Annotated in this window: 53 protein-coding genes (2 of these 53 running past the window's edge); 35 read left to right on the top strand and 18 right to left on the bottom strand. The window is 47.1% G+C overall.

Annotated features, from left to right (window positions below; genetic code table 11):
- The 4 genes from gyrB to ACNI29_RS07500 all read left to right on the top strand — a co-directional run.
- Positions 1-2,342: the 3' portion of a DNA topoisomerase (ATP-hydrolyzing) subunit B gene (gene gyrB, locus ACNI29_RS07515; RefSeq protein WP_419781585.1), read on the top strand. The gene continues 49 nt to the left of window position 1, outside the view; the window shows 2,342 of its 2,391 coding nt (coding positions 50-2,391); its start codon lies beyond the left edge, outside the window; the stop codon is at positions 2,340-2,342.
- 287 nt (positions 2,343-2,629) lie between these two features.
- A complete protein-coding gene (gene gyrA / locus ACNI29_RS07510; protein ID WP_419781584.1) occupies positions 2,630-5,083 on the top strand; it encodes a DNA gyrase subunit A in 2,454 nt (817 codons plus the stop codon).
- The gene (locus ACNI29_RS07505; protein WP_419781583.1) at positions 5,083-5,871 is read left to right on the top strand and encodes a tetratricopeptide repeat protein; all 789 of its coding nucleotides are present in this window, start codon (positions 5,083-5,085) and stop codon (positions 5,869-5,871) included. Before gyrA ends, ACNI29_RS07505 begins: the two co-directional genes overlap by 1 nt.
- Positions 5,872-5,894: 23 nt before the next feature.
- Complete coding sequence (locus tag ACNI29_RS07500) at positions 5,895-6,908, top strand: virulence RhuM family protein (protein ID WP_419781582.1); 1,014 nt, start codon at positions 5,895-5,897, stop codon at positions 6,906-6,908.
- Here ACNI29_RS07500 and ACNI29_RS07495 read toward each other — a convergent pair.
- Positions 6,898-7,764 (bottom strand): LysR family transcriptional regulator, encoded by an 867-nt coding sequence (locus ACNI29_RS07495; protein ID WP_419781581.1) that lies wholly within the window; start codon positions 7,762-7,764, stop codon positions 6,898-6,900. The two genes, ACNI29_RS07500 and ACNI29_RS07495, sit on opposite strands and share 11 nt — an antisense overlap.
- Before the next feature lie 101 nt (positions 7,765-7,865).
- On the opposite strand from ACNI29_RS07495, the gene ACNI29_RS07490 reads away from it, so the two are divergent.
- The gene (locus tag ACNI29_RS07490; RefSeq protein ID WP_419781580.1) at positions 7,866-8,213 is read left to right on the top strand and encodes a carboxymuconolactone decarboxylase family protein; all 348 of its coding nucleotides are present in this window, start codon (positions 7,866-7,868) and stop codon (positions 8,211-8,213) included.
- A 57-nt stretch (positions 8,214-8,270) separates the two neighbouring features.
- Here ACNI29_RS07490 and ACNI29_RS07485 read toward each other — a convergent pair whose 3' ends face one another.
- The 7 genes from ACNI29_RS07485 to ACNI29_RS07455 all read right to left on the bottom strand — a co-directional run bounded on the left by ACNI29_RS07485 (position 8,271) and on the right by ACNI29_RS07455 (position 14,714).
- The gene (locus ACNI29_RS07485; protein ID WP_419781579.1) at positions 8,271-9,371 is read right to left on the bottom strand and encodes a hypothetical protein; all 1,101 of its coding nucleotides are present in this window, start codon (positions 9,369-9,371) and stop codon (positions 8,271-8,273) included.
- A 267-nt stretch (positions 9,372-9,638) separates the two neighbouring features.
- Complete coding sequence (locus ACNI29_RS07480; protein WP_419781578.1) at positions 9,639-10,982, bottom strand: glutamine synthetase family protein; 1,344 nt, start codon at positions 10,980-10,982, stop codon at positions 9,639-9,641.
- A 221-nt stretch (positions 10,983-11,203) separates the two neighbouring features.
- Complete coding sequence (locus ACNI29_RS07475) at positions 11,204-12,154, bottom strand: hypothetical protein (protein WP_419781577.1); 951 nt, start codon at positions 12,152-12,154, stop codon at positions 11,204-11,206.
- 367 nt (positions 12,155-12,521) lie between these two features.
- The gene (locus tag ACNI29_RS07470) at positions 12,522-12,677 is read right to left on the bottom strand and encodes a hypothetical protein (protein ID WP_419781576.1); all 156 of its coding nucleotides are present in this window, start codon (positions 12,675-12,677) and stop codon (positions 12,522-12,524) included.
- Positions 12,678-12,863: 186 nt separating this feature from the next.
- Positions 12,864-13,739 carry an ATP phosphoribosyltransferase gene (gene hisG, locus ACNI29_RS07465; protein ID WP_419781575.1) on the bottom strand — a complete coding sequence of 292 codons (876 nt, stop codon included), beginning with the start codon at positions 13,737-13,739 and terminating at the stop codon, positions 12,864-12,866.
- Complete coding sequence (hisI, locus tag ACNI29_RS07460) at positions 13,739-14,113, bottom strand: phosphoribosyl-AMP cyclohydrolase (RefSeq protein WP_419781574.1); 375 nt, start codon at positions 14,111-14,113, stop codon at positions 13,739-13,741. Before hisI ends, hisG begins: the two co-directional genes overlap by 1 nt.
- A 160-nt stretch (positions 14,114-14,273) precedes the next feature.
- Positions 14,274-14,714, bottom strand: a complete 441-nt coding sequence (locus tag ACNI29_RS07455; protein ID WP_419781573.1) for a Fur family transcriptional regulator — start codon at positions 14,712-14,714, stop codon at positions 14,274-14,276.
- A gap of 219 nt (positions 14,715-14,933) precedes the next feature.
- On the opposite strand from ACNI29_RS07455, the gene ACNI29_RS07450 reads away from it, so the two are divergent.
- The 6 genes from ACNI29_RS07450 to ACNI29_RS07425 all read left to right on the top strand — a co-directional run bounded on the left by ACNI29_RS07450 (position 14,934) and on the right by ACNI29_RS07425 (position 25,309).
- Positions 14,934-15,323, top strand: a complete 390-nt coding sequence (locus ACNI29_RS07450; protein WP_419781572.1) for a hypothetical protein — start codon at positions 14,934-14,936, stop codon at positions 15,321-15,323.
- A gap of 204 nt (positions 15,324-15,527) precedes the next feature.
- Positions 15,528-16,886, top strand: a complete 1,359-nt coding sequence (gene nhaA, locus ACNI29_RS07445; protein WP_419781571.1) for a Na+/H+ antiporter NhaA — start codon at positions 15,528-15,530, stop codon at positions 16,884-16,886.
- A 17-nt stretch (positions 16,887-16,903) separates the two neighbouring features.
- The gene (locus ACNI29_RS07440; RefSeq protein ID WP_419781570.1) at positions 16,904-19,591 is read left to right on the top strand and encodes a PAS domain S-box protein; all 2,688 of its coding nucleotides are present in this window, start codon (positions 16,904-16,906) and stop codon (positions 19,589-19,591) included.
- On the top strand, positions 19,591-20,649 hold the full coding sequence (locus ACNI29_RS07435) for an HD domain-containing phosphohydrolase (RefSeq protein WP_419781569.1): 1,059 nt from the start codon (positions 19,591-19,593) through the stop codon (positions 20,647-20,649). Before ACNI29_RS07440 ends, ACNI29_RS07435 begins: the two co-directional genes overlap by 1 nt.
- Positions 20,650-20,877: 228 nt before the next feature.
- Entirely contained in the window at positions 20,878-21,891 is a 1,014-nt protein-coding gene (locus tag ACNI29_RS07430; protein WP_419781568.1) for an efflux RND transporter periplasmic adaptor subunit, read from the top strand.
- 259 nt (positions 21,892-22,150) lie between these two features.
- On the top strand, positions 22,151-25,309 hold the full coding sequence (locus ACNI29_RS07425; RefSeq protein ID WP_419781567.1) for an efflux RND transporter permease subunit: 3,159 nt from the start codon (positions 22,151-22,153) through the stop codon (positions 25,307-25,309).
- A gap of 262 nt (positions 25,310-25,571) precedes the next feature.
- Here the strand turns inward: ACNI29_RS07425 and rsgA are convergent, their stop codons facing one another.
- Together rsgA and ACNI29_RS07415 are read right to left on the bottom strand one after the other, a co-directional pair.
- Complete coding sequence (gene rsgA / locus ACNI29_RS07420) at positions 25,572-26,648, bottom strand: ribosome small subunit-dependent GTPase A (protein WP_419781566.1); 1,077 nt, start codon at positions 26,646-26,648, stop codon at positions 25,572-25,574.
- The gene (locus tag ACNI29_RS07415) at positions 26,645-27,040 is read right to left on the bottom strand and encodes an RNHCP domain-containing protein (protein WP_419781565.1); all 396 of its coding nucleotides are present in this window, start codon (positions 27,038-27,040) and stop codon (positions 26,645-26,647) included. Before ACNI29_RS07415 ends, rsgA begins: the two co-directional genes overlap by 4 nt.
- Positions 27,041-27,779: 739 nt before the next feature.
- On the opposite strand from ACNI29_RS07415, the gene ACNI29_RS07410 reads away from it, so the two are divergent.
- The 13 genes from ACNI29_RS07410 to fliQ all read left to right on the top strand — a co-directional run bounded on the left by ACNI29_RS07410 (position 27,780) and on the right by fliQ (position 39,196).
- Positions 27,780-29,105 (top strand): APC family permease, encoded by a 1,326-nt coding sequence (locus tag ACNI29_RS07410; protein ID WP_419781564.1) that lies wholly within the window; start codon positions 27,780-27,782, stop codon positions 29,103-29,105.
- A 250-nt stretch (positions 29,106-29,355) separates the two neighbouring features.
- The gene (locus ACNI29_RS07405) at positions 29,356-29,649 is read left to right on the top strand and encodes an Hpt domain-containing protein (RefSeq protein WP_419781563.1); all 294 of its coding nucleotides are present in this window, start codon (positions 29,356-29,358) and stop codon (positions 29,647-29,649) included.
- 123 nt (positions 29,650-29,772) lie between these two features.
- Positions 29,773-32,175, top strand: coding sequence for a type I DNA topoisomerase (topA, locus tag ACNI29_RS07400; RefSeq protein ID WP_419781562.1), 2,403 nt, complete (start codon positions 29,773-29,775; stop codon positions 32,173-32,175).
- 175 nt (positions 32,176-32,350) lie between these two features.
- Positions 32,351-33,265, top strand: coding sequence for a GTPase Era (gene era, locus ACNI29_RS07395; RefSeq protein WP_419781561.1), 915 nt, complete (start codon positions 32,351-32,353; stop codon positions 33,263-33,265).
- A 104-nt stretch (positions 33,266-33,369) separates the two neighbouring features.
- On the top strand, positions 33,370-34,074 hold the full coding sequence (locus tag ACNI29_RS07390; RefSeq protein WP_419782095.1) for a YggS family pyridoxal phosphate-dependent enzyme: 705 nt from the start codon (positions 33,370-33,372) through the stop codon (positions 34,072-34,074).
- 28 nt (positions 34,075-34,102) lie between these two features.
- Positions 34,103-34,864 carry a motility protein A gene (locus tag ACNI29_RS07385; protein WP_320006838.1) on the top strand — a complete coding sequence of 254 codons (762 nt, stop codon included), beginning with the start codon at positions 34,103-34,105 and terminating at the stop codon, positions 34,862-34,864.
- Between the two features lie 36 nt (positions 34,865-34,900).
- Positions 34,901-35,731: an OmpA/MotB family protein gene (locus ACNI29_RS07380; protein WP_419781560.1), complete on the top strand. Its 831-nt coding sequence runs from the start codon at positions 34,901-34,903 to the stop codon at positions 35,729-35,731.
- Positions 35,732-35,740: 9 nt separating this feature from the next.
- Complete coding sequence (locus tag ACNI29_RS07375) at positions 35,741-36,469, top strand: OmpA family protein (RefSeq protein ID WP_419781559.1); 729 nt, start codon at positions 35,741-35,743, stop codon at positions 36,467-36,469.
- 50 nt (positions 36,470-36,519) lie between these two features.
- Complete coding sequence (locus tag ACNI29_RS07370; RefSeq protein WP_419781558.1) at positions 36,520-37,023, top strand: flagellar basal body-associated FliL family protein; 504 nt, start codon at positions 36,520-36,522, stop codon at positions 37,021-37,023.
- A gap of 89 nt (positions 37,024-37,112) precedes the next feature.
- A complete protein-coding gene (gene fliN, locus ACNI29_RS07365; RefSeq protein ID WP_419781557.1) occupies positions 37,113-37,808 on the top strand; it encodes a flagellar motor switch protein FliN in 696 nt (231 codons plus the stop codon).
- Positions 37,801-38,166, top strand: coding sequence for a flagellar biosynthetic protein FliO (gene fliO, locus ACNI29_RS07360; RefSeq protein WP_419781556.1), 366 nt, complete (start codon positions 37,801-37,803; stop codon positions 38,164-38,166). The genes fliN and fliO overlap by 8 nt, the downstream gene beginning before the upstream one ends.
- A complete protein-coding gene (fliP, locus tag ACNI29_RS07355) occupies positions 38,099-38,890 on the top strand; it encodes a flagellar type III secretion system pore protein FliP (protein ID WP_419781555.1) in 792 nt (263 codons plus the stop codon). The genes fliO and fliP overlap by 68 nt, the downstream gene beginning before the upstream one ends.
- A 36-nt stretch (positions 38,891-38,926) precedes the next feature.
- Complete coding sequence (gene fliQ, locus ACNI29_RS07350) at positions 38,927-39,196, top strand: flagellar biosynthesis protein FliQ (protein ID WP_319777612.1); 270 nt, start codon at positions 38,927-38,929, stop codon at positions 39,194-39,196.
- Positions 39,197-39,292: 96 nt separating this feature from the next.
- On the opposite strand, the gene rlmB is transcribed toward fliQ, so the two are convergent.
- Positions 39,293-40,048, bottom strand: coding sequence for a 23S rRNA (guanosine(2251)-2'-O)-methyltransferase RlmB (gene rlmB, locus ACNI29_RS07345; protein ID WP_419781554.1), 756 nt, complete (start codon positions 40,046-40,048; stop codon positions 39,293-39,295).
- A 440-nt stretch (positions 40,049-40,488) separates the two neighbouring features.
- On the opposite strand from rlmB, the gene ACNI29_RS07340 reads away from it, so the two are divergent.
- Both ACNI29_RS07340 and ACNI29_RS07335 read left to right on the top strand, forming a co-directional pair.
- Positions 40,489-42,111 (top strand): lytic transglycosylase, encoded by a 1,623-nt coding sequence (locus ACNI29_RS07340; RefSeq protein ID WP_419781553.1) that lies wholly within the window; start codon positions 40,489-40,491, stop codon positions 42,109-42,111.
- 150 nt (positions 42,112-42,261) lie between these two features.
- The gene (locus ACNI29_RS07335; RefSeq protein WP_419781552.1) at positions 42,262-43,626 is read left to right on the top strand and encodes an NAD-dependent succinate-semialdehyde dehydrogenase; all 1,365 of its coding nucleotides are present in this window, start codon (positions 42,262-42,264) and stop codon (positions 43,624-43,626) included.
- Positions 43,627-43,789: 163 nt separating this feature from the next.
- Here ACNI29_RS07335 and aroE read toward each other — a convergent pair whose 3' ends face one another.
- The 6 genes from aroE to queA form a co-directional block, all read right to left on the bottom strand.
- Positions 43,790-44,608: a shikimate dehydrogenase gene (gene aroE, locus ACNI29_RS07330; protein WP_419781551.1), complete on the bottom strand. Its 819-nt coding sequence runs from the start codon at positions 44,606-44,608 to the stop codon at positions 43,790-43,792.
- Between the two features lie 355 nt (positions 44,609-44,963).
- A complete protein-coding gene (locus ACNI29_RS07325) occupies positions 44,964-45,506 on the bottom strand; it encodes a 2-oxoacid:ferredoxin oxidoreductase subunit gamma family protein (protein WP_419781550.1) in 543 nt (180 codons plus the stop codon).
- A 1-nt stretch (position 45,507) separates the two neighbouring features.
- A complete protein-coding gene (locus ACNI29_RS07320) occupies positions 45,508-46,266 on the bottom strand; it encodes a thiamine pyrophosphate-dependent enzyme (RefSeq protein WP_419781549.1) in 759 nt (252 codons plus the stop codon).
- A 2-nt stretch (positions 46,267-46,268) separates the two neighbouring features.
- Positions 46,269-47,336, bottom strand: coding sequence for a 3-methyl-2-oxobutanoate dehydrogenase subunit VorB (locus ACNI29_RS07315; protein WP_419781548.1), 1,068 nt, complete (start codon positions 47,334-47,336; stop codon positions 46,269-46,271).
- Between the two features lies 1 nt (position 47,337).
- Positions 47,338-47,568: a 4Fe-4S binding protein gene (locus ACNI29_RS07310; protein ID WP_015853687.1), complete on the bottom strand. Its 231-nt coding sequence runs from the start codon at positions 47,566-47,568 to the stop codon at positions 47,338-47,340.
- 179 nt (positions 47,569-47,747) lie between these two features.
- Entirely contained in the window at positions 47,748-48,848 is a 1,101-nt protein-coding gene (queA, locus tag ACNI29_RS07305; protein WP_419781547.1) for a tRNA preQ1(34) S-adenosylmethionine ribosyltransferase-isomerase QueA, read from the bottom strand.
- A 133-nt stretch (positions 48,849-48,981) separates the two neighbouring features.
- Between queA and ACNI29_RS07300 the strand changes: the two genes are divergently transcribed.
- The 8 genes from ACNI29_RS07300 to ACNI29_RS07265 all read left to right on the top strand — a co-directional run bounded on the left by ACNI29_RS07300 (position 48,982) and on the right by ACNI29_RS07265 (position 56,657).
- Positions 48,982-49,659: a hypothetical protein gene (locus ACNI29_RS07300; RefSeq protein WP_419781546.1), complete on the top strand. Its 678-nt coding sequence runs from the start codon at positions 48,982-48,984 to the stop codon at positions 49,657-49,659.
- Between the two features lie 169 nt (positions 49,660-49,828).
- Entirely contained in the window at positions 49,829-50,320 is a 492-nt protein-coding gene (locus ACNI29_RS07295) for a hypothetical protein (protein ID WP_419781545.1), read from the top strand.
- Positions 50,320-51,531: a bifunctional phosphopantothenoylcysteine decarboxylase/phosphopantothenate--cysteine ligase CoaBC gene (gene coaBC / locus ACNI29_RS07290; RefSeq protein ID WP_419781544.1), complete on the top strand. Its 1,212-nt coding sequence runs from the start codon at positions 50,320-50,322 to the stop codon at positions 51,529-51,531. The genes ACNI29_RS07295 and coaBC overlap by 1 nt, the downstream gene beginning before the upstream one ends.
- Complete coding sequence (locus tag ACNI29_RS07285; protein WP_419781543.1) at positions 51,507-52,337, top strand: hypothetical protein; 831 nt, start codon at positions 51,507-51,509, stop codon at positions 52,335-52,337. The genes coaBC and ACNI29_RS07285 overlap by 25 nt, the downstream gene beginning before the upstream one ends.
- Positions 52,338-52,457: 120 nt before the next feature.
- Entirely contained in the window at positions 52,458-53,771 is a 1,314-nt protein-coding gene (locus tag ACNI29_RS07280) for an NfeD family protein (RefSeq protein ID WP_419781542.1), read from the top strand.
- Positions 53,772-53,796: 25 nt separating this feature from the next.
- Entirely contained in the window at positions 53,797-54,579 is a 783-nt protein-coding gene (locus ACNI29_RS07275; RefSeq protein ID WP_419781541.1) for a slipin family protein, read from the top strand.
- 2 nt (positions 54,580-54,581) lie between these two features.
- Positions 54,582-55,589: an NAD-dependent epimerase gene (locus ACNI29_RS07270; protein ID WP_419781540.1), complete on the top strand. Its 1,008-nt coding sequence runs from the start codon at positions 54,582-54,584 to the stop codon at positions 55,587-55,589.
- A gap of 285 nt (positions 55,590-55,874) precedes the next feature.
- Positions 55,875-56,657: a ParA family protein gene (locus ACNI29_RS07265; RefSeq protein ID WP_419781539.1), complete on the top strand. Its 783-nt coding sequence runs from the start codon at positions 55,875-55,877 to the stop codon at positions 56,655-56,657.
- Positions 56,658-56,708: 51 nt separating this feature from the next.
- Here ACNI29_RS07265 and ACNI29_RS07260 read toward each other — a convergent pair whose 3' ends face one another.
- The gene (locus ACNI29_RS07260) at positions 56,709-57,134 is read right to left on the bottom strand and encodes a hypothetical protein (RefSeq protein ID WP_419781538.1); all 426 of its coding nucleotides are present in this window, start codon (positions 57,132-57,134) and stop codon (positions 56,709-56,711) included.
- Between the two features lie 120 nt (positions 57,135-57,254).
- Between ACNI29_RS07260 and ACNI29_RS07255 the strand changes: the two genes are divergently transcribed.
- Positions 57,255-57,671: the 5' portion of a ParB/RepB/Spo0J family partition protein gene (locus tag ACNI29_RS07255; RefSeq protein WP_419781537.1), read on the top strand. It continues 510 nt past the right edge of the window; only the first 417 of its 927 coding nucleotides appear in the window; the start codon lies at positions 57,255-57,257; its stop codon lies off the right edge, out of view.

The following is a 57,671-nucleotide window of genomic DNA, read 5'->3' as shown; positions in this document are numbered from 1 at the left end:
GCCTTGCCGCGGTTAGAAAAAGACCTGCCATGTATATCGGCTCCACCGATATCAGGGGTTTGCACCACCTTGTTTACGAGGTAGTCGACAACTCCATCGATGAAGCCATGGGCGGTTACTGCTCTAAATTCAAAGTTACCCTGCACATGGACAACAGCGTTACCGTATCCGATAACGGCCGCGGAATCCCTGTTGATATCCACCCTAAAAAGAAAAAACCGGCTCTTGAGATCGTTATGACCGTGCTTCATGCCGGTGGTAAATTTGATAACGATGCCTATAAAGTTTCTGGTGGTCTGCACGGAGTTGGTGTTTCGTGCGTAAACGCCCTCTCTGAGCATCTTGAGGCTACAGTTCGACGCGGGGGTAAGATCTACCGTCAAAGTTACGAGAGAGGGGTTCCTACGGGTCCTCTGGAGTGCATTGGTGATGCAGTGACCACCGGTACAACTGTCCGTTTCCGTCCTGATGAGGAAATTTTTGAGACCAACCAGTTTGATTTCAACACTCTCAGAAAGCGTTTTCGTGAACTGGCCTACCTGAACAAGGGCCTTGAAATTGAATTCGTTGATGAAAGAACAAATGAGAGCGCCAGCTTCAAAGCTGATGGCGGTATCGTTTCATTCGTTGAAGATTTGAACAAAGGGCAGACCACTGTAAGTGACATCATTTACGCCGAGTCTGAAACCGACAACGTGATCACTGAACTGGCCATCCAGTACAATACTGCCTTTAAAGAAAACACCCATACTTTTGCCAACAACATCCGTACTGTCGAAGGCGGAACGCATTTGGCCGGTTTTAAGGGGGCGCTTACCCGTGCCATCAACACATATATCCAGAATTCGGATCTGCCCAAGAAGCTTAAAATAAAGCTTTCAGGTGATGATGTCCGTGAAGGTCTTACCGCTGTCATCAGTGTTAAGCTTCCCGAGCCGCAGTTTGAAGGGCAGACCAAGACCAAGCTGGGTAACTCCGAGATGGTCGGCATTGTGTCCGGTATGGTTTACGACAAGCTGTCTTCCTATTTTCAGGAGAACCCCAAAGACGCCAAATCCGTTATCGAAAAAGTTGTTGATGCAGCCCGCGCAAGGGATGCGGCCCGTAAAGCCCGTGATCTCGTGCGCCGCAAAGGAGCACTTTCCGACCATTCCCTGCCCGGTAAACTTGCCGACTGCCAGTCCAAAGACCCCAGCGAAAGTGAACTCTTCATCGTTGAGGGTGACTCTGCGGGCGGTTCTGCAAAACAGGGCCGTAACCCCAAGCATCAGGCTATTCTGCCTTTGCGCGGTAAGATTCTGAACGTTGAGAAGACCCGTTTCGACAAGATGCTCGGTAACAAGGAAATTCGCGCGTTGATCACCGCAATGGGTATCGGCATCGGCCAGGAAGAAGGGGAGAAGGATTTCGATAAACTGCGTTACCACAAGGTCGTTATCATGACTGACGCGGATGTCGACGGCTCTCACATTCGTACCCTGCTTCTGACTTTCTTCTTCCGTCAGTATGAAGAACTCATCGAACGCGGCCATCTCTACATCGCACAGCCTCCGCTGTACCGTATCGCCAAGGGTAAATACGAAAAATTCATCAAGGATGATTCCGAGCTTTATACTTTGCTTATCCAGCGGGTGTCGAAGGATATCGCAATTAAGACCGAATGCGGTCAGGAATACCATCAGGAATCTCTGATTGAGTTGCTCGATGACATTCGTTTCATCAAGGGCAAGATCGGTGAGGCCGCGAACATGGGTATTTCCGATTCCCTGTTTGCAAATCTGGTCAGCCTTGACGAGAAGATGACCCCGGAAATGTTTGCTGACAGCGATCCGCAGTTCTTCATCTCCAAGATGGAAGATTCCGGCTACAAGGTCATCATTGAGCGTGAAGAAACCGAAGGTGAAGCCCGCGTTTACGTTGTTTTTGAAAACGAAAACGGACACCGCACCAGACTGGCAGTGGAATTCTTCAACTCCAAGCTGTTCCGCAACACCTATGACCGTAACCGCAAGATCGTCGACGAGTGCGAAGGTATCGATTTCATAATTACCCGCGGTGAGAATAAAACCGAAGTCAGGGGAATTTTCAAGCTGCTCGATGGTGTTATGGAAGAGGCCTATAAAGGCATCAACCTCCAGCGCTACAAAGGTCTTGGTGAAATGAACCCCGAACAGCTCTGGGAAACCACCATGGATCCCGATAAGAGAACCATGCTGCAGGTGACCATCGAAGATGCTACCGCCGCCAACGAAATCTTTGAAGATCTCATGGGTGATAATGTGGAACCGCGCCGGGAATTTATTGAGAAAAATGCCCTCGCAGTTCAAGAGCTAGATATTTAGGATGCCTCCGGCGGCTGTGGAAGGTAAACTTTTGTAAGAGTTTATCTTCCACAGACCCCATCCCTTCAACACTTTTTAACAGGGCTTCGCTCAGCGTGGCTCGGAATTGTGTGAATAGTATAAATTTTGCGCACGTTTTAAAAAGTACAAAGGACGGCTTTTAAATTAGTAACTGACTAAAACTAATAAAAGTTTTTGGGATTCTTAAACCTTTTTTCCAAAAAGGGTTTAAGCCCTCGGAGAGGCCCCCGGCAGGGTCGCCGAAGGCAAATCTTGGAGAATAAAACATGCCTCAAATCACAATTGAAGAAGAGCTTAAGAAATCGTACCTTGAGTACTCCTTGAGCGTTATTATAGGCCGTGCGATCCCTGATGTCAGGGACGGGCTGAAGCCTGTACACAGGCGTATTCTGTACGCCATGCACGAGCTTGGAAACACCTACAACCGGTCATACAAGAAATCAGCCCGTGTTGTCGGTGACGTAATCGGTAAATATCACCCGCATGGTGATTCTGCCGTTTACGATGCTTTGGTTCGTATGGCGCAGGAATTTTCCATGCGCGATCCGCTTGTGGACGGTCAGGGTAACTTCGGTTCCATTGACGGCGATGCCGCAGCGGCAATGCGTTACACAGAAGCAAGGATGTCCAAACTCAGTTCCGAGTTTCTGGCCGACCTAGAGAAAAAGACTGTCGATTTTCGCGACAACTACGATAACTCACTGCAGGAACCTTCTGTCCTGCCCACCAAGGTTCCCAACCTGCTGCTGAACGGTACTTCCGGTATTGCAGTTGGTATGGCTACCAACATTCCTCCCCACAACCTCGGTGAGCTGATCAACGGTACTGTTCATCTGCTCGATAATCCTGAGTGTGAGATCGAAGACCTTATGGGCCACATCAAAGGGCCTGACTTCCCCACCGGCGCGCTTTGCTTCGGCGGTAAGGGGCTTCGTGAAGCTTACATGACCGGGCGTGGTTCCATTAAAATCCGCGGTGTTGTGAACATCGAGGAAAAAAAGAACGGCCGTCAGTCCATCGTCATCACAGAGATCCCTTATGCACTGAACAAATCAAGCATGGTCGAAAAGATCGCGCAGCTGGTTGGTGAAGGCAAAATCGAAGGTGTTTCCGACCTGCGTGACGAATCCGACCGTAAGGGTATCCGCGTAGTTGTTGATCTCAAGAAAGGCGCAATCGCGGACATCATCATAAATTCCCTGTACAAGTTCACCCAGCTTGAGCAGAGCTTCGGCATCAACATGATGGCTGTTTCGGGCAACCGTCCGCAGCTTATGAACCTGAAACAGGTTTTGGCTGCATTTCTGGAACACCGCCGTGAAGTCATCATCCGCCGTACCCGCTTTGATCTCGATAAATGCGAAAAAAGGGCCCACATTCTCGAAGGTCTGCGTATCGCACTTGATAACATCGATGAAGTGGTCAAAATTATCCGCGCTTCCAAGAACGGTGATGAAGCACGTGTCGGTCTGATGGACCGTTTCGAGCTTTCCAAAGTACAGGCTCAGGCTATTCTGGATATGAGACTTCAGAGACTGACCAACCTTGAGCACGAAAAGCTGCTTGAAGAATACGCAGAAATTCTCAAGAAGATTGAATACTTCAAGTCTATCCTCGATAACGAAGAAGTTCTGAAAGGCGTTATCCGCGACGAGTTGGTTGATATCAAAGATAACTACGCCACCGAGCGTAAAACCGTACTCATGGATCACAATCCCGATGATATCGATATCGAAGACCTGATCCCCGATGACGATGCGGTTATCACTCTTTCCAGACGTGGTTACATCAAGCGCACCCCGCTTTCCAACTACCAGAAGCAGAAGCGCGGCGGTAAAGGTATCGCGGGTGTTCAGACCAAGGACGGTGACTTTATTCATACCTTCCTGACCACCTCGAACCACCAGTACCTGCTGCTGTTCACTTCCAAGGGTAAGATGTTCAAAATCAAGGTTCATCAGGTTCCCGAAGCAAGCCGCATCGCCCGTGGCGCGCATATCGCCAACCTGCTGCCTCTTGAGAAGGACGAGACCATTGCTACCGCAATGACCATGCGCGAATTCGAAGAAGAGTGTTTCTTCCTGTTCGTAACCAAGAACGGTATGGTTAAACGTTCCTCTATCGCCTTGTATCGCAATTGCCGCCAGTCCGGTATCCGCGCAGTAGCTCTTAAGGACGGCGATGAACTGATTACGGTTAAAGAAGTAAGCGCCAGCTCCGAGGCTGTTCTGGTCACCAGAAATGGTACTTCCATCCGCTTCAGCTGTCAGGATGCAAGGGCTATGGGCCGTGTCGCCAGCGGTGTTAAGGGTATCGCCCTGCGCCCGGGTGATGCGGTTGTTTCCGGTGTTGTTACCGGGGATGAAGACCGTGTCCAGCTGCTGACTATCTCCGAAGGCGGTTACGGTAAGCGGACCGACATCGAACAGCATCGTCTGCAGACCCGTGGCGGAAAAGGTATCATCAGTATGAGGGTGACCACCAAGACCGGAAAAGTACTCGGTTCCATCATGGTTTCCCCTGAAGATGAAGTGGTACTGCTCACTTCCGGCAACAAGATTATCCGTATGGGCGTTAAAGACGTTTCTCTCGTCGGTCGCGCTACTCAGGGTGTAAGACTTGTTCGCATGGATGATGGTGACCACGTGGTCGGTTTTGACCTCGTTCAGGAAGCAACTGAAGAACTTGCATCCGAGCCTGAAGGCGACGAATCTGCATAATGAAAAGATTCCTGATTATAATAATCGCATCCCTGCTGCTTATGGCGCAGGGGTGCGATAAAACGAAAAATAATACATCAGAAGTTATCGATAAGGCTCGCTCTAATTTTATAAGCGGCTTCTACGTCGATTCTGAAAAAGGGTTCGAAAGATACCTTCAGGATAACCCGCAAGGCGAGTATCGTCTTGAAGCATGGGATTATCTGGTCAAGATTGCGGCAGAGGTGCGCCATGACAGTGCGCGCGGAGCTGCAATCCTTGAAGCCATGTATCTTGAGTTCGGACACAAGCCGGAGCTTGCTGCCAAGCTCAAGCGCGAGCTGGCAGAAATGTATATCCGGACCGGGCAGTATAAAACTGCTGTGGAAGCCCTTGAGAAAAGTTTGGAATTCCAGAATCAGCCACAGGAACAACTTGATTCCACACGTGTCCTGCTGGCTGAAACATTCCGTAAGCTGAGAAATTATGATCTCGCTATCTACACCTATAACGACATAGCTAAATCAACAGAAAACAAGACCACAGAAGCCCGCGCGCTTTTCGAAATGGCTCATACCCTGACCCTGATTCAGGCATGGGAAAGGGCAGAATCCGAGCTGGATAAATTGATCAAAATGGCTGGAGTTCCAGAAGAAATACAGGCTGAAGCAGCCTTTATGCTCGCCGATATTTACGAACACCGCCACGAGTATAAGAAAGCCGCCGCGCTGCTTGAAACAATTGTCGATACCTACCCGAATCCATACGCAGTTCGTTATAAGCTGGATTATTTGAATAAGAGATTTTGATGAATAATGAGTGATGAAAATTTATGAGTGATATATTACCAGCTCCTAATTCCGGTATTGATATTTTTAACTCAGCAGATGGGCGCATCAGAGTTGAGGTTCATTTTGGCGATGAGACAGTTTGGATGAGCCAGAAGGCGATGGCTGAACTCTTTGGTGTGACTGTCTCAAGTATTAATCAACATCTCAAAAACATTTTTGATGAAGAAGAGCTGATTGCTGAATCAGTTATTAAGAAATTCTTAATAACTGCAAGTGACCGGAAAAAATATGAAACTAATCATTATAACTTGGATGTAGTTATTTCTATTGGCTACCGGGTTCGTTCAAATATTGGAATCCAATTTCGACGCTGGGCAACCGAGAGACTTCGTGAATACATGATTAAAGGATTCACGATGGATGATGAGCGTCTCAAGAATCCGGGAGGTTTTGATTATTTTGATGAACTGATTGAGCGGATTCGTGAGATCAGGGCATCTGAAAAAAGATTTTATCAAAAAGTGAAAGATATCTTTTCACAGACAAGTTCCGATTACGATGGTCGTTCAAAAACAGCGCGCGTATTTTTCCAATCGATCCAAAACAAGATGCTTTTTGCAACCACTGGAAAAACTGCTGCTGAGCTTGTTAAATCCAGAGCAGATTCCGCTTTACCTAACATGGGATTGACAAGTTTTGCGGGCAGTGTTGTCAGGAAAAAAGATATTATCACTTCCAAGAACTATCTTACTGAAGAAGAACTTAAGGCATTGGATCGTCTTGTTGTTATGTTTTTAGATTTTGCGGAAGATCGAGCGCAAAGGCGCAAATCTTTGAATATGCAGGATTGGATTAAGCAGACTGATCTATTCTTGGATTTCAATGAAAGGGAGGTTTTGTCCGATTCTGGAAAAGTATCTCATAAACAGGCAGAGATACACGCTAGTAGTGAGTATGATAAATACGTCATGCAGCGTAGAGCTAAAGAACTGGAGATATCAGAAGCCGAGGCTGAACAGGATTTCGAAGAACTTGTTAAATCCATCAGATCGTAATCCCCAACCCCTTCGCAATAAACCCACCGAATACCGACACTAATTCAGACCGTTGCCCGGGCTGGAATCTCAGGTCAATATAAACTGATTTTATGTCCGGCAGTCCGTCAGAAGGGCGGGCGTGGCGGCATCCTTTTGCTGTTGTATCTTTGGTAACAGCAGCTATCGCCAATCCGCCCTGAACGGCGGCCAGAAGTCCTGCAAGACTGGGGCTGCCGTATGCAATGCGATATTTGCGTCCTACTTTATCGAGTGCTTTCAAGCCATTTTCTCGGTAGCAGCAGACCGGATGAAAGAGAGCTAGTGGTAGAACGTCATATTGCGCAGGCTCCATCCTTTCCGGCAGAATCCATGTCAGCTCCATAGGTGCCGAATATTCTGTTTCCACATTATCAGTTGCAATAGCCAGATCCAGTTGCCCACTATTCAGCATCTTAGTCAGTCTTGGCGTGTCATCACAAAAAACGTCTACCTGTACTTTCGGGTGGTTAACCGCAAATTCTCTCAGTATTCCGGGTAGGTGTTTCATGGCGTAATCATCAGGAGCGCCAAGGCGCACAACGCCATTCAATTTAGGACCGGACATGGCTACGAGCGCTTCATCGTGAAGGTCCAGGATTTTGGAGGAGTAGCGGTATAGTGTTTCCCCTTCAGATGTAAGGGTTACACCTCTTCCTTCGCGCTGAAAAAGAACGCATTTAAGGTCTTGCTCAAGTTTTTTGATCTGCATGCTGACCGCGGCCTGAGTGCGGTGGATAAGTGCCGCTGCTCTGGTAAAACTACCAGTATCTGCTGCAGTTATGAAAGTTTTCAACAGGTCCGGGGTCAGTTGAGCTGAGTTTAATATATCAAACATTCTTATATCTTAGATAAAATATATTAGTTTGTCTAATGATCGTGGTTTAGTCATTGTGTCCAAAAGCACGGTGCTAAATTCACAAACAAGGAGATATTAAAATGGCTGAAAAAATGCTTGAACTTAAGAATAATATTGGTGAAAACTGGGGAACATACAAAAATCTGATGCCTGAAGTTGGTGATCTTTACGATCAGTTCCATGGAGAAATATACAAGGACGGAACCGTTAAAGCGAAAGAAAAAAGGCTGATGGCTGTGGTCGGCGCACTGGTAAGCGGATGCCGGGCCTGCATGCTTTACCAGACCGAAGAAGCACTCAATCTTGGTGCTACTGTTGATGAGATTCTTGAAACCTGTGCGGTGGCAATATCTTTAGGTGGAACAATGGCAGCCGGTGAAGCTACCCACATCATGGGATTCCTAAAAGAGTTAGGCAAGATTAATTAATTGTATTGCCTCCGGCAGTCTTGCGGGATGCCCTGCCGGGGGCATTAAAACATCTGCTTACTCTTCGAAGTCATAAACTGTGTAGCTGGTCATCAGTTCCAGCATAACGTAGGTGCTGATGTTTTCCCTGATGCAGGTGGCAGCATCAATGATCATTTTTTGCTTTATTTTGAATTCATCCAGCGTGGATTTCTTGCGTGCATAGATTATGCGGCGAGCATATTCTGGGTTCATATTTGATGAACTTATCGATAACCCTTTTGTTAAAAAATGATTATTAGATGGCTTAATGAGTTTATCAATTTTATCAATCCCTAATTCTTCATACATGAGTTTCACTTTATAAAGGCTCATGGCGATATCTTCCGGAGGAAGCTCGTCTTTAACTGCGGGGATGAGTAGCAGCGGGCCGTTTTTGATGAGCCGATCCTTCATATCGTTATTGGGAAAGTAGTCGCCCAGTTTAGTTGCAAGGTCTCGTTCATTCGTTTTGGAAATCAAGCTCAACAAGAAAGTTTCAATCAGATTCAGGCGCAGTTCATATTCACTCAACGCAGCCGCCCTTAATTCTTCTGCTTTATCTGCAAATTCATTTTTATGAAGATCATCAATTGCGTGGGCGAATATTCTGGCGCTGAATTCATCGTCCAGCCTTTCCAGAACTAGATTTTCGGCCTGAACCCTTTTGCCGAAAAGTGATTTGATGTTTTTTGCGGCCAGATTCCACCATGATATTAGGTCATGCAGGTCATTGTGATGAAAATTGAAACGGGGCAGATTGTCTGAGAAATTTGTCAACTCATGAGTGTTATTCAAAAATGATTCATCAAGGCTTATTTCAGGTATCTGAATTTTGCCGGCTTCTTTCAAATCCTGCACTCTATCCATCAAATTCTCGCAGCTTTTTTCAAAACGTGCGAAAGGAATATCAAGTGTTTCTTTGCAAAACTTATCGATAATTACTTTTATTTTTTGTGCTCTAATTATATTGATATTTTGCAGTACTTTTGTCTGTGTTTCTCCAGATAGAAGAATGATTATTTTCGCAGCTGATGCATTGCTGACTTCGCGATTAAATATTTCCTGCAGACAAAAATCAGGCAGCAGTCCAAGAGAATCAAGTTTGTACTGTTGATTGAGAATTGAAATTTCAGACATAGGATATTCACCAAAAAAAAGCCGCGAAGCAAATTAAAAGTTCTAGAAGAGTCCAGAGAATCCTTTTTCACAAATACGCAGAAAAGCTGATTTGCCCGATTGGCAAAAGTACCGCCTTGAAGGGGGTAACATCAGGAAAGGGCGTAATAAAAAGGGTTCTTTGGTCCCGCTGAAAGTGCCCCCGAAGGGACCTTCGGTAGACATCTAAAGGGCTACCAGAGGCAAAAAAGAACCCCGACCCTAGTAGGGCGGGGTTCTTAATATTTCCTAGAGTACAGGCAGATAGGTTGAGATTTCGTATTCAGTGACCTGAGTCCGGTATCTGTCCCATTCCTTAATTTTGTTTCTGTAGAGATTGGAATGAATGTGATCGCCGAGGCATTCTTTGATAACTTCACTATTTTTCATTGCTACAGCTGCTTCATACAGGTTGCCGGGCAGTGCGGTGATGCCGTGCTCTGCGAGTGTCGGTGCGTCCATGGCGAAGATGTTTTCTTCGATAGGAGTGGGTAGCTCGTAAGCCTCGTCGATTCCCTTGAGGCCGGCCTGCAGCATTACTGCAAAGCAGAGGTAGGGGTTTGCAGCCGGGTCCGGGCAGCGCAGTTCCATTCTGGTAGCGTTTTCCTTACCCGGTTTATACATGGGTACACGTACTAGTGTTGAACGGTTTTTACGGGCCCATGATACATATACCGGTGCTTCATAACCAGGAACCAGACGTTTGTAGGAATTTACCCACTGGTTGGTGATGCAGGTCATTTCCGGTGCATGCTTGAGAATACCAGCTATGTAGCTTTTTCCTTCCGGACTGAGGTGGTATTCGTCGTTGGCATCAAAGAAGACATTGCGGCCGTTTTTAAACAGGGACTGATGCACATGCATGCCGGAGCCGTTCTCACCAAAGATCGGCTTGGGCATGAAGGTAGCGTAGATACCGTGTTTGCGGGCCATTTCCTTTACGATAACGCGGTAGGTCATGGCGGTGTCTGCCATACGCATGCCTTCAGCATAACGCAGGTCGATTTCATGCTGGCTGGGTGCTACTTCATGGTGGCTGTATTCTACATCATAACCCATCTGCTCGAGAGCAAATATGATATCACGACGCACATCGTTACCGAGATCAAGGGGGGGAGCATCAAAATAGCCGCCGCGGTCGATAATCTTGGTACCTTTTTCGTCCTGAAAGAGGAAGAATTCAAGCTCGGGACCGACGTAGTAGGTGTAACCGCGCTCGGCAGCTTTATCGAGAGTCTTTTTAAGAACCCAGCGGCTATCGCCTTCATACGGGGTTCCGTCTGGATTCTGAATGTCGCAGAACATGCGGGCTACTGGACGGTCGGTGGGGCGCCAGGAGCAGAGCTGAAAAGTGGTGGGGTCGGGGATGGCGATCATGTCCGATTCTTCGATTCTGGTAAAACCGAGAATTGATGAACCGTCAAAGCCCATACCTTCTTCAAAGGATGCTTCCAGTTCCTTGGGGGTAATCTGGAAACTTTTAAGTGTTCCGAGGATATCCACAAACCAGAATTGTACGAAGCTGATGTTGTAATCTCGTACAGCTTTCAAGACATCATCAGCGTTTTTGCAGTTAAATATTGGCGCAGCCACAGGTAATTTCCTCCTCGAATAAGAAGTTCGTCCCAGACCGGAGCAATTAATTACGCGCCGGTAACGGGCATGGTGTACATGTCAAAATTAAAGACATAACTGTCTAAAATTAAATGCTTGGTATAATTAGACTCTGTGTTGGTGAATTATTGAATGTCAAACCGATAATACCTGAATATGGATTCTTTATGCAAACGGTATCAGCATAATTTTAAAATCAGCTAGATGGAGTCAATTAAATCCCGCACTTCCCTGAAAAATGAAAGAATATCAGTATGAGACTGGGATACGGAATTTATATCCAAGCGTTTGAAAAATGATACAATATTTCCTTTAGGGGTATGCGTTCTGCTGAAGTAAAGCTCATGAAGCGGTCCTTCGGGTGATTTAACAGCCAGAACCCAGTCTCTACCTTGTTTGTGCCATACTTTCGAAGAGTTCTCTTCTTTGTGAACAATGACCATGTTAACCAATTCTTCGAGTGTGAAGGGCTGGCCGGGACGTCCGGGCATACCGAGAAACTCGCCGTTTTCGGAGTGGATAACTACTGGAAGTTCAAGAAAATCTTCTTCAGGTTCAATAGTAGAACTGTCCGCATCAAGAGAATATGATTCAGTTTCACCGTCATCTTTTCTGATGGTGACAACTTTCTTTGCTGTAACTCTTTCCGGTTGTTGCAGGCCACCGGAGTTGTCCAGAATCGCTTTGATTTCCTGTAAAAGATCGATTGTTCCGGACGGTGTATCAGACTGTGACTGAATCATTTCCTTCAGTGATTTTTCTATACGAGCAAGACGCTGTTCTGCTTTCGCCTGAGCTGTAACCAGCGCGGCAAGACCATTCATCATCTGGGCGGTAGTTTTAGCCAGTTTTTCAAAATCTTCGCTATTAACATGAGTATTTTCTGTCTTTTCCGATAGCTGACGATCTTTTTTAACTGATTCAAATTCTGTGAGAAGTTTATCTCTAATCTGCTTTACCGATAGATTTTTATTGAAGAGATCCCTGATGCGCAGGCAAAGTTTATCCGCTCCCTTGCGAAAGCGCAGCGGTTTTCCGTGACCGACAATAAAGAAGAATTCAGGAAACTTTTTGCGGTAACTTTTGATGGTGGTAACGGATACTTCGGTTATGGAGGAAAGGTCGCGGTGAGTGAATGTTTCGGCAGTCATTTTTTTGCTTCCTGAATATTTTAAATCAGGTGATAATAAGTTGACCTGATTCATGATTACTCGATTAAAAAATAAATATTTTAAATGCATAACAAACATTTTTAGTTATCGATAACCATAATCGTCAGGTAGGTCAACAGGGAATAGAAATGATGTTGTGGAGAGGGGGGATTACTGCGTTAAAATAGATTTTTGTTACAAAGTATTAATTCTGTTTTTTAGAGGTGTGTTAACGAGTGCCGGATTAGGTAAGGAGATTGACTCTAGTCGGCAATCTTGAATTAATGATAATTATTGTTAATTTATAAGTATTTGTAATTTTTATAAATATTTGATTTTATATTATCGATAAATTTTAATTATAATGTCAATTTTGAAATCTAGTTAATAAAGAAATGATGAAAAGGACCAGCAGGGCGGCCATGAGGATCGTATTGATATTAACCCCGCCTTTGACTTTTTGACGTTTGCGGTATCCGAATATCAGGATCAGGATTGCTATGAATAGAAGAAGCTTGAACATGGTAAGGTTATTTAAATCGTCTTCTGGAAAAAAGCAAAGGGGTTTAACCTTCGGGATCATATTCAATTTAGTAGTCTGCTACCGATGCAGTGTTGGTTTTAATCCTGCCAAACTTTCTTAAAAGAACGGGCTGCATGGTTAAACCATGCAGCCCGTTTTCTTATCTCATTACCGCTGAGAGTTAGACTAGATAACTTTGTTCAGCGGGTATTCGATGATGCCTTCCGCGCCCATGTCAATGAGTTCGGGGATTAGTTCGCGAACAACCACTTCTTCGACCATGATTTCAACGGATACCCAGTCGGGATCGGAAAGGTCGGAAACTGTGGGTGAGTTCAGGCTGGGCATAACTTCCATGGCTCTTTCAAGCGAAGCCTTGGGCATGTTCATTTTCAGGCCGACCATTTTCTCTGCACGGAGCGCACCCTGAAGCAGCAGGTTGATATTTTCAATCTTTTTGCGCTTCCACGGATCATTCCATGCATCTTTATTAACGATGAATACAGTGTTGGTAGACATGACTTCGTCGATAACGCGCAGGCCGTGAGCCTTGATGGTGGTTCCGGTTTCAGTAACTTCGACGATAGCATCGCAAAGACCTTCGACAACCTTTGCTTCGGTTGCACCCCAGGAGTAGAAAACGTCTACAGGGATATTTTTGGATTCGAAGTATTCTTTGGTTGCGCCAAGAAGCTCGGTGGCAATTTTTTTACCAGCCAGATCTTCGGGCTTTTTGTAGGGGGAGTCGCCGGCTACAGCGAGAATCCAGCGGGCCGGGCGGTTGCTGACTTTGGAGTATACGAGGCTGGAAATTTCAATAACATCGGATTTGTTTTCAAGAACCCAGTCCCTTCCGGCCAGACCGCAGTCCAGGATTCCGTCCTCGATGTAGCGGGAGATTTCCTGTACCCGGCACATGGAGATGTTCAGTTCATCATCGTTAACATCGGGAAAGTAGTTTCTGTGGTGCAGGTTGATTTTCCAGCCGGACTTGGCGAAAAGTTTGATAGTTGCATCCTGCAGGGAACCTTTTGGCAAACCGATTTTCAGTTGATTGGACATTATTTGTATACCTCCTTGGGGTCAAAAACCATGGGCGAACATTCGATTACTTCGCCATCCTTAAGTTCACGGTAAAAACAGCTTCTGTATCCTTTATGGCAGGCAGCCCCGCCGATTTGATCGATGAGCAGAACAAGCGTGTCATCATCGCAATCAATTTTTATTGATTTTATTTTCTGCACATGACCTGAAGTCCCGCCTTTATGCCAGAGGGTATTACGGCTTCTGCTCCAGTAATGGGCATCACCGGTTTCAAGCGTCTTGTTCCATGCTTCTTCATTCATGTAGGCCATCATCAGCACTTCGCCGGTTTCGGCATCCTGTGCAATGGCGGGTATCATTCCACCCATCTTTTTAAAATCAGGCTTGATCATACAATCCTCTGCTTAGCGGGCCTTGCTAGGTTTTTGTTTGAGTTTATGGACATTGGGAAAAAATCCCGTCATCTACCGATATGAAAATTTATGAAGGCAAAAAAAAACGCCGACTGTTCTCAGGCGGCGCTTGTGTTTGTGTGTGTAAGGAAATTATGCGTTATTTATCGCCTTTTTCCTGGCACTCCTTGCAGACGCCGAAAAGATACATCTCATGATGGGTAAGTTCGAAGCCGTATTTCTTGGCCAGTTCTTCCTGTAGATGTTCAATCTCGTTATCCACAGCTTCAATAGTCTTACCGCAACGCTCGCAAACAAGATGGTCATGATGCTCATGGCCATACTTATGCTCATAGCGGATTACGCCGTCATTGAAGTCAACGGATTTTGCAATGCCGGAATCAGCAAGAAGTTTGAGGGTACGGTAAACAGTTGCCTGGCCGATAGAGGAATCCTCTGTACGGACAAGATTGTACAGTTCTTCAGAAGAGATGTGGCCTTCCTCAGCAAGGAACACTTCCAGAATTGTCCTGCGCTGAGGGGTCATTTTGAGTCTCTGCCGAGTCAGATATTCGGTGAATATATCCTGTGCTGATTTCATTAAACTGTATCCAAAATTTATGATTACCTTTAGGAATACAGTTCACTTACATTGAATTGAATACCGATGTCAATTGATCATTGCCCATATTTGGACATAGGAGTATGAATAACGCAAAAAAGTGACAAAATTATGTCTTGATAATTAATTTAGAATGTTTTCAGGGCTGATTTTATCTACCCGCTCCGGGATCAAAAATTCAATCAAGGAGTTTTCATAATGGAACTGGATAAATTTATTTCCGAATGGACCGATGACCCTGCTGGTGTGAAAGATGTATTTGTTGAATTCAAGCAGCTTCTTGAATCTCTTGATGATACTGATATCGTATTCAACGCCCGCCCCGGTGTGAGCTATTCCATGCGCGGAGTAAAAAAAGGGCAGGATAAATGGCCGCTCTTTGTTATGGTTGATGTTATTGATGATGATCCTGCTAATCGTTGGCTGTCCGTTTGTTTTTATGGTGATTGTATTACCGACCCGGATGATCTTGGTGATTTTGTTCCTGAAGGACTTCTCGGTCAGGACGGTCATTGCTTCGATGCTGATGATGCCGAACCTAAAGAATATATTGCTGCAAGGATCAAAGAATCCCATTCCAACCAGTAATATTAACAGCAATTCAAATATGAACCGGGTTCTTTTTTTTAATGGAACCCGGTTTTATATTTTCCAGAATAACATGGGGCTGTTATAATATTCTTTTATGATTTTCCATAATCATACATCTTTGTTATGATCGCTTGCAACATAAGGGATATGTAATACTAATTCTGTATAAGCAGTTGTTAAATATGTGCGCAGGGAGTTGTTATGGGTAAAGCAGAAGTAGTGACCAAACGGAGTGAACCAAAAATCGATAAGATGATGCAACCATTCTATGAGTTTGTGAAGGTTGAGTCATCAGGGGGGCTGGTTTTAATTCTGGCTACTATCATTGCTTTGATCTGGGCAAACTCTCCATGGGGGCACCTCTACGAAGCTTTTAAGAATGTCCCATTGACGGTTGGAGCCGGTGATTTCGTCCTATCTAAACCTGCCATTCTATGGATTAATGACGGCTTGATGGCTGTGTTCTTTTTTCTGGTAGGCCTTGAGATCAAAAGGGAAGTCATGGTCGGGGAGTTGAATTCTTTCAGGCAGGCATCGCTTCCTATTTTTGCTGCTGTTGGCGGGATGGTTGTTCCTGCTCTGGTATACGCTCTCATCAACATCGGGACTCCTTCTGCTGATGGCTGGGGAATTCCCATGGCAACTGATATTGCTTTCTCCCTTGGCGTTCTTTCCATGCTCGGTGACCGGGTTCCGCTAAGCCTTAAGATATTTCTCACTGCGGTGGCCATCGTCGATGATATCGGGGCCATTCTTGTTATTGCTATATTTTATTCCTCAGGAATATCCCTTTGGATTATCGGCTTGGGAATGTTCTTTTTTGTTTGTATGATTGTTTTGAACAGGCTTGGTGTGCGCCATCCATTGCCTTATTTACTATTCGGTTGTCTTATGTGGCTTGCATTTCTTAAAAGCGGCGTCCACGCCACTGTCGCAGGTGTTCTTGCGGCGATGACTATTCCTTCTTCGACAAGAATTTGTTGTGCTGATTTTCTTGATTCCATGCGCGGTCACCTGACTGAATATGAAATGGGCGGGGACAAGAACGCTGTTACCCTTTCCAATAAACAGATGCTTTCCGCTCTCGGTGATATGAACAGGGATGTGCTTATGGCCAGTCCACCGTTGAAAAGGATTGAGCACAACCTTCACTATTATGTGGCCTTCGGAATCATGCCTATTTTTGCGCTTGCCAATGCAGGGATTAATTTTAGTGGCGAGGGTGGTGGAATAGATGTGTTTCATCCGGTAAGCCTTGGTATTTTTGGCGGTTTGATTGTGGGTAAGGTTATCGGAATATGTCTTGCCAGCTGGATAGCAGTGAAAAGCGGTATCGCAGATATGCCCAGAACCCTTGTACCCGGTCACTTTCTTGGAGCTTCACTGCTTGCGGGGATCGGGTTTACCATGTCAATTTTTATTACTACCCTTGCCTGGGATGCTAATTCTCCGTTTATGGTTGATGCAAAGTTCAGTATTCTGGCGGCATCTGCGGTTGCCGGTATTTTAGGGTACATTGTACTGCGAAGTTGTTCGCCTGCTGAGGACAGCGCTAAGTGACAATATGTTGATTTGAAATGATGCGAGATACTAAGTATACAATATTTAAATATATTTCATTTGCTGTTTTCTTTTTTCTTATGCTGGATATCTTCATCCAGTATCAACTTTATCAGCGTTACAGAAATGACCAGCTCCTGAATGTTTATCATCAGGCATCGGCATTGCGTGCGCGGATAGAGAAAGAAGTGAACAGCAATCTCCTGTTGGTCAAAGGTCTTGCTGATTATGTTTCGTTTCATCCGGAACTGAACAGGATGGATCTGGATAGTTATTGCGAAGGAATGCTTTTCAGGTCGAAGTTGATCAGGAGCATCGCTATAGCGCCCGACTATGTTGTCAGTTACGTTTTTCCGCTCAAGGGTAACGAATCGTTTATCGGTCTTGATTATAGATTGTCCCCCGAGCAGTGGAGTCTGGCTAAACGGGTGCACGATACAGGCAAGCTTGTTGTCGCCGGACCAGTCGATCTCATTCAGGGCGGTAAAGGACTGATTGGGCGCGCTCCGGTTTATGTCAGGTCAAATGAATATTTCTGGGGAATTGCTTCGGCTGTAATTGACGTAGATATGCTGCTTGAAAAAGCAGGGCTTAATCAGATTACAACCCTTGATATAGCCATCAGGGGAAAAGATGGAAAAGGAGCCGATGGAGCCGTCTTTTACGGCAGCCAAGAGCTGTTCGTTGCTGATAATGAAGCTGTAACCATGCAGGTTTCCCTGTCTTCCGGTTCATGGGAGATAGCCGCAATACCTGTTGGTGGATGGGGAATTATTCCACCTGATTCATTTTTCCTGCATGGGATTATGTTTCTCCTGATTATCAGTATTTCTTTTTCAATTTATAAAATAGTCAACAATAATGTCGAGGTGGATACGATCAGGTCTAATCTCAGTGAAGCGCAGTCCATTGCCAGACTTGGGAACTGGTCTATGGATCTTATCAGCGGTGAGATATGGTGGTCTGATGAGACTTACCGCATATTTGGGATCAAGAAGGAAGGATACAAGCCTTCACGTAAAAAGTTTTTTGATCTTGTCTACCCTGCGGACAGTAAAATTGTAAGCGATGCTTATGTTGAAGCAATGGAAACTGGGGAGTCTTACGCTCTCGATCATAGAATAATAAGGCCGGACGGAAGGGTCCGCTATGTTTCAGAACAAGGCCGCTTTGCCTATGATGAAGAAGGAAATCCCGTGCGTTCTTTTGGGACGGTTCATGATATAACAGACCGCAAGATGATGGAGGAAGAACTCCGGGAAAGTAAAATTCGCTTTGATCACGTAACCAATAAACTCAGTCATCAGTTTATTTTTTTCTCACATACCATAGACGGTGAGTTTATTCGTTTAAGCGAGGGGTTCGCCCATCTCGGTCACGGTTCTCCTGATGTCGGCATCGGCCGCAAATGGACAGATTTGTTCGAGTTTAGCCCAGAGGCATTAGCTTACGCTGCGGAGAAGAATGATCTAGTCATTTCCGGTGAAGTTGAGTCCATAGAATATGAAATGGAATTTAAAACACCGGACGGTCAGGAACGGTGCATGTCTATCTATGCCTATCTTGCCCGTGACTTTGAGCGTGATGAGGATGTCTTTGAAGGGGTTGCCCTTGATATCTCCGAGCGGAAAGCCCGTGAAGAACGTTTGAAAATTCTTACTCGGGCAATTGAGAATGCTCCTGTCTCCGTTGTAATTACGGATACAGACGGTGTAATTACCTATGTGAATCCTTATTTCTGTAAAGAAACCGGATACTCAAAGCAAGAGGCTGTAGGCAATAACCCCAGTGTCCTTAAATCGGGTGAACATGACGTCCAGTTTTATAAAGGGATGTGGGATACCCTCATCAAGGGTGAAACATGGCGCGGCGAAATTATTAATAAAAAGAAGGATGGATCATATTATTGGGAATCAGCTTCAATTTCCCCTGTGTACAATCCTAAAGGGGAAGTAGTCAGTTATGTTGCTGTTAAGGAAGATATCAGCGATCAGAAAGAACTTGAGCAGCTGAAGTCTGATGTGGATCTGATTATGCGTCATGATCTTAAGACTCCTTTGAATGGAATAATCGGTCTTCCCGCGTTGCTGCGTATGGATGAGAACCTGAACGAGCAGCAGCACGAATTGCTCAAGACTATTGAGAATTCTGGCAAGAACATGCTTCATATGATTGATATGTCGTTAGATATGTTCAAGATGGAAACAGGAAAATATGAATACTATCCTTTGCAGATCGATGTGGTAGGTATTGCAAGGCAGGTTATAGATAATTCCAGATCTAAAATTTCGGCCCAAAAAGTCAGGGTTGATCTTTTAGTCGATGGACAGCATGATTTTGCTGAAAAGTTACTTCTCTGGGGCGAGGAACGACTTATTTATTCTTTGTTGTCCGGGGTAGTGGCAAATGCAATTGAAGCATCTCCTGCTGGTGAAATGGTTGTTGTCGATTTCTCACAAGGCGAAAACACAGTGGTTTCAGTCAGCAACAAAGGAGTTGTTCCGAAACCTATCAGGGAAAGGTTTTTTCACAAGTACGTTACCCACGGCAAAGATAATGGAACAGGTTTGGGAACATATTCAGCTAAATTGATGGCTGATGCTATGTTCTACGGTATTGAAATGCAGACATCCGATGAATTGCATGAGACAAAAATTGTAATTACAATTCCTCATGAGCGACCAGATAGACAGGATGGTTTATAATGGAACGCAAAAGAAAAATTCTTGTTGTTGACGATGAGCCGCATAACATTGTCTTACTTGAAGGCATTTTGAGCAAGCTTGGGCATGATGTTGTGGGTGCGGAAAACGCGGTGGTGGCACTTGAGGTGTTGGATCGCAGTTTTGATCTTGTTTTAAGTGATGTAATGATGCCGGTTATGAACGGTTTTGAATTTGTAACCAAGATCAGGGAAAATGAAGAAACACAGGATATCCCTGTAATTATGGTCACAACTCTTTCCCAGCGTGATGACCGTCTTAAAGCTGTTGAAGTTGGTGCTAACGATTTTATCACCAAACCAATCGATATTGTTGAGCTGAAGATCCGAACAAATTCAATGTTGAAGCAGAAGGCGCAACATGACGAGATCAAGTCATTTCAGGTCGACCTGCACGAAATGGTGGAGAACCGGACCTTGGAGCTTAGGGAAGCTCTTGCCAGACTTGATGAAGCCCATGTGGAAACTATTCACCATCTATGCGCTGCTGCTGAATATAAGGATGAGGAAACAGCTAACCATTTGGTGCGAATGGCTGAGTACAGCCGCATTCTTGCTGAAAACATCGGATTGGACCAAAAAACGGTGGAGCTGATTCATACCAGTGCTCCCATGCATGATATCGGTAAAATCGGAATCCCGGACAGTATTCTGCTCAAGCCCGGAACACTAACCGCTGAAGAATGGGATGTGATGAAGAGTCATGCCATCATCGGTGGGAATATTCTTTCCATGGGCAGCTCGGACTACATTAATATGGGAGCGGTTATCGCTTTGAGCCATCATGAAAAATGGGACGGGTCCGGTTATCCTAATGGTTTTTCCGGTGATGAAATTCCGCTTCCGGGCAGAATCTGCGCTGTAGCGGATGTCTTTGATGCCTTGACCAGCAAGCGTCCTTACAAAGAACCATTTAGTATTGAAAAGTCGTTGGAGATCATGAAAGAGGGGCGTGGTAATCACTTCGATCCGCAATTGATTGATATATTTTTCGACAATATCGATGAGATTCTTGAAATACAAGAGAAGCGCGGGGATTAGTTTTGCGGAAATAACTATCCTGAGAATATAAATTTTGAAGTCGGCCATGTATTTGATTAAAAATGCATGGCCGACTTTTTATTTGCTGTATAGTGGGATGGGTAAAAATAGGCTGTTCAGCTTGTCGGATATAATTTGAGTTCTCAGTGTTTGTCAGTTCTTGGTTATGCTGGTAATAAGGCGGTACGCTGGGTCAGTTGTTTTCAAGAATTTTTTAAGGGGTTTTTAATGGTAAATATGAAAGAACTGTTAAAAATAACGGTTTGCAGTCTACTTGCTATGCATATGGTTTGTTTTTGGGGGACGCAGTATTCTCATGCCTCCTCTTCCGAAACTTTCAAAGCATCGCAGGCTTCAAGGGTGATCACCTTAATTGGTTTTACCCGCCCAAGGGTGGCTATGACTCTGGTCAGCGAAGAGTCCGCAGTCTGCACCAGAGTTTATGCTGATGTCGGTGATACCCTCGGTAGCAGCGGACGCTTTGCAGAACTGGACCCTACGTTCATCAAGCTGGAAATAGCCCAGTTGCAGGCTGATCTTAAACGGCTGCGTTCTGACCTGACTTATTATGATAAGGAAGCCAAGCGTTACACCAAGCTGGTGAAGCGCAATACAGCAGCCCAGTCTGAACTGGATCTGCATATCCGCAATTTTGAATCAGCTGAAGCATTGCTGCGTTCCACCCAGCTTAAACTGAATGTGGACCGGGAACATCTACGCCGTTACACCTTGCGCGGCCCTGAAGGCTGGCGGGTAATAAAGCGTTACATCGAGCCGGGGGAGTGGGTTAACAACGGTGAGAAAGTCGCCGAGCTTGGTAACTTCAAGACTCTGCTGGTTCCGTACGCCTTAACTATCCCGGAACTCAAGAAGGTTCGAAAATCTAAGAACATAAGACTCAATCTGCCAGACCTCGATATCAGTGTCCCTGCGAATCTCGAACGTATTTCACCTGATTTCGATCCGGAGACACGAAAGGTGGAGGTGGATTTTGAAATCAGCACAGGCGATTTTGAATTCCGGGGCGGTTTGCGGACCGAGCTGAATATCAAGATGCCCGATCCCGGTGGGGCGGTTGTAGTCCCCAAGTCTGCTTTGCTCAAAGCCTATGACGATACCTTTATCGTCCGCCCGGACGGCGTGCGGGTTAAGGTGCTTGTGCTCGGAGATACCGAAGACGGCAAAGCCAGAGTTTCCTCAAGAGCAATTAAAGCAGGCGAAGAATTTTTAACGAAGCCTTAATTTTGGGACCCTCCGGGGGCCAGAGGAGAAGGGAAAACCCTTTTGCTACCGCCAAAAAGTGTTTTCCCCTCTCCTCTGGACTCCTCTCCCCTTTCCCAAAACGCGTTAGTTGGGGATATTTAAGTTTTAATCAGAGAACTAAACGGCGAAGCCTTAGTAAAAGTTTTTGGGATTCTTAAACCCTTTTTTCAAAAAGGGTTTAAGCCCCCGGAGGGACTCCCGGTAGGGTCCCTGAAGGGCCGCCGGAGGCATCATCCATATGAAAAAATTAATGCGTTTTACTTTGAAGCAGACGGTCTTCATCAACATTATTTTTATTCTGTTGATGATTGTTGGAGTCTTCAGCATGGCAGACCTGCCTGTTGAGCGTTATCCCAACGTTCATATGGGCAAGGTGGTTATCTCCGGCTTCTTACCCGGAGCTTCACCGTCGGATGTGGAAGCACTGGTAACCAAGAAGATTGAGGACGCGTTGGATGACCTTGAAAACGTGGAATATATCCGTTCAAGGTCATTCAGGGAGCGGACCAGTATCATGGTTAAATTCCTTGATGATACTGATTACGCCAAGGGTTATGACGAACTGCGTTTCCGGGTTTTGTCTATTCAGAATGACCTGCCGCGTGAGATGGACCCGCCCACTTTTACGGAGATTAATGTCAGCGAATGGCTTCCGGTAGTGAGGGTCTGCCTTGTAGGTGACCGCGCCAACCGCGCCTTGTCTATGATGGCTGAAGAAATGAAGGTTCAGCTGCGCAAGATTACGGGCGTGAATGAGGTGGAAATCGAAGGGGAGTACACCCGCGAATTCCATGTGAACCTTGATCCGCGTAAACTGGTGCGCTTCAAACTTACTTTTGATGATGTGGCCCGCGCTCTGGCCGATGCCAATATTTCCATCCCGGCAGGGGATTTTTCAGCGGTTGGCGGCGAATATGTGATCGTTGTGGATGAGCGGTTCCGTACCCGTGAAGAAATTGCTGAAACCATAGTACGCATGGACGGCGACGGCTCCTTCGTCACCGTGGGCGATGTGCTTAGCGATGCGCGGATTTCCTACCGTGATCCGCAGGTGATCACTTCTATTAACGGTCGTAACGCGGTTACGCTTAAGATTGTGAAATCCTTGGATGGCAATGCGGTGACTATTGCCGAGGACGTTGAAAAAGTAGCCGATTCATTTCGTACGCAGCTGGAGAAGGAAGGTGTTGAACTTCTCCTGACCAGTGACCAGCGGCTGCATATTGAAGATGCCATTAATACACTGGGTATGAACCTGCTGGTGGGGATTGTGCTTGTCTTTGTGGTTATCTATCTGGTTATGGGTTTCAGGAACGCTATGCTGACTACTATCGGGGTTCCTTTCGCCTTTTTGGTAACCATGATTATCATGAAGTTGACCGGCAACTCTTTGAACCAGATTACGCTTTTCTCCTTTGTGCTGGTCAGTGGTATCATTGTGGATGACGCTATTGTGGTGGTCGAGAATATTTTCCGTCATGTGCAGGAGGGCAAACCGCTTGAAGAGGCGGTAATTGACGGAACTTCAGAAGTTTTTCTGCCTGTTGTTTCGGCTACAGCCACAACGGTAGCGGCTTTCCTGCCCATGCTGATCATGACCGGTTCTACCGGGGAATTTTTCGCACAGGTTCCCAAGGCGGTAACTTTCGCGCTTATTGCTTCATTGATTGAGTGTCTGTTGATCCTGCCACCCCATTTTCTGGACTGGCCCGGAGCCAAAGGGCTGATGAAGAACCGGGAAAAGCATACCCGCGAACCTGCTTTCATGCGCCCGCTGCGCCGCTGGACAGACAAGTTTCTTTCTGTGGTTATCCGCTTCAGGGTTATTTCCCTGACCGTGGTCTTCGGGGCTTTTGTTTCGGCTTTGCTTATTCTGGGTGTATCCATCTCAGGAAAGTTGCCGTTAATTAAAATTAAATTTTTCCCGGACGACTACTCCCTTTATTACATTGAATTGGAAGGCCCGGAATCCACTTCGATTGAGCGGACCTCAGATAAGCTGAAGCGTATTTCCGTGTTTGTGGAAAAGATGGGACCGGGTATGGCTAAATCAGCTTCTGCCTTTGCCGGATTCTATTTTAATGAAGACTACGAGATGGTCCACGGTTCCAATCTCGGTAATATCGTGGTGGAGCTTCCGGCCAAGGATAAACAGTCTTTTGCTGACGCACCGGAAAATGATCCGGGCGCGCATCTGGAATTTATCCGCAAAGAGCTTGATAAATTCGCCGAATCTGGCTGGACTTTCCGGGTCCGTCCTGAAAAAGACGGCCCCCCTGCTGGTAAGGATATCAATATCCGGGTGCTTGGGGCTGACCATGAAGCAGTCAAAGGTCTGGCTGCTGAAATCATGACGTATATTAAAGAAAATGATGAGTTGGGTCCGCATCTGGTCAACCTTGCTACCGATGATGGAACTCCCAACCGTATTTTCAGGTTCGAGCCGATTAATGAACGGGTGGCTGAATACGGATTGACACCGAAACAGGTAGCCGGGCTATCCGGTTCAGTGCTCGATGGACGTTTTGTGGGCGAGTTCCGTCTTTCAGATGAAGATGTCGACCTGCGTTTGAAGATCGACCCCCGTTATTTGAATACTCCGGAGGACGCCCTTTCCGTTCCCGTGCTGGAGCATAATGAAAGTCCGGTGCGTATCGGGGATATCTGTGATGTTTCCATTTATATGGAACCGGGTCAGTTCAACCGTTTCATGAGCCAGCGTGCAGTGACCATCACCGCAAACATCAAGCCCGGATCACGGCTTTCATCCCCGGCTGCGGTGAACATGGTCAGCAAATTCTATGATACGGTGCGTACTGAATATCCCGGTGCAACCATTAACTTCTCCGGTGAATTTGAATCCACCAGAAAGTCATATACCTCGCTCGTTTATGCCTTTATGACCGCTATCCTGATCATCTACCTGATTCTGGCCACCCAGTTTCAGTCCTATGCCCAGCCCGTGATCATCCTATCAGCCGTGGTCTTTTCCCTGACCGGGGTGATTCTGGGGACTTTCTTTTCCCAGACCATTTTTACGGTGAACAGCTTTATCGCCACCGTAGGGGTAACCGGGGTTGTGGTTAACGATTCCCTTGTGCTGCTGGATTTTATGAACAAGCTTTACAAATCGGGCATGGACCGCAAGGCCGCCATGCGCGAAGGGGTGCGTATCCGTCTGCGGCCTATCCTGTTGACCACTCTGACCACAACGCTTGGACTGCTGCCTATGGCGGTGGGTTTCCCCTCCTATTCGCTGGTCTGGGGAGCCATGGCTTCAACATTCGTAACCGGGCTGTGTACGGCCACTTTCCTGACCCTGTTCATCATTCCGGTTGAATGGGACCTGCTCATGGGATTCATGGAGTGGCGGGAAAAGCGTAAAAAAATAAGTTAATTTAAGCCTTCGGCGACCAAAGAAACTTTTATCAGGGCTTCTCCGCCGAGCATTTAAATCTGTACAAACATAGCCCCCGCAATACTTTTCAAGATATTGCGGGGGCTATGTTATGCTCAAATTATAAAAGTTACATGCGAAGCTTATTGAAAAAGTTTGGGATTTTTAAACCCTTTTCAAAGGTTTTAAAGCCCCCGGCAGGGGTCGCCGAAGGCATTAAAATGAAAAGGGTGGCCCTGCTGAAAACAGAGCCACCCTTTTGTTATTTTCTTTTGTTGTTCTTTTGCGATCTTCGAATCAGTTTGGAAAGGGCCTTTTCTTGGGCTTTCCTCTGCTGACGTTTTTTATCGTTCACTTTGCTTTCAATAAATGAAAGCTCGGCACGCATATCAGAATAATTCTCATAGCGTTCAACTTCCAATGAACCGTCCATCAGGAGTTCGCGGACTGCGCAACCGGGTTCGTTCTGGTGAGTGCAATCCCTGAAACGGCATCGCTTGGCTGCTTCATGGATTTCACTGTATGTTTTATCCAGACTTGCCCTGCTTCCCCATAACTGCAGTTCACGCATACCGGGGGTATCGATAACCATGGCCCCACTGGCAAGGAAGAACAATTCTTTATGGGTTGTTGTATGTCTTCCGCGCAGGTCACTTTCGCGCAGTCCTCTGGTTTTCAGGGTTTCCCTGCCCAACAGACAATTGATCAGGGAGGATTTTCCCACACCGGACTGACCGCTGAAGGCCAGTGTAGAACCTTTTTCAAAACTTATTGAAAATTCGTCCACACCTTCTCCGGTTACTGCGCTGACCATGTGGATGGGGATGTCTTCCGCAACGCTTCCGGCCTGCAACATGGCTAATTCCCTGTCACTGCAAAGGTCGGCCTTGTTCAGTACGATAACCGGTCTGGCTCCGCCTTCCACTGCCATGGCAATGAATCGTTCAATGGAACGCAGGTTGAAGTTCCTGCCTCCGTCCAGTCCGCAGATGATACACAGGTAATCAATGTTGGCCACAACCACTTGTTCCTGCATTTCTTTCCCGGAACTGTTGCGGGAAAACGCACTCGTCCGGGGCAGAACCTGTTCTATCTGGGCGTAGTCTCCACATCGTCTGAAAACAACCCAGTCCCCCACTGTGGGGTAGTCCGAGCGGTCAACGGCTGTAAAATGGAAATGTCCGGAAACATCCCCGCTGAGAAGACCTTCTTCCGTGTACAGGGAGTATTGCTGGCGCACTTCTTTAAGAACGCGTCCGACACTCAGTCCCTGTTCTTTGTAAGGCTTGAATTGATCATTAAAAGATTCGTTCCAGCCCAGTTTATTTAGGTTAATCATAATTCACCACCCAGCTGCTGACGTTCAATTTTTTCCAGAGCGATATTCGCCGGGAAGGGCAATTGAGTGATGAGGCGTGCTGCTAGTGTAAACAGCACTACTTCACTGTCGTCGCCGGCAATACGGTTGGTGCGGATAAAGCCGCACTTCCGGCAGCGGTGAATAACTGCGCATTCTTTGTTTTCTTTAATCCATAAGCCGATCGGCTCCATGATACCACGGCAACCGGAACGTCTGTCACCGATTTTCATGTCCATATGCTTGCTGTGCAGGCAATGGGGGCAGTGGTTTCGGTTCTGGGTTCCGCTAAGCGGAGAGGGCACTGTAAGGCCGCAATTCTCGCAAATAAACGGGTTGGTATCGATATGGACGGTTTTCCGTTGTCTAGACATGACTCTACTCCTGCAAACACTTAAAAGCATTTACCGTGTTAATGCGCTGTCTGTATGACTTAGTCCGGCCGGAATTCATGCGAAAGACAATAGAATAACGTTGTCGTGCGTGAACACAAACCAGATAAGTCAGCCAAATCAGCTGCAAATTTAACTAATCCGGGTAATTACGATCAGGTGCCGGGATGCCCCTGTTCTGCTGGAGTCGGAATGACAAAAAAGACGTGTAGAATTAAGCTCTAAGCTTTTAATAGAAACATTCTAAATAATTTAATGTCCTTAAAGTGCACTCCTAGAACAGGAACACCCTTCTCACATTGGTAAACATAAAATCTCCTTTAAAGTTAATGACTCCGCCAAATATGCTCATTTGGTTTTATTTGTCAATGGTAAAATTATCATTACTCGTGCTTGAGGATGTGAAAGGAAAAGTTGTGATCATGGTATGAGCGTATTTTTTATTTTTTAAATACTAAATTCTCTTTTTTTGCAAAAACGTGAAAATAATTCTGGACAGAACCCTATTATCCGCGCAAAAAAACTCTGTTTGTGCCTGCTCATGAATATAGTCTGCCTGTGGTATTAATGTATCTCCAGCAGGGATAAGGTGGATTATGCTTCATGGACTTTTTTTTATGGATGGGTTGCTTTCCATTTTATTCAGTCCCGATGCAGGACTGCGTATTGAATAACGGAAAGCTTAAATGGAAGATTGTGTAAAAAGGGGTGATTGTTAGATATGGATAATTTACAGAAAAAATACGGTTTTTGGACAGCGACCGCTATGGTCGTAGGTATTGTTATCGGTTCCGGGGTTTTCTTTAAGGCTGATGACGTACTTAAGGCTGCAGGCGGTGACCTGCCTACCGCATTGCTGGCATGGCTGATCGGTGGTGCGATCATGGTTGTTACCGCATATGTTTTTTCAAAGATCGCAACCCGCATCGAAAAAGTTAACGGTCTGGTTGACTATTTTGAAGAGGCTTACGGTGAAAAAGCCGGTTACATGGTCGGCTGGTTCATGACTTTCATTTACTATCCGACTCTGGTTGCGGTTCTGGCCTGGGTTTCCGCCAACTATACTGTTGGTCTCATCGGCATGAAAGACATGCTCTGGCCTCTTTCCTTTGTTTACCTGACAGCATTTTTCCTTCTCAATTACTATTCTCCGGTTCTGGCCGGTAAATGGCAGGTTTCCTCTACTGTAATCAAGCTCATTCCGCTTGGTCTGGTAGCTATCGTCGGTGGTATCGCAGGTATTACCAGTGGCCAGACTTTCCAGAACTTTGCCCAGACTGCACAGGAAATCGCAGGCAGCGGCGGTGGTCTTGCCGTGGCAACCCTGTCCACAGCATTTGCTTACGAAGGCTGGATTATCGCTACCGTTATTAATGCCGAGCTTAAAGACGCCAAGCGCACCCTGCCCAAGGCTCTGGTTGTCGGTACCATCGCGGTTATGACTATCTACATGCTCTACTATCTGGGTATTTCCGGCGTTCTGACCAACGATCAGGTCCTCGCTGAAGGCGATGCTGCACCTGTTCGTGTTATTGAAATGATCTTCGGCAACGTGGGCGGAACTCTGCTGACCGTGTTTGTTATCATTTCCTGCCTCGGTACCCTGAACGGTCTGATCATGGGTTCCGCACGTGGCATGTTCTCCATTGCTTCCCGTAACCTCGGCCCCAAAGCCGACCTCTTTAAGAAGGTTAACCCGGTTACCAACAGCACCAGCTGGTCCGCTATTATCGGTTACTTCCTGTCCTGCTTCTGGCTGGTAGTATGGTACGGTAACTTTCACGGCTGGTGGGGTCAGTTCATGGACGTTTCCGAACTGCCCATCGCTTTCCTCTACGTGATCTACATTTCCATCTACATCTGGGTGATGAAGACTTTTACCGACCTCGGACCGCTGAGCCGTTACCTCTGCCCGCTGCTGGCAGGATGCGGTTCCGTATACATCATCTGGGGCGCAATCCAGAAAGACATGTTCATCCACTTCCTGATCCTCTTCCTGCTCATTCAGGCAGCAGGAGCCATGCTGATGAACAGCTCTAGAAAATAAAGACAAAAGCCCGCTTCACGCGGGCTTTTTTATTGGTGCCTCCGGCGGCTGGGGAAGGGGAACTTTTGGGAAAAGTTCCCCTTCCCCAGACCCCATCCCCTCAAAACTTTTTAATAAGCTTCGCTCTTTTTAATTTTAAAACTTGAATAAATTTCAAAAATATAACTAAATTTTAAAAACGTGAGCGGCGAAGCCCTAATAAAAGCTTAAGGCCTCGGCAGGGACCTCGGAGAGCCGTCGGAGACAAAAAATGCCAACACTTGACGAAAAGCTGGCAGAGCTTAATAGAAAGTATGCTGCTGCGCTTGGTGGACGTATTGATGAGCTTGCGGGTTATTTGCAGGCGTACGAAAGCAATGGATCACATGATGATTTGGAAAAGCTGTATAAAAATGCCCATGCGGTGGCCGGGTCTGCCCGTACTTTTGGTTTGCCTGAAGTAACGGACAGGGCCAAGGAGCTGGAGTTGGCAGCGCGGGACGGTGCTGGCACAGAAATTTTACATAAAAAATTATCAGCGTTGAAGAAGTGTATTTCTTCCTGATTTTTTGGTCGTTTAAAAATAATTTTTAGGTAACTGATATACCGTCTGCATTGGCTGTAAAGCTGTGGATGGACCGTTTTTAGGGTTGCATAGTGTCAACTAGATGGTTATAGGCTGCAAACTATGAGCAAAGATTTGATTGTTGTTGAGTCCCCGGCAAAGGTGAAGACTATTAGTAAGTTTCTTGGCAGGAACTATCAGGTTGCTGCGTCCGTAGGTCACGTTCGCGATCTGCCCAAGAACAAGCTTGGTGTCGAAGAAGATGGTGATTTTACCCCTCAGTATCAGGTCATTCCCGGTAAGGAAGACGTGGTCAACAAGCTGAAGAAGGCAGCGGCAAAAGCCGATCATGTCTTCCTCGCACCTGACCCCGACCGCGAAGGGGAGGCTATTGGATGGCACGTTGCGGCCATTATCAAGGAAGTGAACGAGAACGTCAGCCGTATCCAGTTCAACGAAATTACCGCAAGGGCTGTTAAAGAAGCCCTTGAGCACCCTAAGCCGCTCAACGAGCAGCTCTTTGATTCGCAGCAGGCTCGCCGTATTCTGGACCGTTTGGTGGGTTACAAAATTTCTCCCATCCTTTGGAAAAAGGTAAAAAGGGGTATATCTGCAGGGCGTGTACAGTCAGTTGCGCTCAAGCTTGTAGTTGAACGCGAGAAAGCCCGCCGGGCATTTATTCCCGAAGAATACTGGCTTTTTAAGGCCCATGTAGAAGGTAAAAATCCACCTCCCTTCGTGGCTGATCTCTGGAAAGTGGATGGTAAGAAAGCTGAAATCGGATCTGCTGATGAAGCTGAAGCGATGCAGAATAATGTAAAAGGTGTGTCTTTCGAGATTACTGATCTCACCGAAAAGGAACGCAAGCGCAATCCTCTGCCGCCTTACATCACTTCCACCCTGCAGCAGGATGCCAACCGCAGACTCGGTTATTCTGCCAAGCGGACCATGACTCTGGCCCAGCGTCTTTACGAAGGGGTTGAGCTTGGCGACAGGGGCACGACCGCGCTGATTACCTATATGCGTACCGACTCTGTCCGTATTGCAAACGAAGCGCGTGATACCGCCAAAAAGGTTATCCTCGAAAAATACGGGGATGAATTCTATCCGGCCAAACCGCGTGTTTATAAGTCCAAAGGCGGAGCACAGGACGCTCACGAAGCCATCCGCCCGGTCGATGCTACAATCATGCCTGAAGACGTGAAGCCTTTCCTGCCTGCGGACCAGTTCAAGGTCTACAAGCTGATCTGGAACCGTTTCATCGCTTCCCAGATGGCTCCGGCCCGTTTCTGGGATACTGTGGTTACCATTCAGGCCAAGAACACCATCTGGCGTTCCAAGGGTGAAAGACTGCTCTTCCCCGGTTTCATGCGCGTTACAGGTAAGACCGGCGACGAAAAGCTCATTGAGTTGCCCAAGCTTGAAAAGGGAGAAGTGCTCAAGGTTGAAAAGATCGACAGTGAGCAGAAATTTACCCAGCCCCCGGCACGTTACTCTGAAGCTTCCCTCGTTCGCGAATTGGAGGAGAAGGGTATTGGCCGTCCATCCACATATGCATCCATTATTTCAACCATTCAGGATCGCGGTTACGTAAATCTTGAAGAAAAGAAATTTATCCCTACAGAACTCGGCTTTGTGGTCAGTGACCAGCTTTCCGAGCATTTCAAGGAACTTATGGATGTAGGGTTCACCGCTGCCATGGAAAAGCAGCTTGATGATGTTGCCGACGGTAAGATCGAGTGGACCTCGCTGATGAAAAATTTTGTGGACGGTTTTTACCCGACCCTTGAAACCGCAGCTAAAGAAATGAAGCGCGGTGGCGAGGATACTGGAATTACCTGTGATAAATGCGATTCACCAATGGTTATCAAGTTCGGACGTACCGGGGAGTTCCTTGGCTGTTCCAATTATCCGGACTGCAAAAATATCGTCAACTTTACCCGTGATGAAAAAGGTAAGATCGTTGTTCTCGAAGAGGAACCGCCAGAAGAGACCGGTGTCACCTGTGAAAAATGCGGAAGCGCCATGGCTATCAAGCGTTCCAGCCGTGGTGAATTCCTCGGTTGTACCGGCTACCCGGATTGTCGCAATATCAAGAACTTCGAGCGTGACGATGAGGGCAAAATCAAGGTAGTTGAAACACCGACCGCCCAGATTGTTGGTAAATGTCCCGACTGTGATGACGGTGATCTTATTATCAAGCATGCTCGCACAGGAAGTCGTTTTATAGCTTGCTCCAACTACCCGGACTGCAAGCACGCCAAACCTTTCTCCACCGGGGTCAAATGTCCCCGCGAAGGCTGCAAAGGTGAGTTGGTGGAAAAAAGTTCCCGCCGCGGCAAGCTATTCTACTCCTGTGACCAGTACCCTGATTGCGATTACGCGGTCTGGTATCCGCCCATTGACGGCCCCTGTCCGAAGTGCGGCCATCCAGTGCTGGTTAAAAAGACAACCCGCGCCAAAGGCGAGCACATTGCCTGCCCTGAAAAGGGATGTGGCTATGTTCAGGGTGAAGAGGAAGGCTAACTATCCGGTTTCACGTGAAACTAGAAATATACTAGACAATCTCTAGTTGAGTAATAGATCAAAATAACCCTTCCCGACCAGAAAGCGGGAGGGGTTTTTCCAATTGGCGTGTCTTTGTTTTTTGGTGTACTTTGACCCCCAAAGACTGAATAAACAATTTTTTTTGAGGTAAAAAATGTCTGAATATAAATTTGGCTGGGTAGCTTTAATCGGCCCGCCCAACGCTGGTAAATCCACTCTTATGAACCACTACCTGGGTCAGAAGGTGGCTATTGTTTCTCCTAAGCCCCAGACCACCCGTAACCGCATCAGCGGTATCCTGAGCGATGAAAATTCTCAGGTCGTATTTCTTGATACTCCCGGCATCCACCGTATGCGTGGCAAGATGAACCGTTTCCTGCTTGACTCTGCATGGGAAGCACTGGGTAATGCTGATGCTATTGTGGTACTTTTTGATGCCGCTCTTTACGCAGCCAAGCCCCACCTTATGGAGAAGGAACTGGCTCCGGTCGTGAAGCCTGTCAACCAGTCCCGCAAGAAGCTGTTCGTAGCTGTGAACAAGGTTGATAAGGTCAAAGATAAAGCCAAGCTGCTTCCGGTTATGGAAAAGGCTCAGGAGCTTTGGCCTGAAGCTGAATTCATTCCTGTTTCAGCACTGCGTGGCGAAGGTGCAGACGTGCTGCTGGAAAAGCTTATTGATACCCTGCCTGAAGGCCCGCCCATGTTCCCTGAAGATCAGGTTTCCACTGTGCCCATGCGTTTCATGGCAGCCGAGACCATCCGTGAAAAGCTTTTCATGAGTCTGCAGCAGGAACTTCCTTACTCTACTGCGGTTGAAATTGAATTCTGGACCGAAGAACCGGAGCGCAATCTGGTCAATATCGGAGCCATTATTTACACCACCAAGAAGAACCACAAAGGTATGATCATCGGTAAGGGTGGTCAGAATCTCAAGAAAATCGGTACTCAGGCCAGAAAAGAGTTGGAAGACATGCTAGAGATGAAGGTTATGCTTGAACTTTGGGTTAAAGTCCGTGAGGGCTGGACAGAGGATGTGGGTTTCCTGCGTTCTTTGGGACTCGGCGAGTAGTCAATTCTGTGATATCTTGTCCTTTTGTTTTCTTTTTATTAAAGAAATTTATATAATCAACCGAATTTTACTGTATGCCGCTTACTGAAAACGGCAGTTTGAAGATGAGTAACAGGGAAAAAGAATTAATTGAAAATCTCTCAGAGGTTAAGGAAGAAGTAGCCCAGGCCTGCTTGCGGGCCGGGCGCAAACCTGATGAAGTAACCGTTATGGCGGTATCCAAGCTTCATCAGGCCTCTGATATTGAACATTTGTATAATGCCGGACACCGCTGCTTCGGGGAATCCTATGTACAGGAAGCCCTGGCCAAGCAGGAGGAGCTGGCCGGACTGGATATTGACTGGCATTTTATCGGCGGTCTGCAATCCAAGAAAGCCAAACAGGTAGCCGGTAAATTCTCGGCTGTGCACAGTGTGGACAGTTCGAAGCTTGCGAGTCTGCTGAACAAGAAAGCAGAAGCGCTGGATGTGGTCCAGAACATTCTTATTCAGGTGAATACCGCCTGCGAGGATCAGAAGTGCGGGGTTACTGAGGAAACTCTGCCTGCTCTGGTGGAAGAAGTTCAGGCATACAGCCACTTGAAGCTGATCGGGCTGATGTGCCTGCCTCCTTTTTTCGGTGATCCCGAAGGGGCAAGGCCATATTTTGCACGGTTGCGTATGCTTTCCGAGGGTATGGAAAATCTTTTCGGAATCAAGATGCCGGAACTTTCCATGGGCATGACCGGGGATTACCGGGTAGCTATTGAGGAAGGGTCGACCATGATTAGGGTCGGAACTAGGATTTTCGGCACAAGACCGGGTTATTAACTCTTAAAACAACCCACAGGCGGACTTCATGGATCTGGGTACAGTTATAGGGATAGTGCTTTCTTTCGGGCTTGTTCTTGCGGCTATTCTGGTCGGAAGTCCGCTGGGTATTTTTATTTCCGTTCCGTCCGTGCTGATCGTTATCGGGGGAACCATCGGTGCTTCATTGGTAAACTATCCTATGGGGCATGTGCTGGGGGTTGTCGGGATTATAAAGAAGACCTTCTTTTCAAATCTCGAGTCCCCGTCAGATATCATCGATAAATTCATGGATTTTGCCAACCGCGCCCGCCGGGAAGGTATCCTTTCGCTTGAACCGGCTCTGAAATCAATTGAAGATGATTTTCTGCGCAAGGGATTGCAGCTGACTGTTGACGGCCTTGAGCCGCAGGTTATTCAGGAAATTCTTGAGACTGAGATCCAGTACCTTGAAAACAGGCATGAAACCGGAGCTGAAATACTTAAAGTTTTTGCGGACTTTGCTCCGGCGATGGGCATGATCGGTACTGTTATCGGTTTGGTGCAGATGCTCCAGACCATGAGTGACCCAAGTACAATTGGTCCTGCGATGGCTGTTGCGCTTTTGACCACTCTTTACGGGGCGATCTTCGCTAACCTTGTTTTTACGCCCATGTCCGGTAAGCTTAAAACCCGCAGCAAGGAGGAAATACTGCTCCGGGAGATGGTCATGGAAGGGATCATCTCAATTTCAAAAGGTGAGAACCCGAAAATTATCGAAGAGAAGCTGAACAGCTTCCTGCCGCCTAAGATTCGTAAAATTACTGATTAGACGTCATAACCGCCATCAAGAATTACCGGGGGATGAATGGGTAGGAAGAAGAAGCCGCCTGAAGCTGAAGGACAGCCTTTATGGCTGATTACTTTCAGTGACCTCATGACCCTGATGCTCACTTTTTTTGTTTTGTTGGTGAGTATGTCCGTTGTGGATGAGCGCCGTAAGCTGGTTGTACTCGGCTCCATCATCGGTACTTTCGGTTTCGGATCTCAGGGGTATGATGTGCTTTCCGACGGTTCGTCCCGCAGGACTGTGCAGGTCGGACCCATGGAAATTCAAGGTGATCTTGAACCCATCAAGCCGTTGCTCTGGGAATTCGCAGAAGAAGACTTACGTTTTGAATCCAACAGGTTTGTCCAGATTCTTTCCATCGGGGCAGATGTCCTTTTCACCCCGGACAGCACTAGCATTTCCCTCGAAGGAACCCGTATTCTCGATACAGTTCTTCCGGTACTCAAGCGGGTCAAGCACCCGGTTCTTGTAGCCGGGCACACATCTATCCTGCGCGATGAATTGGGTGAAGATTACCGGGTCGAAGACCGGAATTTAACCCCAGATATTTCATGGAAAATTTCATTGAGCCGGTCCCTTGCGGTCTATAATTATCTGATCCGTAACGGCATGAATCCGGATATGCTCAAGATGGAAGCGTTCGGTAAATTCAGGCCTCGCCATCCCAATGCTACCCCTGAAGGACGTAAAATGAATCGCCGGGTAGACCTCGTTCTTGACACGCGCAGTGTTGAAATTTCCAAGGAATTAAAAGAATATCAAGCTCCTAAGAAGAAGGACGATAAATTTAAGTTTGATGATTTTGTTTTTCCTATCGGTGAAGCCGAGAAACCACGCAACGCACAGTGATGGTGAGTTATGGGGCGCGATAAAGTAAAGAAGCCGCCGGATCCGGGCGGGGCTTGGCTGGTCACATTTTCTGATCTAGTCACCCTGCTTTTGACTTTTTTTGTGCTCTTGCTAAGTATGGCTTCAATGGACCAGAGTTTTATTACCCGGGTAACCATTATGCCGGCGGAATTGGGGTTTCTTGATAAACGGGGTGCGGGAAGGGTTACCGCAAAGGTAAAACTGGTCAGTGAGTTTCTCGAGCGGCCCTGGGAGGTGTTGGAAAAGCAGGATAAGATCAAGGATCTACTATTTCCTGATGATATTTTACCCCCGGATATGGATAGGGCAACGCTTGATGAAAACCTGAAAGTGTTGGCCAAGCCGGAAGGGGTTGCCCTTGTGCTCACAGACAAGCTATTGTTCCCTTTGGGTAAGTCGCAGCTTGACGAGAGCGCAAAAATATTGCTTTACCAGTTTGTTCCAGTACTTGACTACCTTGGGACTGCGGATGTGAATGTTGCCGGATACACAGACAATGTGGGTGGCATGAGCCAGTCCAATTTTCAATTGTCAGGTCAACGGGCCATGTCCGTGCTGACTTTTTTTGTTGAGCAGGGCATACAAAACAGCCGACTTACTGTTTCAGCCTGCGGTCCTACCTTTCCGATGTTCAGTAATACAACTCCGGAAGGGCGCGCGCAGAATAGAAGAGTGGAAATTTTGATTAAAACGACTCCCCACATGGGGGGGTATTGATGTTGCTTCGTAACATTGAGTTCTAAATATAAAGCTAAAAAGGATACATCATGGCCGAAGATAGTGGGCAGGAACCGAAAAAGAAAGGCGGATTGATTAAGTGGATTATCCTTATTCTGCTTCTCGCTGCGCTTGGTGGCGGTGGTTTTTTTGCTTATCAGAAATTTTTTGCCGCTCAGCCTGAGGATGCTGCCGAACAATCGCAGGACGAGCAGTCTGCTGAAGGTGAAGATCCCGGCACTCTGCCCGGTGATGGTTTTACTGTCACCCTGCCTACTTTTGTGGTCAACCTCGCCGACCCCTTGGGTCGCAGGTATCTTAAGCTCGGTATAGATGTAGAAGTGGTCACTGAAGAGGCTGTGGCTGAACTTTCCAAGAAAGAACCCATGGTTAAAGACACTCTCATCCTGTTGCTTTCCAGTAAAACCTATCAGGAACTTTCCTCCATGGAGAGTAAGATTCTCCTGAAGAAGGAAATTGTAGACCGCTTGAACCAGATTCTAGGTGGATCTAAGGTTTTACAAGTATATTTCACGGATATGGTTATCCAGTAGCACGGTTTTTGCTTAACCCATAGGTTGTGTGTCGAATTTATGTCACCGCAATTGTTAGTGGATGGCCAATTTACCGGAGGTAGGCTGTAATGATGTCAGATGATCTTGATCAGGATAAACTCGCGCAGGAATGGGCGGATGCCCTTACTGATGACTCCGATGGCGGCGACCCTCTGGGCGGCGATCCCGGTACCGGAAATGATGAAGCTTTAGCTGATGAGTGGGCTGCTGCACTGGCTGAGCAGGATGATGATGTCGGTACAGACGATGACGCCCTGGCCAACGAGTGGGCTGCTGCCCTTGGTGAACAAGGTGACGAAGGTGGGGGCGGACTTGACCTCGACGGAGGTGGAGACGGTGGCGGAGATGATGCTCTGGCTGACGAATGGGCAGCCGCACTTGCGGAAGACACCGGTGATGACATCCGTAAGGAGAAAGAGCAGGAATTTCTGCGTACCCAGACCCGTGATGCCGATTTCAAGGACTTGACCAACGAAGCCAAGAACCCACGCCATGACGGTTCCAGACGTGACCTTGATTTTATTCTCGATATTCCTCTGGACGTGTCCGCTGAGCTGGGCAGGGCCAAGATGCTCATCAACGAACTCCTGCAACTGGGAACTGGTTCAGTTGTAGAGCTGACCAAACTGGCTGGTGAACCCCTTGAAATTTACGTTAACGGCAAGCTGGTCGCACGTGGTGAAGCTGTTGTAATTAACGAGAAGTTCGGAATCAGGCTGACTGACATTATCAGCCCCATCGAACGGGTGAAACACCTTGCCTAATGCAACTGCCACTGCGCTCATGGTACCGGATTCCGGTGTCGGGTCCGTACTCAAGATGTCGGCAGCACTTTTTTTCATTCTGGCAATGTTGCTGCTGGCTTACTATTTCATGCGCCGTCTGAACATCGGCGGGGCTTTTACCGGTGCACGGAGAGGTGCGCTGGAGATTGTTGACCGCCTTCCGCTCGGTCCGCGCCAGAATATTACGGTGGTTAAGTATCGCGACAAGGAATTGGTGGTCGGCGTTACCCATGATAAAATTACACTGCTTCATGCAGGGGATGAAGGACATGCAAAGACTGACTCCGACTTTGCCGGATACCTTGAAAAAGAGAATTCCGGCACTTCTGACTCTTAGCGCAATCCTTCTGCTGGTCATCCCGGCAGCAGCCTTTGCACAGGATACCATTCCGACTCTGACCCTCAATCTTGCTGCAGGGCAGGAAGAACCGGAACAGGTTGCCAAGCTGCTGGAAATTCTTTTCCTGCTGACCATTCTGGGTATGGCTCCGTCCATCTTGCTGACAATGACATCCTTCACAAGGATCATCATTGTTTTTCATTTCCTGCGTCAGGCTATGGGAACGCAGCAGATGCCTCCCAACCAGATTCTTGCTTCCCTTGCTATCTTCATGACCGTTGTAATCATGATGCCTACCGGGAAAGCCATCAATGACGAAGCCTTGCAACCCTACCTGAATGAGGAAATAGGCTTTGAGCAAGCCATAGGCCGGGCGGAGATTCCCATCAGGACTTTCCTTTTCAAGCATACCCGTGAGAAAGACCTTTCGATTTTTTATTCCATAACCGGGGAAAAGCGGCCGGAAACCAAAGAAGATGTAAACACCATGCTCCTCATTGCCGCTTACACAATCAGTGAGTTGAAAACAGGTTTTACCATCGGATTCCTGATCTATGTTCCATTCCTGATCCTCGATATGGTTATCGCCAGTATCCTGCTGGCAATGGGTATGATGATGCTGCCCCCGGCAATGGTTTCGTTGCCGTTTAAGATTTTACTGTTTATCATGGTTGACGGCTGGTCGCTATTGACGGGTTCCATCGTTAATACTTTTCAGTGACCGCAGGGGTAGTGCGTTTAATTAACGGAGGCAAAAATGACCCCGGAATTTGTAATTGGATTTGCCAAGCAGTCTATTGAGCTGGCTTTGACTCTGGCCCTGCCCATGCTGGCAGTGGGTCTTGTTGTCGGTATTTTTGTATCCGTTATTCAGGCTGCTACCCAGATTCAGGAAATGACCCTGACCTTTGTTCCAAAGATTGTTTCCATGTTTTTGGCCCTGCTTTTTGCTTTTCCTTGGATAATGGACAAAATGATTGATTTTACACGTAATATTTTCTTGAATCTGCCTAACTATATTAAGTAGAAATTTTTTATACTATTTCTAAAAAACAAGTCCCCTGAAGATAAAACATCTTCAGGGGACTTGTTTTATGTCCTGTGGTGTAACTTTTTGGGCTAACTAGCCCAGACGGCGCGCAAATTCGCTGATCAGCATCGCTCCGGCCTGTGCGACGTTCAGAGAATCAAACTCGCGTCGGAAGGGGATATGGATCAGTTTCTGGCAGCGCTTTTCAACATTGAAGCGGATACCTTTTTCTTCATTACCAAGAACGAGAATGGCCGGGGTCTGGATATCAGCGGTGTATGCTGATGATGAGTCTACATCCAATCCGGCTCCGTAGATGTTAATACCCATATCAATTGCTTTATCAAGGGCCTGTGAAATGTTGTTTACCCTTGCCACCGGGAGCTTATTCAATGCTCCCGCACTGGCTTTGATTGCACCGGCTCCAAGGAAAGCACCCCCGTGCTTGGCGGTAACAATACCCGCCCCGCCAAGGGCATAGAGTGAACGGGCCAGCACGCCGACATTGCCGGGGTCCTGAACCTGGTCGAGCACTATAAGCAGCGGCAAAGGTGATTCGGCTAGATTTTCGATCATTTCATCATAATCAGCAAAGGCCAGGGCTGCCACACGGGCGATTATTCCCTGATGGTTACCGGAGTAAACTCTTCCCAGCTCTGCTTTGTCTGCTATTTTGTATTTGATGCCATGTTTTTTGCAGCGTTGGATGGTGCGTTCGAAATTTTTGTCCTGACGTCCTTTTTGCAGGTAGAGCAGGTCAATCCTTCCCGGGGAGTCTAAAAGCAGTTCCTGAACCGGTTTGCGGCCGGCTATGATGGTGTTGTCGTCTTCGTTGGTTCTCTTTTTCATTCAAATTTACCTTTATTTGAAAAATGGAAAAATGTACGTCAGCGCATTTTTCGCATGCATATTCTGGTGTTAAATTTTTTCGGGTAAAAATGCCCCGTATTTGATTTCGGAATTGGCTAATAAAAATAATTTGTTACGGTGAAAACGGTTTTCAGTGACCCGTTTTTGACTTGCTCCGTAATTGCCTCGTATAGCCCAAAAACCCTTGTGCCTGAACGGTTGGGGCAATCTATACCTTTCGTTTTACTATTGCAAACCTTCTCGCTTTAGTATAGCTCTACATATGTTTGAATAACTCGATAATTTCCACCTAAAAATTGTTTGTTTTTAACATCTTGAACACTGGAAACAGTTTCTAAACAAGTAATATTTATAGTTTTTCTAGATAAAATATGGATAAAATCAATATTATTTCCGTCCACAGTGACAAGGGGTCGAAGATGCTGAAATCCCTCCGGTTAATAACTTTACTGGCTTTGTTTGCGTTTATCGCAGGCTGTTCCGCCAAAACTGCTCCGGTAGCAGAAAAAGAGGTTTGCAACCCGGTTGCACAGACCGTTGAAAAAGATGTTGCAGTCGACAATGAAGTCGCAGACTCAGGGGTCGAACCACTTGATCCTGAGCTGGAAGAAACTCCTTCAGATACCGGTGTACTAACTCCCGAAGAAGAAAATGCCCTGCGTACCAGCAACGGTATTTATTTTAACCTTGATGAACACGATACCAAAGAAGTACAGCAGTACTTCGGCTTCTTTACCCATAAAGCCCGGAAGACTTTCGACCGTTGGTTGAAACGTTCCGAGCCATTCCTGCCTTATGTCCGTCAGGTTCTCTCCGAGAACAACATGCCACAGGATCTCGCCATGCTGCCTTTCGCAGAGAGTGGGTATAACGCTTGGGCTTATTCCCGTGCGGGTGCTGCCGGTATGTGGCAGTTCATGCCCTACACTGGACGCAAATTCGGCCTGCGCGTGGACTGGTGGGTTGATGAACGCCGTGATCCGTACAAATCCACCAAAGCAGCTGTAGAGTACCTCAAAGTGCTGCATGATATGTTTGGTGACTGGTATCTGGCTCTTGCAGCTTACAATGCCGGTGAAGGTAAAATCGGCAGAGCCTTGAAGAAGACCGGCTGTACAGACTTTTTCGAACTTACCAAAAACAATCACAAGCTCAGCAGAAGGGCTAGACTCCGCGCTGAGACCAAGAATTACGTTCCCAAGTTTATCGCAATTTCCAAGATTTTCAAAAACCTTGATGAACTCAGTTTTACCAATATCGACTGGAATAACGGTATTCAGGTTGAAACAGTCAAGGTTCCCGGTGGAACCGACCTGCTGGCCCTTGCCAAAGCATGCGGCATGAAATGGAGTGAGTTCCATAAACTGAACCCGCATTTCCGCAGACAGGTTAGCCCGCCCAACGCGATTATCAATGCCTACCTGCCTGAGCGGGTCATGGCCAGTGCAGCTGACTACCTTGAGTCCCCCAACTCCCGTCCTTTCGCCGGGTATAAGCGTTACAAAATCCGCAAGGGTGACTCATGGTATCGCATTGCTAACCGCTACGGTGTTCCTGTGGCAGTACTTAAGTCCGTTAACAACCGTAAATCAAACATGATCCGTCCCGGTCAGTATATCATGATTCCGGGCAAAGGTTCTTCCAAGTCTTTATACGCTTCCAAGACCAGCAAGACCCGCCGTACTGCTCAGAGCCGTGCTAACTACCGGGTACGTAAAGGGGACTCCCTCTGGTCTATCGCCAGCCGTTACAAGGTCAGCGTGACTACTCTGAAACGGTCTAATGGACTTTATTCCTCCAAGCTGAAGATTGGTCAGAAGCTGTACATCCCTGACAATAACGCCCGCAGCTCTGCCCGCTCTGTTGCCAAAGCGGAAAACGTGAAGCAGCAGCTGGTTAAATACAAAGTACGTCGGGGTGATAATCTTTGGAAAATTGCCCGTCGTTTCGGAGTGAAAGTTTCTTCTCTCATGAAATGGAACAGTCTGAATTCCAAGTCGATCCTGCGCCCCGGTGACCGGATCAAGGTTTACGTACAGTAAAACTCTTTTTGTTAGATGAAAAATAAAGGCGGTTGCGAAGGTGCAACCGCCTTTTTCTTTTTTGTCTTTCTTGATAAGAAGCCTTTCCACGCAGTGAATATTTTCAAGGTTCACTCTATACTAATCTAGTAAAAACAAGGTATTGCCCAGATGGCTATCCAAAGTACCAACCCCATGAACGGGCGGGTTGAAAAAAAAATTGATGAATTTATTTCCGCGCAGACTTTTTCTGCAATTTCTGCTGTAGGCAAAGCATTTAGCTCATGGCAGTACAGTAAAATTGAGCAGCGTTCAGAATGTTTGAGAAATCTGGCTGATCTTTTAAGGGAACGGGCAGATGGGTTTGCGCATCTCATGGCTGCTGAAATGGGTAAACCTCTCAAATCCGGCAGGGCTGAAGTTCTCAAGTCCGCAACAGTCTGTGATTTTTATGCTGATAACGGTCCGGCTATGCTTGCCAGCACCCCACTTACCGTTGATGGTATGCAGTGTCATGTAGACTTTGCGCCTATGGGAACTGTGTTGGCCGTTATGCCTTGGAATTACCCCGTATGGCAGGTTTTGCGTATTGCGATACCCACGCTTATGGCCGGTAATACCATGCTCTTAAAACATGCTTCCAACGTTCCTCAATGTGCGTTGGCTCTCGAGGAACTTTTTCGCGATTCTATTTTTCCTGACAATGTTTTTCGTACCCTGCTAATCGGGGCTGGTCAGGTAGAGCAGGTTTTGGCACATGACTCCGTAGTCGGTGTCTGTCTGACGGGAAGCGAAGCAGCCGGACGAAAGGTTGCAGCCGCTGCCGGGGCCCAACTCAAGAAAAGTGTTATGGAGCTGGGAGGAAGTGATGCATTTGTGGTTCTTGCGGATGCCGACCTCGATAAAGCAGCAGCAATCGGCGCAGAGTCGCGTTGTTCCAATGCCGGGCAAGCCTGCATTGCTGCTAAGCGGTTCATAGTCATGGACAGCGTGTATGATGATTTTATCGCCAAGCTTAAAGAACGCATGGAATCTGTGGTCATGGGGGATCCTTTGGACGAGGATACCGTGATGGGACCTATGGCGTCGCATGCTTTTCGTGATGACTTGCAGAAGCAGGTCGATTCCTGCCTTAAAGCAGGCGGTAAAATATTTCTCGGCGGTTCTATCCCTGAAGGGGAAGGGGCTTTTTACCCCCCGACAATTATTACCGATGTTCCTTTTAAGAGCGATGCAGCCCGTGATGAAATTTTTGGACCTGTGGCACTTGTTTTCAAGGCTGACAGTGAAGAACAGGCCATGGTTATGGCCAATGACAGTTGTTTCGGGCTGGGCGGTTCTGTCTGGACCAGTGATGAAGAAAAAGGGTTACAGCTTGCCCGTCGGATCGAGGCCGGGTTGGTCTATGTGAATGGACGGGTCAGCAGCCGTCCTCCGCTGCCTTTCGGAGGGGTTAAAAATTCAGGATACGGTCGGGAATTATCAACCTACGGTATCCGAGAATTCGTAAACGTAAAATCTGTCTGTATTGGATAGCCTTCGGCGACCCTGCCGGGGGCCTTAAACCCTTTGAAAAGGGTTTAAGAATCCCAAACTTTGTTAATAAGCTTCCCATATAGCTATATAAAATTGTCATCAAAACCAAAGCCGCACTAAGTCGAAATTTAGTGCGGCTTTCATTTTAATTTCTAATTTTAAATTACAGCTGGACTAGCAATAATTCTCGTGCCTTATCCTCATCCAGCCTTTTTCCTGTCCATAATCTGAATTGTTCCAGGCCCTGATGGATGAACATTTCTATGCCGTGGATTACGGTACATCCTTTTGTCTTGGCTTCTTTGATGAAAATTGTCTCCATCGGGTTGTAGACCAGATCGTAGACAATGGTGTTCGTGTCTTGATTATCCATGATCATGGGGTTGATTTCCTGAAATTTACCGGACATGCCCAGTGAGGTGGAATTCACGATAAGATCAAAGTGTTGATCTCCGCGAGCTTCCCAATCAAGGGCTGATATTTTGAACTCTTCTGCCAGATCCTCTGCTTTGGAAGCTGTGCGGTTTGTAATATGTATTTCCTCGATGCCCAGTGTCTGAAGTCCTGTGATCGCAGCGCGAGCAGCTCCGCCTGCTCCGATCAGAAGGGCTTTTTTTACGTGATCACAATATGGACGCAGAGGTTCGGATACTCCTGCGGCATCTGTGTTGTCACCCATTATTTTATCACCTTTCCAATAGAGAGTGTTAACCGCTCCGACCGACTTTGCGCGCTCTGTCAGTTGATCAATGTAGTCCATTACAGAAAGTTTGTGCGGAATAGTAACACTTGCCCCGGAAATGGGCAGATTTCTGAAAGTCTGCATAAAACTTTCAACTTTTCCCGGCTCGGTGGGCCATGCCATGTAAACTGCCGGAATTTTGTGTTCCGAAAAACCCCAGTTGTGGAGAAGGGGACTCATGGTGTGTCCAAGAGGGTGTCCAATTATTCCAAAAAGCTTTTCAGGCTTGAATACGTTCATATTTAGCTCCTGAAGACGTTTGTGGTCTTTTGTAAAGTTTAGATCGTTTTTTCGAAATAAAACGCTTAAATGTAATGATAAATATGGGGTCAGTATTTAAAGGCGAGCTGTTGTGTTAAAACTGTCTTTAAAAAATTATACACAATGCACGGATTGCGCAAATTTTATAATTCAACTTTGCGAAGCTTAATTAAAGCGCGTTTGGGAAAGGGGAGAGGAGTCCAGAGGAAAGGGGAAAACCCTTTTGGCGCGAGCAAAGGGTTCTTCCCTTTCCTCTGGTCCCCGAAGGGCCGCCGGAGGCAAAATAAAAAGTCCCGTGTGAACACAGTTCGCACGGGACTTTTCATTATTTACATTAGATGGCAGCCGCGCCTTCTTTGAGGGCTTCTGCGTTTTTGGGGATGAGGTGGTGGTAGTGAGCGGAGATCACGTTTTCAAGGGAGTCTATGACTGCCTGCAGGTCCATAATTCCGGTAGCTTTGATGAAAGCACCGAGTGCTACCATGTTTGCCATGCGGGTATTGCCGAGTTTGTCGGCTATATCGTTGCAGGGAACCATGTATGATTTAATGCGCTCTGTATCTACCAGCTCTGCGTCAACGAGAGAGGAGTTGACGATCTGGATACCGTCATCCATGAGCATGGACTGGAATTTATCCAGAGAAGGACGGTTCATGATAATCAGGCTGTGCGGGCTGCGGATAATCGGGGAACCGATCTCGTCGTCGGAAAGTACGACTGTGCAGTTCGCGGTACCACCGCGCATTTCGGGGCCGTATACTGGAATGTAGGTTACATTCAGTCCGGCATTCATGCCTGAATAGGCCAGCAGGTTACCGATGAGCATAACGCCCTGTCCGCCGAAACCGGCTATGATGCTGTCGAGGTATTTGCTCATCTTAGTCCTCCGCAGTTACGTCTTTATATACACCCAGCGGGAAGTAGGGGATCATTTCAGATTCAACCCTTTCGTTCGCCTGAATGGGAGTCATTCTCCAGTTGGTGGGGCAGGTGGCCAGCAGTTCGATGAACCCGAAACCAAGGCCTTTCTGCTGCACTTCGAAAGCCTTTTTCATAGCTTTTTTGGCCTTGCGAATGTTTTTCACATTATTCAGGGCCACGCGTGCTGCGTATGCGGTACCACCGAGGGAAGCGATGATCTCAGCCATTTTAATGGCCTGACCTTCTTTCAAGGGGTTACGTCCCTCAGGTGAAGTGGTGGTCTTCTGGCCTTCCATGGTGGTGGGAGCCATCTGTCCGCCGGTCATACCGTAAACGGTGTTGTTTACGAAGATGATAGACACTTTTTCACCGCGGTTGGCGATATGCATGATCTCAGCCATACCGATGGATGCAAGGTCGCCGTCACCCTGATAAGAGAGTACGAATTTGTCGCCGCGAGCACGTTTAACACCCGTCGCAACTGCTGGGGCACGTCCGTGCGGTGCTTCTACACTATCTACTTTAAGGTAGTTATAGAGAAATACGGAACAGCCGATGGAGGTGACCAGAAGAGTATTCTCGGTCAGCCCCATTTCGCTGAGCAGTTCACCCGCAAGCCTGTGGGCGACACCGTGCTGGCAGCCGGGGCAGTAGTGGGTGGGAACATCTACAATTGCGTCAGCCTTATCAAAAGCGAGAATTTCTTGTTCGCTCATATCTATTTCCCTCCAAGGCTTTTGAGGATGGGCTCCTCGAAGTCGTCGGGGGTGGGCAGGTTTCCGGGCATGAAGCCGAAGAAATCACTGTCGGTAATGGTGCGGATGGAAAGACGTACGTCTTCAACCATCTGACCGAGGTTATGTTCAATAGTCAGGAATTTCTTACCCTGCTTTGCAAGCTTGTTCAGCTCTTCGGAAGGGAAGGGGTAAAGGGTGATAGGACGGAACAGGCCGACCTTGTGACCCTGTGCGCGCAGTTTGCGGACGGTGCTTTTTACGATACGTCCGATGGAACCGTAGGCAACCACGATGAGTTCTGCATCTTCAGTTTCAAAAAGTTCCTGCTTGGTGTTCTTGGCCATTTCGTCATACTTGGCCTGCAGTGCCTGGTTGTGGCCTGCGAGGGAACCTTCGGTGAGGAACAGGGATTTAATGATGCGGTGATCACGGTCCTTGGCACCTTCAATGCGCCAGTCTTTTCCTTCTGCAGCATCGTGTTCTTTGACTTCACGTGTGACAACAGGCTCTTTCATCTGCCCAACGATGGCATCACCGAGGATCATAACCGGGTTGCGGTATTTGAAAGCGAGGTCGAAAGCTTCGATTACGAGATCGTAGCATTCCTGGCAGGTTCCGGGAGCGAGAACGAGGGTGCGGTAGTCACCGTGTCCGCCGCCTTTGGTTGCCTGAAAGTAGTCACCCTGACTGGGGCCGATGTCACCGAGACCCGGTCCGCCACGGTTCATGTTGACGATAACCGCGGGAAGCTGGCTACCTGCGAGGTAGGAGATAGCTTCCTGTTTAAGTGATACACCCGGGCTGGAGGAAGAAGTCATGCAACGTGAACCGGCAGCAGCAGCGCCGATGAGCATGTTTGCTGCGGCAACTTCACTTTCAGCCTGAACGAACTCACCGCCTACTTTCGGCAGTTCTGCGGACATGTATTCCGGGATGTCGTTCTGGGGGGTGATGGGGTAACCGAAGTAGCATTTGAGCCCGGCTGCAATCGCGCCGCGGGAGATAGCCTCGTTGCCTTTGATGAAAAGCTTTTCGCCGTTCTTAGCCATACTATTCTCCTTTGGCCTTTTTGGTTCTGTAAACCCGGATTGCAATGTCCGGACAGATCAGCGCACAGGAAGTACATCCGGTACACTTTTCCATATCCTCAGCCGCGACTTCAGCAACTTTGTAACCGTGCTGGTTGAATCGGTCGGATTGCCTTATGATTTCCTTTGGACAGACGGTAGTACAGAGCAGACAGCCCTTGCACCGTTCATCCAAAAATTCTACTCGTGACATCCTATTCTCCTGTTACTGTGACAGAAAAGCCCGTTATATTAACGGGCTGGGACCATTAGAGTCTTATTGTCTTGTGAACCACACAGTGTAATTGTGTGACTGTTGAGAAACAAGGTATAATTATTTGCGTTGAGGTGCAAATTTTTCCGTAAAAACTACGCCTAAGCGTTATTTCTACTTTATTTTATATACATAGAATCGCCATAGGAGAAGAATCTGAAGTCGTTTTCTACTGCATCGGTATAAGCTTTCAAAACATTTTCCCTGCCGGCGAGAGCGGAAATCATAATTACAAGTGATGATTCAGGCAAATGAAAATTAGTAATCATGCGGTCGACTACTTTAAATTCGAAGCCGGGGTATATAAATATATTAGTTTCCCCCTTGAATTCACATATTTTTCCAGCCTGCTGAAATGCCCCTTCAAGTGTACGGGCTGAAGTGGTACCGACGGCTATGACCGGTCTGCCTTCCTCTTTGGCCTTGATTACAGCTTTAGCTGTTTCTTCTGGAATTTCAATGTATTCGTTGTGCATTTCATGGTCGCGAATGTCTTCAGCGCGTACCGGGCTGAATGTTCCATAGCCTACATATAATGTTACCTCGGCTCGCTGAATATTTTTGGCCTTGAGTTTTTCATTAATTTCTTCGGAAAAATGAAGTCCTGCAGTGGGGGCAGCCACGGACCCGGCTTTATCATCACAGGCGTAGAGGGTCTGGTAGCGCTCATTGTCGCTTTCATCTGCTGCACGGCGGATGTAGGGGGGGAGGGGGATTTTACCGCATTCCTCAAAAATCTTTTTCAGGTCTCCGGACCATTCCAGCTCGACTTCGGAAAGACCGAATTTACCTTTGCCGAGAACAGTAAGTTTCAGTCCGCCGTCAAAAGTTATGATGTTACCCGGCTTGGGCCCTTTGGATGCCCGAAGCAGACCACGGGCTTTTGCCTTGAATCCACCGGGGATTTCCTCGCCTTCAATGAGAGGCAGGGGGGTAAGCAGCAGAAATTCCACCCGTCCACCGGTAGGTTTTTGTCCGAAGATACGTGCCGGGACGACTTTAGAGTTGTTGGCAACCAGCAATGCTCCTTCCGGAAGCAGGTCTACTATATCGGTGAAGTTCATGATTTTAGTTTCACCGCTTTTCTGATCAAGTACCATGAGCTTGGAGCCGTGGCGCATTACCGCCGGACATTGGGCTATTTGTTGCTCAGGCAGTTCAAAGTTGTAGCTTTTAAGGAAAAAGTCTTCTGTGTTTATGTTCATTTTTTCGGTTTTCATTCTTGATGATAATCTGGTAAGAATCTTTACAGCAGACACCTTTAGGGTCTATGAATACTGTGTTTGCTCTTTGATTGTCCGGTCAAACAACACTGTTTGATTGTCACGTTGATCACCAAATTCGGATTAGATTATGAAATGGTTGTCAGTAGCTGAAATATCCAAAATTACGATGATCCCTGCTCCTACAGCAAGACGTTATGCCTCGCTGTTCAAGGATTTTTTGTCCAGTAAAAAAATGGGCCGGGTAACCAAGTACCCGGAATCCGCAGTGGAAATTTTTAAACGCATCGTTACATTATATAATGATGGCATGGTTACCACTGAGATTGAGCAGCAGCTCCGTTCCGAATTCCCCCGCACAATTGAGATCAGTCCCTCCGAGCGGGCAGTTCCTGCCCAACCGGCCATGAATGTTCAGGCTGAGCTGAGCGGAGCTTTTGCCGAGATGATGGACAAGATGAGCAAGTCACTTGAAGTGATTGCCGACCAGAAGTCAATCATAGAAGAACAGCGGGAGGATATTTATAAGCTTAAAAAAGCTTTTGTTCTTCTTGCCCGCAGTCAAAAAAAAATCAAGGCCTTGCCGCAGCTTGATATTAAATCCATGACCGATGAATTTGGCGAGCGGACTAATGCCCTTGAGCAGAAAGACGTGGAACTTGAAGAAGCGACCACTGAATTAGCGCACGAAAACAGTAATTTGAAGCATAAACTTGAAATTATGGAAGCCGAGCTTATCCGCTTGCGTAAAGACCGCCGCGAAATGGAGAATTATTTTCTCGATAAGATTAAGCGCATGAACGGTTGATTTTCCTGCCTTCGGATTTGATTTTTTGCGCTCATGGCTGTAGAAAAAGTCTAGAAGACACTTCAACCATACCTGGTCAGGTTTAGAATCCACTCATAAGTGATAGGGAATGTACAGCATAACCTGGCTGGATTTCAAAATGCATGGACATTAAATCGGAGGATTGAATATGCGTACTTTTATTAAAATGGCTTTGGTTTCCATGGTTTTCGTGGGCCTTACCGGTTGTCTGGCCGGGACTAATAAAAATTCCGAAGAGCCTGTTGTTGCCACAAGCGGTGCAACTGAAAGCTATGAAGAATTCGTTCCTTACACCGAATTCGACGATATTGCTGTACCTAATGAACTCAGCCGCGAGCCTGATCAGTCTTTTGTTGCCGATCGCCGTAATTTTAAATATGGAAAGATCGTTCTGAAAGGCCGTGTTGAAAACACCAGCCTGATCGACTTCTTTAAGAACCAGATGGCAAAAGACAACTGGACTCTCGACAGCGCTTTGACATCGACTTTTTCCCAGCTGACTTTTGTTAAGCCTTACAAGAGCTGCACCATCAGAATTATTGACGGTTCTTACAATACTGAAGTTGAAATTTATGCAGTTGAACTCAAATCTGACGCCATGCCCGAAAGCGGCGGACTTCAGGAAAACAACATACAATAATGAACGAACATTTAAATTTTGACTGCTTTTTAGGAAAACGCATCCACCTCGGAGTCAGCGGTTCAATCGCAGCTTATAAGTCTCTGGACTTACTGCGCATGTTTCGCAAGACCGGGATCGAAGTCAGCGTTACGCTTACTTCAGGTGCGCAGGAATTTATCAGGGGCCTCAGTTATGAGGCCCTTGGTGCTTTCAAGGTCTGGGAAAAAATGTACCCGACCATGGATGATACCTTCGGCCATCTGGAGCCGGGACAGGCTGCCGATGCAATGTTGATTGCTCCGGCTACAGCTTCCGTGCTTGCTCGCATGGCTCACGGTCTGGCGGACGATATGCTTTCCTGTCAGGCGTTGGCTTTCAACGGACCAAAGCTCGTGGCTCCGGCTATGAATCCGGCCATGTGGGATGCTCCGGCTACCCGTGATAACAGCCGTATTCTCGCTGATAGGGGAGTGGAGTTTATCGGTCCTGATTGCGGCGATGTTGCTTGCGGTGATCATGGCAGAGGTCGTCTTGCACCTCTGGAATCCATTTATGCCCACGGCTTACGTGCTGTTGCCCCTGATGATATGAGCGGTAAACACGTACTGATCACTCTTGGCCCAACCCGTGAGAAGTGGGATGCTGTTCGCTTCTGGTCAAACCCCTCTTCGGGGCTGATGGGAGCTTGCATTGCCATGGCTGCATGGCTTCGCGGGGCAAAGGTCACAGTGGTTTCCGGTCCGGTGAACTGGTGGTTTCCCGCTGATATGAATGTGATCAAGGTTGATTCCGCACAGCAGATGTATGAAGCTGCAACCGATGTCTGGCCTTCCTGCACCACCGGTTGTTTCACCGCAGCTGTCGCAGATTTCAAACCGATTCCTCATGGCGAGGGTAAGTTCAAAAAAGCCGGTAACGATGCTTTGCGGGTTGATTTTGACACCAACCCGGATATCCTCAAGACTATCGGTTCCATGAAAAAGGACGACCAGCAGTTGATCGGTTTTGCTGCTGAGACTTCCAGTATTCAGGAAGCGGCCAAGGGCAAGCTTGAGCGCAAGAATCTTGATCTGATCGTTGCGAACCCGATCAACAAACCCGGATCCGGATTTGAGTCTTCAACCAATTCGGTTTATGTTCTGGATAGGGCAGGGCGTTCAGAGGAATGGCCGGATCTCCCTAAAACTGAAGTAGCGTGGCGTATATGGGATCTCCTTCTGCAGAATTAAATGTACTTGAAAGCGTCAGGCCGTGGTATCAAAACGGCCTTCAATATGTTTTCAAGGATGCACTGCCCGGTATCGAGGAACTCGAAAAACCGGCGCGGCAGCGTCCCGCTGCGCCTGCACATCAGCAGATGCAGAATAGACAGCCCGCTCAGTCCCGGCAGCAGTTCCACAATCAGCAGCCTGCAGCGCAGCAGAACCAGCAGATGCAGCAGGCTCCGGCACAACAGGTTAATCAACAGTCAGCACCCGGTCAGCAACAGTCGAGACCGTCCTTTGACCGGACCCCTCCGGCTAAGCCTTCACGCAGGCCCCAGCCCCAAGCTGCTCCTTCTCAGCAGAATATTTGTTTGCCTGATCCTAATTCGTGGCCTGCTCCGTGGTCGACCCTTGCTTCAAGGATATCTCCCCGGTTGCAGATTTTCTGGACCTATTCCCAGCTTGGACAGGATTTATCAGGTCAGGCCGACACTGAGCGACGCAAACTGTTCCAGTCTTTGATCGGTTACATGGGACTTCCCAAAGGGGCCATTTCTTTTTGGCCCTGCACAACTTGGAACGGTAATGACTACGAAAACAAGGCAGACATTTTTTGGAAGGGAGTAGAGTCTTACGGAGTTAAATTCGTGGCCTGCTTCGGAGATCAGACACGTTCATTAATTGCTCCCGATGCACCTCCTTCTTCGGCATCTGTGCATATCAACGGGGTGCAGATGCTAATGCTGCAGGACCCGGATTTCTTGAAGAACCTTCCGGTAGACGAGCAGCAGTTGCTTTGTATTTCGCTTTTACGTTTACCCCTGTTCTAGACCTATCCTCTTTTGAATTCATGACCCCGTCTTGCCAAGGCGGGGTTTTCTTTTTCATTTGTTTATTTATTCCCTGCGATTTGGCATTATGGAGTCAAAAGCTATTTCACGGGAGTCGCCATGCATGCATTCGCAAAGCGTTCACGCATCTTTTATTGTTTGATCATCATTACAGTGGTCATATCCATGAGCTTAAAAAGCCGGATCGTGACAGCCGATGATGTCAGTGTATTACTGCTGGAATTGCAGGGTGGAATAAGTCCGGCACAGGTCCATCTTCTTGAAGACGGTGTGACGCAAGCCGGTGATGACGATCATGATCTTGTTCTTTTGCGCCTCGACACTCCGGGCGGTTCTGTCTCTTCCATGCGTGATATGGTCAAGATCATCATGAACAGCAAAATCCCGGTTTGCGTCTGGGTCGGACCTGAGGGAGCACACGCGGCATCTGCCGGAACTTTCATTACTGCTTCCGCTCAGGTCGCGGGCATGGCACCGGGAACTTCAATCGGTGCGGCCAGCCCGGTTTCATCATCCGGCGAAGAGCTTTCAGAAACCATGGGCAAGAAGGTTACCGGTGATATGGTCAGCCTCATTAAAGGCATCGCCCGTAAGAGAGGTCGCAACATCGAGTGGTATGCCCAGTCAGTTAAAGATGGGGTCAGCGTTGATGCTCAAGATGCAGTGACCTTGAATGTGGTGGATTTTATCGCCCTTAACTTTGATGATTTTCTTGAACAGCTCGGCGCTAGGGGAGTGGTTCTTGGAGACGAGAAGATCAAATTTTCTAGGGATGAAATTGAGGTAACAGAATTCGACCCCGGATTCAGGTACGATGTGCTTTCTTGGTTGCTCGATCCACAGGTAGCTTATTTTCTGCTCCTCGGTGGAATGCTGGGACTGTTTTTTGAGCTTTCTCACCCCGGTGTAGTTTTGCCGGGTGTTATCGGTGCTTTTTGTCTGGTGACTGGTCTTTATGCCATGTCAATTTTACCAACTAATGCAGCCGGTCTTCTTTTACTTCTGCTTGGTACGGTTCTCTTTGTGCTCGAAATTTTCATCGTCAGCTACGGTCTGCTTAGTCTGGGGGCGGTAATAAGTCTGTTTATCGGTTCTCTAGTGCTTTTTCGTGAAGGCACTCCGGGGATTCCGTTGGGAACTGTTCTCGGAACTGTCTTGACCTTTTCGGCATTCATCGGATTCGTCATTTATTTAGTCACCAAAGCCCAGATACCAAGATCAGGTGTCGGCATGGAAAGCATGGTCGGTCTTGAAGGGGAGGTTATAGAAATACGTGGAGAGCGGATGAAGGTCCGTGTGCGCGGTGAAATCTGGAATGCCGAGACAGAGGACAAAATTATTTTTGATCCCTCAACATCGATTCGGGTTGTTGCAGCCCGTGGTTTGACTCTAATCATCGTAAAAAAGAATTGATCAAGTTAATTTACTAGGAGGTTTCATGACATTTTTTATTCCTGTAGTCCTATTGGTCGTTTTTTTTCTGATCACAGCTCTGAAAGTCTTGAACGAGTATGAGCGTGGTGTGATTTTTAGATTAGGTAGGGTCATTAAAGCTAAAGGTCCCGGGTTGATAATCCTGATCCCGATAGTTGATCGAATGGTTCGTGTATCCTTGCGAATCATGACTCTTGATGTTCCTAATCAGGATGTTATCACCCGTGATAACGTGAGTATCAAGGTTAACGCTGTCGTCTACTTCAGAGTAACCGAACCAACCAAGGCTATTCTTGAGGTTGAGGATTTTATGTTTGCCACTTCTCAGCTTGCACAAACCACCTTGCGTAGCGTATGTGGAGGCGTTGAACTTGACGAGATACTTTCCCAGCGCGAGAAGGTTAACAATGAGATTCAGGAAATTCTTGATACTCACACTGATCCGTGGGGCATCAAAGTAAGCACCGTTGAGCTTAAGTACATTGATCTTCCGCAGGAAATGCAAAGAGCAATGGCCAAACAGGCCGAGGCCGAGCGTGAGCGCCGCGCCAAGGTGATCAATGCTCAGGGTGAATTCCAGGCTGCTGACAAGCTTTCCGAGGCCGCTGAAATCATTTCAGCACACCCTGAAGCGTTACAGTTAAGATATTTGCAGACCTTGCGAGAAATGTCTGCTGAAGGAAAATCTTCCACCATCATTCCTCTTCCTCTTGATTTATTTAAGATGTTTGCGCCGGTTGCCGGCAGGGGAGGGGCAATGGATAAAAAAGACCAAGAGAGCGATTAATAATGAAAGTCCTTGTTACAGGAGCAGCCGGTTTTATCGGCTTTCACCTTTCCAAACGTCTTCTTGCTGAAGGCCATGAAGTTGTAGGTCTTGATATTCTTAATGATTACTACGATGTAAATGTTAAGAAGAACCGCCTCAAGCAGATTGAGGATAATGAAAAATTCACCTTTGCCTACATGGATATGGCTGACCGTGAAGCCATGGAAAAATTGTTTGCTAAAGAGAAGTTCACCCATGTGGTCAACCTCGCTGCACAGGCAGGTGTTCGTTACTCCCTGATCAACCCTCAGGCTTACATTGACTCCAACGTTGTCGGCTTCATGAACATTCTTGAAGGTTGCCGTCACAATGGCGTTAAGCACCTTGTCTACGCTTCTTCCAGCTCTGTTTATGGGCTGAATACCAATATGCCATTCAGCATCCACGACAACGTGGACCATCCCATCAGCATGTATGCAGCAACCAAGAAGTCTAATGAACTTATGGCACATTCATACAGCCACCTGTTCAACATCCCCACTACCGGGCTGCGCTTCTTCACTGTATACGGCCCCTGGGGCAGACCTGATATGGCGCTTTTCCTCTTTACCAAGGCAATCTTTGAAGACAAGCCCATCAATGTATTCAACCACGGTAAAATGCTCCGTGACTTCACCTTCATTGATGATATTGTTGAAGGCGTTGTCAGAGTAATGAAGAACACCGCCACTTCAAACGTTGATTGGTCCGGTGATGCTCCTGATCCGGGAACCAGCCCTGCGCCTTTCCGCATCTACAATATCGGCAACAACCAGCCGACTGAATTGATGCGCTATATCGAAGTCCTCGAAGAGTGCATTGGTAAGAAGGCAGAAAAGAACATGATGCCTTTGCAGGCAGGTGATGTTCCCTCCACTTACGCAAATGTGGATGACCTTGTTCGCGACGTTGATTTCAAACCTGAAACAACTGTTGAAGAAGGTATTGCCAAGTTCGTTGAGTGGTATCGCGGGTACTACAACGTATAGTTTCCGATACATATCTACTTTAAAAGGCCGCTCTTAAGCGGCCTTTTTTTATGATGATCAGTTAATTTTGCAATTTAATTAGTTTCCCGGAATATTTTATTAATTTTAGTTTTGACGGTGAATATCCGGTGATATGATGATTCTAACGACTCTTTTTGTGGGTCACTTTTCTTGATTTAAACTTTTTTTCAGACTAGCTTTGGTTCTGTTGTTTTTACGTCAACTTGATTGAGATGTTTCACGTGAAACATGAAAATTGAAATCTCATGAACAAGGTGGTTTCAAGTGGCAAAAAGAATTGTAGTAGCCAACCAGAAGGGTGGAGTAGGCAAGACCACTACTTCTATCAACCTTTCCGCTTCCCTTGCTGTGATGGAAAAAAAGGTCCTGCTCGTGGATTGCGACCCTCAGGGTAACGGTTCCAGCGGACTCGGATTCTATCCCGGTGATTCCAGAGAAAATGTTTACTCCGTGCTTTTTGAGCCGGAGAGGGCAAAGGATGCCATATACCAGACTGATATTCCCTATCTTTCACTCATGCCAGCCAGTCAGGATCTTGTAGGTGCTGAGATTGAATTGATCGATAAGATGGGGCGTGAGTACTATCTCAAAGATCTCGTTGAAACAGTTGATGATGAGTATGATTACATCATTTTCGATTGTCCGCCTTCTCTTGGATTGCTGACCGTCAACGCTCTTTGCGCAGCGAAAGAATTGCTCGTACCGCTGCAAACTGAATATTATGCTCTTGAAGGTGTGGCCCAGCTGCTTATGACATTTGAGCTGGTAAAGAAAAGGCTGAACCCGGATATGTCTGTTCTGGGTGTGGTGCTGACTATGTACGACAAGCGTAATCGACTTGCCCGGCAGGTCAAAAATGAAGTGCGTAAAGCATTTCCTGACAGTCTTTTCGAAACTATTATTCCGCGGAATGTTCGTCTTTCCGAAGCCCCAAGTTTTGGAAAACCTGCGATTTCTTATGATGCAAAATCGAATGGTGCGATGGCTTACCTGAGTCTGGCTCAGGAAGTGGTCAAAAGGCACGGTGCGGAAAAGAAAGAAAAATAAAAAAAAAGGCCGACATTCGTGCCGGCCTTTTTAAATTTCTTTGAGGAAAAACTAATATCGTGCTTCGAAGTTTGTGTCTTTCTTCTCAACGTAGGCTGTGCACTCAACAGTAATTTCATCTTTGAAATGTTTTTTTACGATACGGGCTTTGCACTTGGTACAGTTAAATGAAACCAATCCGCCGAGGTTGCAGGATGCGAGTCTGAATTTGCGGGGATCATCTTTTTCCCAGTCCTCGGTTTTATTGCCGCAAAGTTCACAGTGAACGTCAGTATCTACCGGGTAGGGGAAATCCCAGTACTCTTTGAGGGTTTCCCATTCTCCAATGGGTTCCGGGCGTTCCGGAGGTGCTTCCGCAGGGAGCAGGTCTTTGATCATAGGTTTCACCTTGGACCAAAGATCGGCTGTAAGCAGGGCTCCGATCAGGTTGCCATTTTTATCGAAAAGTTCAGTAAGATTATCATCGTGTTTAGACATGCAGCCTCCGACGTCATTGTTATTGATGGGTTCGGAATACAATAATCACGGTTGCGATCAAGTCAAAGGAAATATTATCAGGCCCGCTTCGGCGGAGCCGAAAAAATAAGGAGAAAGTCCATGGCAGGTGTCACTGGCGGTTTGGGAAGGGGACTTGATGCCCTTCTGGGAGGCGGAAAAGGAGCAGGTGAAAAGTCATTATCCGAAGCTTCAATTGATGCCCGGAAGATTGATATTGATATGATTGTTGCCAACCCCAATCAGCCGCGCAAGGAATTTTCTCCCGAGGCTTTAAAGGATTTGTCCGAGTCCATTAGAGCAAAAGGGGTATTACAGCCTATTCTGGTTCGTCCTGTTGCAGGCCGTAGAGATCGTTTTGAGCTGGTGGCCGGTGAGCGTCGGCTGAGAGCTTCCAAGCTTGCCGGACTAGGGGAGATTCCCGCGCTGGTTAAGGAAATGACCGATCTTGAAAGCATGGCGATTGCGCTGATTGAGAACTTGCAGCGTGAAGATCTTAACCCCATCGAAGAGGCCAAA

This window comes from Maridesulfovibrio spiralis (SeqCode) (genome assembly GCF_048571135.1).
In the GTDB taxonomy this organism is placed as follows: domain Bacteria; phylum Desulfobacterota; class Desulfovibrionia; order Desulfovibrionales; family Desulfovibrionaceae; genus Maridesulfovibrio; species Maridesulfovibrio spiralis.
This window is presented reverse-complemented; position numbering and strand designations above follow the sequence as displayed.

Coding starts and splice junctions, on each gene's coding strand:
- ACNI29_RS07370 (WP_419781558.1), top strand. CDS start 36,520: ATGGCCGAAGATAGTGGGCAGGAACCGAAAAAGAAAGGCGGATTGATT.
- ACNI29_RS07380 (WP_419781560.1), top strand. CDS start 34,901: ATGGGTAGGAAGAAGAAGCCGCCTGAAGCTGAAGGACAGCCTTTATGG.
- ACNI29_RS07440 (WP_419781570.1), top strand. CDS start 16,904: ATGATGCGAGATACTAAGTATACAATATTTAAATATATTTCATTTGCT.
- ACNI29_RS07495 (WP_419781581.1), bottom strand. CDS start 7,764: ATGTTTGATATATTAAACTCAGCTCAACTGACCCCGGACCTGTTGAAA.
- ACNI29_RS07315 (WP_419781548.1), bottom strand. CDS start 47,336: ATGGCTAAGAACGGCGAAAAGCTTTTCATCAAAGGCAACGAGGCTATC.
- rsgA (WP_419781566.1), bottom strand. CDS start 26,648: ATGATTAACCTAAATAAACTGGGCTGGAACGAATCTTTTAATGATCAA.
- ACNI29_RS07340 (WP_419781553.1), top strand. CDS start 40,489: ATGCTGAAATCCCTCCGGTTAATAACTTTACTGGCTTTGTTTGCGTTT.
- ACNI29_RS07435 (WP_419781569.1), top strand. CDS start 19,591: ATGGAACGCAAAAGAAAAATTCTTGTTGTTGACGATGAGCCGCATAAC.
- ACNI29_RS07375 (WP_419781559.1), top strand. CDS start 35,741: ATGGGGCGCGATAAAGTAAAGAAGCCGCCGGATCCGGGCGGGGCTTGG.
- ACNI29_RS07325 (WP_419781550.1), bottom strand. CDS start 45,506: ATGAGCAAATACCTCGACAGCATCATAGCCGGTTTCGGCGGACAGGGC.
- ACNI29_RS07410 (WP_419781564.1), top strand. CDS start 27,780: ATGGATAATTTACAGAAAAAATACGGTTTTTGGACAGCGACCGCTATG.
- ACNI29_RS07455 (WP_419781573.1), bottom strand. CDS start 14,714: ATGAAATCAGCACAGGATATATTCACCGAATATCTGACTCGGCAGAGA.
- topA (WP_419781562.1), top strand. CDS start 29,773: ATGAGCAAAGATTTGATTGTTGTTGAGTCCCCGGCAAAGGTGAAGACT.
- ACNI29_RS07335 (WP_419781552.1), top strand. CDS start 42,262: ATGGCTATCCAAAGTACCAACCCCATGAACGGGCGGGTTGAAAAAAAA.
- ACNI29_RS07505 (WP_419781583.1), top strand. CDS start 5,083: ATGAAAAGATTCCTGATTATAATAATCGCATCCCTGCTGCTTATGGCG.
- fliQ (WP_319777612.1), top strand. CDS start 38,927: ATGACCCCGGAATTTGTAATTGGATTTGCCAAGCAGTCTATTGAGCTG.
- ACNI29_RS07390 (WP_419782095.1), top strand. CDS start 33,370: ATGAGTAACAGGGAAAAAGAATTAATTGAAAATCTCTCAGAGGTTAAG.
- ACNI29_RS07295 (WP_419781545.1), top strand. CDS start 49,829: ATGCGTACTTTTATTAAAATGGCTTTGGTTTCCATGGTTTTCGTGGGC.
- ACNI29_RS07280 (WP_419781542.1), top strand. CDS start 52,458: ATGCATGCATTCGCAAAGCGTTCACGCATCTTTTATTGTTTGATCATC.
- ACNI29_RS07475 (WP_419781577.1), bottom strand. CDS start 12,154: ATGACTGCCGAAACATTCACTCACCGCGACCTTTCCTCCATAACCGAA.
- ACNI29_RS07310 (WP_015853687.1), bottom strand. CDS start 47,568: ATGTCACGAGTAGAATTTTTGGATGAACGGTGCAAGGGCTGTCTGCTC.
- ACNI29_RS07490 (WP_419781580.1), top strand. CDS start 7,866: ATGGCTGAAAAAATGCTTGAACTTAAGAATAATATTGGTGAAAACTGG.
- hisG (WP_419781575.1), bottom strand. CDS start 13,739: ATGTCCAATCAACTGAAAATCGGTTTGCCAAAAGGTTCCCTGCAGGAT.
- ACNI29_RS07285 (WP_419781543.1), top strand. CDS start 51,507: ATGGGATCTCCTTCTGCAGAATTAAATGTACTTGAAAGCGTCAGGCCG.
- fliN (WP_419781557.1), top strand. CDS start 37,113: ATGATGTCAGATGATCTTGATCAGGATAAACTCGCGCAGGAATGGGCG.
- nhaA (WP_419781571.1), top strand. CDS start 15,528: ATGGGTAAAGCAGAAGTAGTGACCAAACGGAGTGAACCAAAAATCGAT.
- ACNI29_RS07405 (WP_419781563.1), top strand. CDS start 29,356: ATGCCAACACTTGACGAAAAGCTGGCAGAGCTTAATAGAAAGTATGCT.
- queA (WP_419781547.1), bottom strand. CDS start 48,848: ATGAAAACCGAAAAAATGAACATAAACACAGAAGACTTTTTCCTTAAA.
- ACNI29_RS07470 (WP_419781576.1), bottom strand. CDS start 12,677: ATGTTCAAGCTTCTTCTATTCATAGCAATCCTGATCCTGATATTCGGA.
- ACNI29_RS07385 (WP_320006838.1), top strand. CDS start 34,103: ATGGATCTGGGTACAGTTATAGGGATAGTGCTTTCTTTCGGGCTTGTT.
- ACNI29_RS07485 (WP_419781579.1), bottom strand. CDS start 9,371: ATGTCTGAAATTTCAATTCTCAATCAACAGTACAAACTTGATTCTCTT.
- ACNI29_RS07270 (WP_419781540.1), top strand. CDS start 54,582: ATGAAAGTCCTTGTTACAGGAGCAGCCGGTTTTATCGGCTTTCACCTT.
- ACNI29_RS07425 (WP_419781567.1), top strand. CDS start 22,151: ATGAAAAAATTAATGCGTTTTACTTTGAAGCAGACGGTCTTCATCAAC.
- fliP (WP_419781555.1), top strand. CDS start 38,099: ATGCAAAGACTGACTCCGACTTTGCCGGATACCTTGAAAAAGAGAATT.
- coaBC (WP_419781544.1), top strand. CDS start 50,320: ATGAACGAACATTTAAATTTTGACTGCTTTTTAGGAAAACGCATCCAC.
- ACNI29_RS07430 (WP_419781568.1), top strand. CDS start 20,878: ATGGTAAATATGAAAGAACTGTTAAAAATAACGGTTTGCAGTCTACTT.
- ACNI29_RS07320 (WP_419781549.1), bottom strand. CDS start 46,266: ATGAGCGAACAAGAAATTCTCGCTTTTGATAAGGCTGACGCAATTGTA.
- ACNI29_RS07500 (WP_419781582.1), top strand. CDS start 5,895: ATGAGTGATATATTACCAGCTCCTAATTCCGGTATTGATATTTTTAAC.
- era (WP_419781561.1), top strand. CDS start 32,351: ATGTCTGAATATAAATTTGGCTGGGTAGCTTTAATCGGCCCGCCCAAC.
- ACNI29_RS07415 (WP_419781565.1), bottom strand. CDS start 27,040: ATGTCTAGACAACGGAAAACCGTCCATATCGATACCAACCCGTTTATT.
- ACNI29_RS07300 (WP_419781546.1), top strand. CDS start 48,982: ATGAAATGGTTGTCAGTAGCTGAAATATCCAAAATTACGATGATCCCT.
- rlmB (WP_419781554.1), bottom strand. CDS start 40,048: ATGAAAAAGAGAACCAACGAAGACGACAACACCATCATAGCCGGCCGC.
- ACNI29_RS07450 (WP_419781572.1), top strand. CDS start 14,934: ATGGAACTGGATAAATTTATTTCCGAATGGACCGATGACCCTGCTGGT.
- hisI (WP_419781574.1), bottom strand. CDS start 14,113: ATGATCAAGCCTGATTTTAAAAAGATGGGTGGAATGATACCCGCCATT.
- gyrA (WP_419781584.1), top strand. CDS start 2,630: ATGCCTCAAATCACAATTGAAGAAGAGCTTAAGAAATCGTACCTTGAG.
- ACNI29_RS07275 (WP_419781541.1), top strand. CDS start 53,797: ATGACATTTTTTATTCCTGTAGTCCTATTGGTCGTTTTTTTTCTGATC.
- aroE (WP_419781551.1), bottom strand. CDS start 44,608: ATGAACGTATTCAAGCCTGAAAAGCTTTTTGGAATAATTGGACACCCT.
- ACNI29_RS07260 (WP_419781538.1), bottom strand. CDS start 57,134: ATGTCTAAACACGATGATAATCTTACTGAACTTTTCGATAAAAATGGC.